The 53,624-nt window shown below is 67.0% G+C and carries 60 protein-coding genes, 1 tRNA gene and 7 pseudogenes (1 of these 68 running past the window's edge); 38 read left to right on the plus strand and 30 right to left on the minus strand.

Translation table 11 applies throughout. From position 1 onward, the window contains the following. Window positions 1-136: 136 nt before the first annotated feature. Complete coding sequence (locus ACFVDP_RS07630) at window positions 137-733, minus strand: TetR/AcrR family transcriptional regulator (protein ID WP_383484915.1); 597 nt, start codon at window positions 731-733, stop codon at window positions 137-139. Between the two features lie 366 nt (window positions 734-1,099). On the opposite strand from ACFVDP_RS07630, the gene ACFVDP_RS07635 reads away from it, so the two are divergent. Continuing rightward, window positions 1,100-2,683, plus strand: coding sequence for an MDR family MFS transporter (locus ACFVDP_RS07635; protein ID WP_383486028.1), 1,584 nt, complete (start codon window positions 1,100-1,102; stop codon window positions 2,681-2,683). Between the two features lie 99 nt (window positions 2,684-2,782). Here ACFVDP_RS07635 and ACFVDP_RS07640 read toward each other — a convergent pair whose 3' ends face one another. From ACFVDP_RS07640 to ACFVDP_RS07650, 3 genes are all read right to left on the minus strand, one after another. After that, complete coding sequence (locus ACFVDP_RS07640; RefSeq protein WP_383484918.1) at window positions 2,783-3,772, minus strand: alpha/beta hydrolase family esterase; 990 nt, start codon at window positions 3,770-3,772, stop codon at window positions 2,783-2,785. Window positions 3,773-3,913: 141 nt separating this feature from the next. Then, window positions 3,914-5,092 (minus strand): PucR family transcriptional regulator, encoded by a 1,179-nt coding sequence (locus tag ACFVDP_RS07645; RefSeq protein ID WP_383484920.1) that lies wholly within the window; start codon window positions 5,090-5,092, stop codon window positions 3,914-3,916. Between the two features lie 158 nt (window positions 5,093-5,250). After that, entirely contained in the window at window positions 5,251-5,988 is a 738-nt protein-coding gene (locus ACFVDP_RS07650; protein WP_383484923.1) for an acetoacetate decarboxylase, read from the minus strand. A 170-nt stretch (window positions 5,989-6,158) separates the two neighbouring features. Between ACFVDP_RS07650 and ACFVDP_RS07655 the strand changes: the two genes are divergently transcribed. From ACFVDP_RS07655 to ACFVDP_RS07670, 4 genes are all read left to right on the plus strand, one after another. Next, window positions 6,159-7,031 (plus strand): 3-hydroxyacyl-CoA dehydrogenase family protein, encoded by an 873-nt coding sequence (locus tag ACFVDP_RS07655; protein ID WP_383484926.1) that lies wholly within the window; start codon window positions 6,159-6,161, stop codon window positions 7,029-7,031. Window positions 7,032-7,121: 90 nt separating this feature from the next. Beyond that, a complete protein-coding gene (locus ACFVDP_RS07660; RefSeq protein WP_383484929.1) occupies window positions 7,122-7,730 on the plus strand; it encodes a TetR/AcrR family transcriptional regulator in 609 nt (202 codons plus the stop codon). A gap of 271 nt (window positions 7,731-8,001) precedes the next feature. Beyond that, window positions 8,002-8,127, plus strand: coding sequence for a hypothetical protein (locus ACFVDP_RS07665; protein WP_383484932.1), 126 nt, complete (start codon window positions 8,002-8,004; stop codon window positions 8,125-8,127). 299 nt (window positions 8,128-8,426) lie between these two features. Next, window positions 8,427-8,693, plus strand: a complete 267-nt coding sequence (locus ACFVDP_RS07670) for a multiprotein-bridging factor 1 family protein (RefSeq protein ID WP_383484935.1) — start codon at window positions 8,427-8,429, stop codon at window positions 8,691-8,693. A 159-nt stretch (window positions 8,694-8,852) separates the two neighbouring features. On the opposite strand, the gene ACFVDP_RS07675 is transcribed toward ACFVDP_RS07670, so the two are convergent. The 3 genes from ACFVDP_RS07675 to ACFVDP_RS07685 all read right to left on the minus strand — a co-directional run bounded on the left by ACFVDP_RS07675 (window position 8,853) and on the right by ACFVDP_RS07685 (window position 11,387). Beyond that, complete coding sequence (locus ACFVDP_RS07675) at window positions 8,853-9,716, minus strand: phosphotransferase (protein WP_383486031.1); 864 nt, start codon at window positions 9,714-9,716, stop codon at window positions 8,853-8,855. A gap of 84 nt (window positions 9,717-9,800) precedes the next feature. Beyond that, window positions 9,801-10,475 (minus strand): SMI1/KNR4 family protein, encoded by a 675-nt coding sequence (locus tag ACFVDP_RS07680; protein ID WP_383484938.1) that lies wholly within the window; start codon window positions 10,473-10,475, stop codon window positions 9,801-9,803. Between the two features lie 201 nt (window positions 10,476-10,676). Continuing rightward, the gene (locus ACFVDP_RS07685; RefSeq protein ID WP_383484941.1) at window positions 10,677-11,387 is read right to left on the minus strand and encodes an MBL fold metallo-hydrolase; all 711 of its coding nucleotides are present in this window, start codon (window positions 11,385-11,387) and stop codon (window positions 10,677-10,679) included. Window positions 11,388-11,615: 228 nt separating this feature from the next. Here ACFVDP_RS07685 and ACFVDP_RS07690 point away from each other — a divergent pair, with 228 nt between their 5' ends. The 6 genes from ACFVDP_RS07690 to ACFVDP_RS07715 all read left to right on the plus strand — a co-directional run bounded on the left by ACFVDP_RS07690 (window position 11,616) and on the right by ACFVDP_RS07715 (window position 15,928). Next, a complete protein-coding gene (locus tag ACFVDP_RS07690; RefSeq protein WP_383484944.1) occupies window positions 11,616-12,254 on the plus strand; it encodes a GNAT family N-acetyltransferase in 639 nt (212 codons plus the stop codon). Between the two features lie 63 nt (window positions 12,255-12,317). Next, window positions 12,318-12,716, plus strand: coding sequence for a hypothetical protein (locus tag ACFVDP_RS07695; protein ID WP_383484947.1), 399 nt, complete (start codon window positions 12,318-12,320; stop codon window positions 12,714-12,716). A gap of 209 nt (window positions 12,717-12,925) precedes the next feature. After that, entirely contained in the window at window positions 12,926-13,528 is a 603-nt protein-coding gene (locus ACFVDP_RS07700; RefSeq protein ID WP_383484950.1) for an SMI1/KNR4 family protein, read from the plus strand. A 16-nt stretch (window positions 13,529-13,544) separates the two neighbouring features. Next, complete coding sequence (locus ACFVDP_RS07705; protein ID WP_383484953.1) at window positions 13,545-13,736, plus strand: hypothetical protein; 192 nt, start codon at window positions 13,545-13,547, stop codon at window positions 13,734-13,736. Window positions 13,737-13,844: 108 nt separating this feature from the next. Next, entirely contained in the window at window positions 13,845-14,717 is an 873-nt protein-coding gene (locus ACFVDP_RS07710; RefSeq protein WP_383484956.1) for a metallophosphoesterase family protein, read from the plus strand. A 365-nt stretch (window positions 14,718-15,082) separates the two neighbouring features. Continuing rightward, entirely contained in the window at window positions 15,083-15,928 is an 846-nt protein-coding gene (locus tag ACFVDP_RS07715; RefSeq protein ID WP_383484959.1) for an alpha/beta hydrolase, read from the plus strand. 1,375 nt (window positions 15,929-17,303) lie between these two features. Here ACFVDP_RS07715 and ACFVDP_RS07720 read toward each other — a convergent pair. From ACFVDP_RS07720 to ACFVDP_RS07730, 3 genes are all read right to left on the minus strand, one after another. Beyond that, entirely contained in the window at window positions 17,304-17,750 is a 447-nt protein-coding gene (locus tag ACFVDP_RS07720; RefSeq protein WP_383484962.1) for an SRPBCC family protein, read from the minus strand. 240 nt (window positions 17,751-17,990) lie between these two features. Beyond that, window positions 17,991-18,794, minus strand: a complete 804-nt coding sequence (locus tag ACFVDP_RS07725) for a DUF1963 domain-containing protein (protein ID WP_383484965.1) — start codon at window positions 18,792-18,794, stop codon at window positions 17,991-17,993. Between the two features lie 209 nt (window positions 18,795-19,003). Further along, the gene (locus ACFVDP_RS07730; RefSeq protein ID WP_383484968.1) at window positions 19,004-19,462 is read right to left on the minus strand and encodes a hypothetical protein; all 459 of its coding nucleotides are present in this window, start codon (window positions 19,460-19,462) and stop codon (window positions 19,004-19,006) included. A gap of 13 nt (window positions 19,463-19,475) precedes the next feature. Between ACFVDP_RS07730 and ACFVDP_RS07735 the strand changes: the two genes are divergently transcribed. Continuing rightward, window positions 19,476-19,557 (plus strand) — tRNA-Ser (locus ACFVDP_RS07735). 1,099 nt (window positions 19,558-20,656) lie between these two features. On the opposite strand, the gene ACFVDP_RS07740 is transcribed toward ACFVDP_RS07735, so the two are convergent. After that, complete coding sequence (locus ACFVDP_RS07740; protein WP_383484971.1) at window positions 20,657-20,845, minus strand: hypothetical protein; 189 nt, start codon at window positions 20,843-20,845, stop codon at window positions 20,657-20,659. A 219-nt stretch (window positions 20,846-21,064) separates the two neighbouring features. Between ACFVDP_RS07740 and ACFVDP_RS07745 the strand changes: the two genes are divergently transcribed. From ACFVDP_RS07745 to ACFVDP_RS07770, 6 genes are all read left to right on the plus strand, one after another. Further along, window positions 21,065-21,448: a transposase gene (locus ACFVDP_RS07745; RefSeq protein ID WP_383484973.1), complete on the plus strand. Its 384-nt coding sequence runs from the start codon at window positions 21,065-21,067 to the stop codon at window positions 21,446-21,448. Window positions 21,449-21,645: 197 nt separating this feature from the next. Next, entirely contained in the window at window positions 21,646-22,761 is a 1,116-nt protein-coding gene (locus ACFVDP_RS07750; RefSeq protein WP_383484976.1) for a serine hydrolase domain-containing protein, read from the plus strand. Further along, window positions 22,758-25,265 carry a glycoside hydrolase family 2 protein gene (locus ACFVDP_RS07755; protein ID WP_383484979.1) on the plus strand — a complete coding sequence of 836 codons (2,508 nt, stop codon included), beginning with the start codon at window positions 22,758-22,760 and terminating at the stop codon, window positions 25,263-25,265. The genes ACFVDP_RS07750 and ACFVDP_RS07755 overlap by 4 nt, the downstream gene beginning before the upstream one ends. Continuing rightward, a complete protein-coding gene (locus ACFVDP_RS07760; protein ID WP_383484982.1) occupies window positions 25,262-26,497 on the plus strand; it encodes an MFS transporter in 1,236 nt (411 codons plus the stop codon). The genes ACFVDP_RS07755 and ACFVDP_RS07760 overlap by 4 nt, the downstream gene beginning before the upstream one ends. 35 nt (window positions 26,498-26,532) lie before the next feature. Continuing rightward, window positions 26,533-27,132 carry a TetR/AcrR family transcriptional regulator gene (locus tag ACFVDP_RS07765; protein ID WP_383484986.1) on the plus strand — a complete coding sequence of 200 codons (600 nt, stop codon included), beginning with the start codon at window positions 26,533-26,535 and terminating at the stop codon, window positions 27,130-27,132. Window positions 27,133-27,497: 365 nt separating this feature from the next. Continuing rightward, on the plus strand, window positions 27,498-28,022 hold the full coding sequence (locus tag ACFVDP_RS07770) for an SMI1/KNR4 family protein (RefSeq protein ID WP_383484989.1): 525 nt from the start codon (window positions 27,498-27,500) through the stop codon (window positions 28,020-28,022). 19 nt (window positions 28,023-28,041) lie between these two features. Here the strand turns inward: ACFVDP_RS07770 and ACFVDP_RS07775 are convergent. Both ACFVDP_RS07775 and ACFVDP_RS07780 read right to left on the minus strand, forming a co-directional pair. Next, a pseudogene (locus tag ACFVDP_RS07775) lies at window positions 28,042-28,283 on the minus strand (ATP-binding protein); the annotation flags it as partial. Window positions 28,284-28,288: 5 nt separating this feature from the next. Further along, on the minus strand, window positions 28,289-28,648 hold the full coding sequence (locus tag ACFVDP_RS07780; protein ID WP_383484991.1) for a hypothetical protein: 360 nt from the start codon (window positions 28,646-28,648) through the stop codon (window positions 28,289-28,291). A gap of 44 nt (window positions 28,649-28,692) precedes the next feature. Here ACFVDP_RS07780 and ACFVDP_RS07785 point away from each other — a divergent pair, with 44 nt between their 5' ends. Next, window positions 28,693-28,917, plus strand: a complete 225-nt coding sequence (locus ACFVDP_RS07785; RefSeq protein WP_383484994.1) for a hypothetical protein — start codon at window positions 28,693-28,695, stop codon at window positions 28,915-28,917. 217 nt (window positions 28,918-29,134) lie between these two features. On the opposite strand, the gene ACFVDP_RS07790 is transcribed toward ACFVDP_RS07785, so the two are convergent. After that, window positions 29,135-29,641 carry a hypothetical protein gene (locus tag ACFVDP_RS07790; RefSeq protein ID WP_383484997.1) on the minus strand — a complete coding sequence of 169 codons (507 nt, stop codon included), beginning with the start codon at window positions 29,639-29,641 and terminating at the stop codon, window positions 29,135-29,137. 73 nt (window positions 29,642-29,714) lie between these two features. On the opposite strand from ACFVDP_RS07790, the gene ACFVDP_RS07795 reads away from it, so the two are divergent. Continuing rightward, window positions 29,715-30,110 carry a transposase gene (locus ACFVDP_RS07795; RefSeq protein WP_383485000.1) on the plus strand — a complete coding sequence of 132 codons (396 nt, stop codon included), beginning with the start codon at window positions 29,715-29,717 and terminating at the stop codon, window positions 30,108-30,110. 34 nt (window positions 30,111-30,144) lie between these two features. Here ACFVDP_RS07795 and ACFVDP_RS07800 read toward each other — a convergent pair whose 3' ends face one another. Then, window positions 30,145-30,666, minus strand: coding sequence for a nucleotidyltransferase domain-containing protein (locus ACFVDP_RS07800; RefSeq protein ID WP_383485003.1), 522 nt, complete (start codon window positions 30,664-30,666; stop codon window positions 30,145-30,147). 113 nt (window positions 30,667-30,779) lie between these two features. Here ACFVDP_RS07800 and ACFVDP_RS07805 point away from each other — a divergent pair, with 113 nt between their 5' ends. From ACFVDP_RS07805 to ACFVDP_RS07820, 4 genes are all read left to right on the plus strand, one after another. Beyond that, a complete protein-coding gene (locus ACFVDP_RS07805; protein ID WP_383485006.1) occupies window positions 30,780-31,217 on the plus strand; it encodes a glutaredoxin domain-containing protein in 438 nt (145 codons plus the stop codon). A gap of 946 nt (window positions 31,218-32,163) precedes the next feature. Continuing rightward, window positions 32,164-32,901 carry a dienelactone hydrolase family protein gene (locus ACFVDP_RS07810; protein WP_383485009.1) on the plus strand — a complete coding sequence of 246 codons (738 nt, stop codon included), beginning with the start codon at window positions 32,164-32,166 and terminating at the stop codon, window positions 32,899-32,901. A 112-nt stretch (window positions 32,902-33,013) separates the two neighbouring features. Next, on the plus strand, window positions 33,014-33,403 hold the full coding sequence (locus tag ACFVDP_RS07815; RefSeq protein WP_383485012.1) for a hypothetical protein: 390 nt from the start codon (window positions 33,014-33,016) through the stop codon (window positions 33,401-33,403). A 196-nt stretch (window positions 33,404-33,599) separates the two neighbouring features. After that, entirely contained in the window at window positions 33,600-34,292 is a 693-nt protein-coding gene (locus ACFVDP_RS07820; protein ID WP_383485016.1) for an alpha/beta fold hydrolase, read from the plus strand. A gap of 9 nt (window positions 34,293-34,301) precedes the next feature. Here ACFVDP_RS07820 and ACFVDP_RS07825 read toward each other — a convergent pair whose 3' ends face one another. Then, window positions 34,302-34,481, minus strand: coding sequence for a three-helix bundle dimerization domain-containing protein (locus ACFVDP_RS07825; RefSeq protein ID WP_383485019.1), 180 nt, complete (start codon window positions 34,479-34,481; stop codon window positions 34,302-34,304). 101 nt (window positions 34,482-34,582) lie between these two features. Between ACFVDP_RS07825 and ACFVDP_RS07830 the strand changes: the two genes are divergently transcribed. Beyond that, the gene (locus ACFVDP_RS07830; RefSeq protein ID WP_383485022.1) at window positions 34,583-35,002 is read left to right on the plus strand and encodes an MmcQ/YjbR family DNA-binding protein; all 420 of its coding nucleotides are present in this window, start codon (window positions 34,583-34,585) and stop codon (window positions 35,000-35,002) included. Between the two features lie 186 nt (window positions 35,003-35,188). Here ACFVDP_RS07830 and ACFVDP_RS07835 read toward each other — a convergent pair whose 3' ends face one another. The 3 genes from ACFVDP_RS07835 to ACFVDP_RS07845 form a co-directional block, all read right to left on the minus strand. Then, window positions 35,189-35,467, minus strand: a complete 279-nt coding sequence (locus ACFVDP_RS07835) for a hypothetical protein (protein WP_383485025.1) — start codon at window positions 35,465-35,467, stop codon at window positions 35,189-35,191. A 354-nt stretch (window positions 35,468-35,821) separates the two neighbouring features. Beyond that, window positions 35,822-36,046 carry a hypothetical protein gene (locus ACFVDP_RS07840; RefSeq protein WP_383485028.1) on the minus strand — a complete coding sequence of 75 codons (225 nt, stop codon included), beginning with the start codon at window positions 36,044-36,046 and terminating at the stop codon, window positions 35,822-35,824. Between the two features lie 208 nt (window positions 36,047-36,254). After that, window positions 36,255-36,593 (minus strand): hypothetical protein, encoded by a 339-nt coding sequence (locus ACFVDP_RS07845; protein WP_383485031.1) that lies wholly within the window; start codon window positions 36,591-36,593, stop codon window positions 36,255-36,257. A 237-nt stretch (window positions 36,594-36,830) separates the two neighbouring features. On the opposite strand from ACFVDP_RS07845, the gene ACFVDP_RS07850 reads away from it, so the two are divergent. Both ACFVDP_RS07850 and ACFVDP_RS07855 read left to right on the plus strand, forming a co-directional pair. Next, a complete protein-coding gene (locus ACFVDP_RS07850) occupies window positions 36,831-37,247 on the plus strand; it encodes a hypothetical protein (protein WP_383485034.1) in 417 nt (138 codons plus the stop codon). A 292-nt stretch (window positions 37,248-37,539) separates the two neighbouring features. Beyond that, window positions 37,540-38,550: an aldo/keto reductase gene (locus ACFVDP_RS07855; protein WP_383485037.1), complete on the plus strand. Its 1,011-nt coding sequence runs from the start codon at window positions 37,540-37,542 to the stop codon at window positions 38,548-38,550. A gap of 212 nt (window positions 38,551-38,762) precedes the next feature. Here the strand turns inward: ACFVDP_RS07855 and ACFVDP_RS07860 are convergent, their stop codons facing one another. The 3 genes and pseudogenes from ACFVDP_RS07860 to ACFVDP_RS07870 all read right to left on the minus strand — a co-directional run. After that, entirely contained in the window at window positions 38,763-39,200 is a 438-nt protein-coding gene (locus ACFVDP_RS07860) for an ankyrin repeat domain-containing protein (protein ID WP_383485040.1), read from the minus strand. Between the two features lie 110 nt (window positions 39,201-39,310). After that, window positions 39,311-39,442, minus strand: a pseudogene (locus tag ACFVDP_RS07865) (ArsR family transcriptional regulator); the annotation flags it as partial. Between the two features lie 119 nt (window positions 39,443-39,561). Beyond that, a pseudogene (locus ACFVDP_RS07870) lies at window positions 39,562-39,906 on the minus strand (recombinase family protein); the annotation flags it as partial. Window positions 39,907-40,014: 108 nt separating this feature from the next. Between ACFVDP_RS07870 and ACFVDP_RS07875 the strand changes: the two are divergent. The 6 genes from ACFVDP_RS07875 (at window position 40,015) to ACFVDP_RS07900 (ending at window position 43,492) form a co-directional block, all read left to right on the plus strand. Further along, window positions 40,015-40,599: a TetR/AcrR family transcriptional regulator gene (locus ACFVDP_RS07875; RefSeq protein WP_383485043.1), complete on the plus strand. Its 585-nt coding sequence runs from the start codon at window positions 40,015-40,017 to the stop codon at window positions 40,597-40,599. Further along, window positions 40,596-41,507, plus strand: coding sequence for an SDR family oxidoreductase (locus tag ACFVDP_RS07880; protein WP_383485045.1), 912 nt, complete (start codon window positions 40,596-40,598; stop codon window positions 41,505-41,507). Before ACFVDP_RS07875 ends, ACFVDP_RS07880 begins: the two co-directional genes overlap by 4 nt. A gap of 355 nt (window positions 41,508-41,862) precedes the next feature. Beyond that, window positions 41,863-42,162, plus strand: a complete 300-nt coding sequence (locus ACFVDP_RS07885; protein WP_383485048.1) for a nucleotidyltransferase domain-containing protein — start codon at window positions 41,863-41,865, stop codon at window positions 42,160-42,162. Beyond that, complete coding sequence (locus ACFVDP_RS07890) at window positions 42,138-42,776, plus strand: hypothetical protein (RefSeq protein WP_383485051.1); 639 nt, start codon at window positions 42,138-42,140, stop codon at window positions 42,774-42,776. The genes ACFVDP_RS07885 and ACFVDP_RS07890 overlap by 25 nt, the downstream gene beginning before the upstream one ends. 212 nt (window positions 42,777-42,988) lie before the next feature. Then, complete coding sequence (locus ACFVDP_RS07895) at window positions 42,989-43,123, plus strand: hypothetical protein (RefSeq protein WP_383485054.1); 135 nt, start codon at window positions 42,989-42,991, stop codon at window positions 43,121-43,123. Window positions 43,124-43,225: 102 nt separating this feature from the next. Then, a complete protein-coding gene (locus ACFVDP_RS07900) occupies window positions 43,226-43,492 on the plus strand; it encodes a hypothetical protein (RefSeq protein WP_383485058.1) in 267 nt (88 codons plus the stop codon). 207 nt (window positions 43,493-43,699) lie between these two features. On the opposite strand, the gene ACFVDP_RS07905 is transcribed toward ACFVDP_RS07900, so the two are convergent. Both ACFVDP_RS07905 and ACFVDP_RS07910 read right to left on the minus strand, forming a co-directional pair. After that, complete coding sequence (locus tag ACFVDP_RS07905; RefSeq protein WP_383485061.1) at window positions 43,700-44,104, minus strand: hypothetical protein; 405 nt, start codon at window positions 44,102-44,104, stop codon at window positions 43,700-43,702. Between the two features lie 60 nt (window positions 44,105-44,164). Beyond that, a complete protein-coding gene (locus ACFVDP_RS07910) occupies window positions 44,165-45,097 on the minus strand; it encodes a hypothetical protein (protein WP_383485064.1) in 933 nt (310 codons plus the stop codon). Window positions 45,098-45,851: 754 nt separating this feature from the next. Here ACFVDP_RS07910 and ACFVDP_RS07915 point away from each other — a divergent pair. After that, window positions 45,852-46,301 carry a nuclear transport factor 2 family protein gene (locus ACFVDP_RS07915; RefSeq protein ID WP_383485067.1) on the plus strand — a complete coding sequence of 150 codons (450 nt, stop codon included), beginning with the start codon at window positions 45,852-45,854 and terminating at the stop codon, window positions 46,299-46,301. Here the strand turns inward: ACFVDP_RS07915 and ACFVDP_RS07920 are convergent. Beyond that, window positions 46,291-46,992 (minus strand): annotated as a pseudogene (locus tag ACFVDP_RS07920) (transposase). The gene ACFVDP_RS07915 and the pseudogene ACFVDP_RS07920 sit on opposite strands and share 11 nt — an antisense overlap. A gap of 756 nt (window positions 46,993-47,748) precedes the next feature. Here ACFVDP_RS07920 and ACFVDP_RS07925 point away from each other — a divergent pair. Both ACFVDP_RS07925 and ACFVDP_RS07930 read left to right on the plus strand, forming a co-directional pair. Further along, window positions 47,749-48,030 (plus strand): hypothetical protein, encoded by a 282-nt coding sequence (locus tag ACFVDP_RS07925; protein WP_383485070.1) that lies wholly within the window; start codon window positions 47,749-47,751, stop codon window positions 48,028-48,030. Between the two features lie 129 nt (window positions 48,031-48,159). Further along, window positions 48,160-48,846, plus strand: coding sequence for a hypothetical protein (locus tag ACFVDP_RS07930; protein ID WP_383485073.1), 687 nt, complete (start codon window positions 48,160-48,162; stop codon window positions 48,844-48,846). A gap of 293 nt (window positions 48,847-49,139) precedes the next feature. Here ACFVDP_RS07930 and ACFVDP_RS07935 read toward each other — a convergent pair whose 3' ends face one another. From ACFVDP_RS07935 to ACFVDP_RS07945, 3 genes and pseudogenes are all read right to left on the minus strand, one after another. Beyond that, window positions 49,140-49,583 (minus strand): cytidine deaminase, encoded by a 444-nt coding sequence (locus ACFVDP_RS07935; protein ID WP_383485075.1) that lies wholly within the window; start codon window positions 49,581-49,583, stop codon window positions 49,140-49,142. Between the two features lie 110 nt (window positions 49,584-49,693). Continuing rightward, window positions 49,694-50,011, minus strand: a pseudogene (locus ACFVDP_RS07940) (transposase family protein); the annotation flags it as partial. 430 nt (window positions 50,012-50,441) lie between these two features. After that, window positions 50,442-51,348 (minus strand): annotated as a pseudogene (locus ACFVDP_RS07945) (IS5 family transposase). A gap of 113 nt (window positions 51,349-51,461) precedes the next feature. Between ACFVDP_RS07945 and ACFVDP_RS07950 the strand changes: the two are divergent. Both ACFVDP_RS07950 and ACFVDP_RS07955 read left to right on the plus strand, forming a co-directional pair. Further along, a complete protein-coding gene (locus tag ACFVDP_RS07950; protein WP_383486034.1) occupies window positions 51,462-52,127 on the plus strand; it encodes a nitroreductase in 666 nt (221 codons plus the stop codon). Between the two features lie 231 nt (window positions 52,128-52,358). Further along, window positions 52,359-52,982, plus strand: coding sequence for a maleylpyruvate isomerase family mycothiol-dependent enzyme (locus ACFVDP_RS07955; protein ID WP_383485078.1), 624 nt, complete (start codon window positions 52,359-52,361; stop codon window positions 52,980-52,982). A gap of 84 nt (window positions 52,983-53,066) precedes the next feature. Here the strand turns inward: ACFVDP_RS07955 and ACFVDP_RS07960 are convergent. Together ACFVDP_RS07960 and ACFVDP_RS07965 are read right to left on the minus strand one after the other, a co-directional pair. Next, window positions 53,067-53,201, minus strand: a pseudogene (locus ACFVDP_RS07960) (IS5/IS1182 family transposase); the annotation flags it as partial. Between the two features lie 162 nt (window positions 53,202-53,363). Continuing rightward, window positions 53,364-53,624, minus strand: the 3' end of a protein-coding gene (locus ACFVDP_RS07965) for a HEAT repeat domain-containing protein (protein ID WP_383485080.1). The gene runs 1,851 nt beyond the window's last position; the window shows 261 of its 2,112 coding nt (coding positions 1,852-2,112); the start codon falls outside the window, past its right edge — the gene reads right to left on this strand; the stop codon is at window positions 53,364-53,366.

Below are 53,624 nucleotides of genomic sequence, written 5' to 3' on the forward strand. Positions count from 1 at the left end.
TAGGGGTGGAAGGGGGGGTTACAAAAAGAAGGGGTTGAGAACCGAGGAAGGGGGGTGATCCCGCAGGGGGGTGCCCCCCCCCAAGGAGGCGGGCGGCGGCCCCCCCACCCCGTGCCGGGTGGGGTGCCTCTGGCCCTCACCCCTCGCCGGTCGCCCCGGCGTCCAGATCGGCGACGAGCCGCTGAGCGATGTCCCGGGTCACCCGGGCGATGTCGGCGTCCGAAGCGTCCAGATCGTGCGCGGCCAGCAACACGATGTTGGCGCTGAGCAGCGCGGAGCGCAGGCGCAGCACCGCGTCGGCCGGAGCGTCCGGGCCGAGGACGACCGCGCACAGTTCTGCCAGCCGCTCGAAGGCACTTCCCCCTTCGTCCGGCCGCAGATCGCGCATGACCCGCTGGTTGGCGAGCGCGAAGCGCATGACGGACCGGCCCTCGCCCGTCATCAGCGCGACCATCCGGTCGACCACGGCCATACGCAGTTCAGGGCCTTGGGGCTGTTCGCGCGCCCAGTCCACCAACGCGTCGAGCGCCGTCAGGTGATCGCTGAACAGCGATCGGACGATGTCGTCCTTGCTGTTGAAGTGGTAGTAGAGGGCGGCCTTGGTGATCCCGAGGCGTTCGGCGATCTCCCGCAGCGACGTCGCTTCATAGCCCTGCCGGGTGAAGAGCTCCAGAGCGACCTCGCGGATCTCGGCCCGCGTGTCGCTGCCCCGGCGTCGCCCTGGGGTGGTCATGAACGTGGAGTCCCTTCGTCACGGAACGCCGCACACACGAACGCTCCGTCAGTGATCGTGTCCGTGATCCAGCTCGTTGCCAACTTACCGTGCGGCAAGTAAGCTACCGACCGGCCGGTAAGTAAGTAAGTAAGTAAGTGAGCGTCGACGCGCTCCCCACACCCGAAGTCGGCGAGAGCGTCCGTTCTCGTACGGCAGGCCGCGGCACAGCCCGCTGCCCATCGGCCTCCACCTCTGTGACGTACACGGGGCACCTCCGTGCGCCCCGTTCCCGACCGAAAGGCATTCGCCGTGACGCAGACCGCGCCGGCCCCGGCCGAGGCGGAAGCTCCGCCCCGCCTGTCGCACCGCGAGATCCTGGTGACCATGAGCGGCCTGGTCATCGCCATGCTGCTCGCCATGCTCGACAACATGATCGTGGCGCCCGCGCTGCCGACGATCGTGGGCGACCTCGGGGGCCTGGAGCACCTGGCCTGGGTGACCACCGGCTATGTGCTCGCCTCCACCGTCTCCACCCCCATCTGGGGCAAGCTCGGCGACCTGCTCGGCCGCCGGATCACCTTCCTGTCCTCCATCGCGATCTTCCTGCTCGGCTCCGTGCTGTGCGGTATGGCACAGAACATGGGCGAGCTGGTCGCCTTCCGCGCGGTGCAGGGCCTGGGCGCGGGCGGTCTGATGGTGGGCGTCATGGCGGTCCTGGCCGACATCGTGCCGCCCCGGGACCGCAGCAAGTACCAGGGCGTCATGATGGCGGTCATGCCCGTCGCCATGATCGGCGGCCCGCTGGTCGGCGGCTTCATCACCGACCACCTCAGCTGGCGCTGGGCGTTCTACGTCAACCTGCCCCTGGGCATCGTCGCGCTCCTGGTCTGCTGGTTCACCCTGGCGAAGCTGCCGCGCGGCACGGGCCGGGTGCGCATCGACTGGCTGGGCACGGCGCTGCTGACCATATGGATCACCGCCCTCGTGCTGATCACGACGTGGGGCGGCAGCGAGTACGACTGGACGTCCGGGGTGATCCTCGGGCTGTCGGCTCTCACCGTGGCGGCCTTCGTCGGCTTCGTCATGGTCGAGCGGCGGGTCGCCGAGCCGATCATGCCGCTGTCCGTCTTCGCGAACCGCAACTTCACCCTGGCGGGCGCGCTCAGCTTCGTCGTCGGCTTCGCGATGTTCGGCGGCATCACGCTGCTGCCGCAGTTCCAGCAGTACGTCCAGGGTTCCTCCGCGACCAACAGTGGTCTGCTGCTGATGCCCATGATGATCGCCGCCATGGTCCTCTCGCTGGCGGGCGGTGCGCTCACCTCCAAGACCGGGCACTACAAGTCGCTGCCCATCGTCGGCAGCATCACGATGACCGTCGGCCTGGGCCTGTTCGCCACGATGGGCACCGGCACCACCCGCTTCACCACCGGCGTCTACATGGTCGTCCTCGGCATCGGCATGGGCTGCCTGATGCAGACCACAATGCTGATCGCGCAGAACAGCGCCCCCATCAAGGACATGGGCGCCGCCACCGGTGCCGCCACCTTCCTGCGCAACATGGGCGGTTCGCTCGGCGTCTCCCTGCTGAGCACCCTCTACACGACCACGCTGACCGATACGTTCGCCGACAACGCCGGTTCGGCCGCGTCCGGGACCGGTGGCTCCATCGCGAGCATGACCCCGGGCATGCTGCACCAACTGCCCGCCTCCGTCCAGCACGCCTTCCAGGACGGGGTGAGCGACGGCATCGGTTCGGCGTTCACCTGGGGCGCGGCCGTCGCGGTCGTCGGCATCGTGATCGCGTTCTTCATCCGCCAGGTGCCGCTGCGCGGCTTCGCGGGCGCGGAGGAAACTCCGGCGCCGACCGCCCCGGCCGGTGACATCACCGCCGTGGGTGCGCAGAGCATCGCCGGCGCGCAGGACTCCGCGCCCGGGGGATCCGGTCCGGGCACTCGCACCACGGACTGACCCGGCCACCCGTCGCCGGACGACGAACATCCGGCAGGCCCCTTTCGCTCCGGCACTCGGAGTGAAAGGGGCCTGCCGTTCTTGGCGTCGCGGGATCCCTCACAAGTGCCGTGCGGCGAAGAACTTCCACATGATGGAGGTCATGTTCGGGCCCAGCGGATCCGCGTAGGGACCCGAGCCGCCGCCGGGCCACTTGTGGGCCAGACCTTCCACGTCGTACTTCTCGATCAGCGCTGCCCCACCGTCGCGTGCCGTGTACCGGGTGCGGGTGTAGGGACGCTCCCCCGGCGCGCGCACGTACTCGGTGGCATCGGGCACGTCGTCCACGTCCCCGTCGAGCGTGCCGTCCGGGGCCAGGTCGTCGACGGCGGCCCACTGCGAGGCCAGCCGGTCGGCCATCCACGGCGGCACGGTCGTGTCGGCGCTCCCCTGCTCGATCAGCAACGGAACCTGCCGGGCCCGCGCTCCCATCTCGGCATGGGCCAGCTTCGCGGTGTCGAGGGGACTGACCGCGTCCGGGTCGGGCTGGACCTTGTCGAAGGCGTACTCGCCGCCGGCCAGGGAGGCCGCCGAGGCGTACACGTCCGGGTAGGTCACCGCCATGATGACCGCGAGACCGGCGCCGGAGGAGGCTCCGGCGACGTGCACCTGCGTGGCGTCGGCGTGGTATTTCTTCACGACGTCCCGGGTGACTCCCGCGATCAGGGACGGCTCACCTTTGTCCCGGTGCTGGTGCGCGGGCTGGACCGCGTTCCAGCACCGGAGCAGATTGCGCAGCGGATCCTGTGACGGATAGACGACGATGAACCCCTCGGCGTCGGCCACCTTGTTGAACCCGGTCAGGTCCTTCATCGAGTTGTCGGCGAAGCCGGTCATGCCGCAGCCGTGCAGCGCGACCACCACCGGCAGCCTCTTCCCCGGCTCGTACGCGGGCGGCAGGTGCACCTCGTAGTCCACCTTGCCCGCGGTGTTGATGTACGTGCCCCGGTCGTCCTGCCCTGCCGCGGCGACGGCCCTGTCCGTCAGGAACGTCAACGCCAAGCCCATCGTCGCGGCGATGACGACCGCGCGCCGGAATCTCCCTCGCATCACAGACCTCCCGTGGATGTGATCGGATCCCGCACATCGTGGGTGCCACGCTCCGCCGGCGGCCAGGGGCAGTAGCCCAACCGTGGCGTGCGGATCATGGGCGGATTCACAACGCCCGGGGACACCGTGCGCAAGGTCGGGTCAGCGCGGGACGCGTGCCGCCCGCAGGGCCAGTGCCCAGCCCAGACGTGCCTCGCCCGACTCGATGGACCAGCCGGTGATCTCGGAGATCCGCTCCAGTCGGTTCAGGATGGTGTTGCGGTGGCAGTACAGACGTTCCGCGGTGCGCGGGGCCGAACAGCCCGTCGCCAGCCACGTCGCAAGCGTGTCCATCAGCAGCACGGCGTCCGGCCCGCACTCGGGGACCCCTCCCAGGTAACGGGCGAGGATGCGGTCGGCCATCTCGGAGTCGTGCCTGAGCATCGCCTCGACCAGGCGTTCGTCGAGTTCCGCGACCTCACCGCTCTGGGGGGACAACGTGCTCAGCGCGCGTTCCGCCAGGCGCAGTCCGGTGTCCGCCTCGGCGAGGCTCTGGAAGGGAGGTGACATGCCGACAGATCCCAGTCGTGCGTCACGCAGCACTCCCGCCAGCTTCGCCGACTCGAACGCCGCCAGCCGTACGAGCCCCGTGCTGCGTTCCGCTCGTGTACGCCAGAACGACCACAAGTCCGCTTCCTTCAGGACGGGTTCGACAGTGGCGGGGTCGGCGGGATTCTGCTCCATCACCACGATCACGTAGCAGTCGGAGACCGGGATCCCGAGGGCGGCGGACGCCGCCGCGGCCACGGCGGGGTCGCTGCCCCGCCCCTCCAAGAGGGCTTCGAAGAAGGCGCCGCGGCGGGATTCCTGGCGGTGCTGGAGTTCGAGCTGGGCCAGTCGATAGGCGTCCGACATCACGGTCGAGAACCGGTCGATGGTCTCCCACAGCGCCCCGGCGACCTCGAGTGTGAGGTCCTGCTCGCTCGCCGGGCGGCCCCTGAGCGGTTCCGTCATGGCCTGCCACAGGACGCGGCCACCGCGCCGGTACGCCATCAGCACGGTGTCCAGCGGCATCCCCTGTCCGGCTCGCCGCCGCCCGGTCTCGGTGGCGGCGGCCGTGAAGTCGTCGGCGCCCGCGGGCATCCGGCCGAAGTCCTTGACGACGAGGACGAGGTTGTCGCGGCAGATCGCGTGCAGGTCGGCGCGGGTGACCGGGCGCCCGGAGGCGTAGAGAGCGCTGTGGGCGCAGATGTCGGACACCAGCCGCCCGGTGATGCTGTCGATGTCGTCCAGCAGGGAGGTCGCCAGGTGGCGGCGCAGCCGGGCCTCGTCCTGTGCCATACGCACCCCTTAAGGATCACTGTCGAACGGTGAGCGTCAGTATCCACGCCTGCGAACGCGCGCCTGCGGCGGATTGTGCCGATGCAGGACCTGCTCGCTCACGGGGAGGGGCGGCCGGGAGCGGCACGCGTCCGACGCGCGGCTGCGACGTTCCCCCCTTATGCGGCGAGGTAGTCGTGCACCGGCTCCATCGGAGCCAGGGTCAGGTCCGTGACGATGTGGCTGGCGGAGACGACCTCCAGGACCGGCAGGTCCGCGAGCGGCGCCATGACGTGGGCGGACAGCTGGAGGCGGGCCGGGCCCTGGTAGGCGGCCTTGACCGTGACGTCGGTGATGCGGGTGCGCACGAGGCGGCAGGACTGGAGCTGCCAGTCGAGGCTCGGGACGATCTTGACGTCGAAGGTCGGCACCGTGATCTGCTCGCGGGCCAGGTCCGGGTCCAGGGGCTCCCACTTGTACGGCATCGTGGCGGTGGCCACCCGCTGGGTCCCGTAGTCCAGGGTGCCGACGAGGGCGCCGTGATCGGCGAACAGGGCCGGGGAGCCGATCGTCTTCGGATACGCACTCAGCTCGCGGCCGGCAGCGGTGGCTCCGAAGTTGTCCAGGTGCATGGCGTGCAGGTACTCCCCGCGCTCGTCGCCGAGGCGCACGGGGACGACCTGGCCGCACTCCAGGTAGGGGCCGTATCCCTCGACGTCGCCCATCTTCATGACCTCGAAGCGCACCAGGGGTTCGTCGATCTCGAGCGGTTCGGGGACGACGGCGCGCAGCGCTTCGGCGTCGGTCCGGTACAGGACGTTGAAGTACTCGCGGTCCGTGAAGCGGGTGGCGCGGGGCGGATAGACGGGGGTGGTCAGCGGGGTGGTGACGTGGCGGCGGACCTCTTCGGCGCGCATGGGCGGTCTCCTGTGCGACTCGTCGTGCTGTCGGCATCGGCATGGGTGTGCCGACACCACATGCGATACAGTCTGTATCGGATACACCATGTATCCGATAGGCGGTCGTCCGCAAATCCGGGCCCACAGGCTCCGCGGCGTCGCCCCCGCACCACTGGAAGAAGATCGTCATGTCCTTCACCCTCCCCACCGAGACGGCGTCCCGCCCGGTCACCGTCATCGGCGCCGGCACCCTCGGGCGCCGCATCGCCCTGATGTTCGCGACCCGCGGCGGCTCGGTCCGCGTGTACGACCCGGTACAGCAGGCCGGGCAGGCGGCGTGCGCTTACGTCGAGGAGCACGTGGCCGAGGTCGCCGCGGGCATCGAGGGCGGCACGCCCGGCACCGTGTCGACCACCACCGACCTCGCCGAGGCGCTGGCCGGTGCGTGGCTGGTCGTGGAGGCGATCCCCGAGCGTCTGGACCTGAAGAAGCAGATCTTCGCCGACCTGGACAAGGCCGCGGACGCCGACGCGATCCTGGCCAGCAATTCCTCGTCGTATCCCACGAGCGCGTTCATCGACCACGTCACGCACCCCGAGCGTGTGCTCAACATGCACTTCTACATGCCGCCCGCGCAGAGCGCCGTCGACCTGATGTCGAGCGGCCGCACCGACCGGGCCGTGCTCGACCTGCTCCTGCGCGAGCTGCCGCACTACGGCGTCTTCCCCTTCGAGGCGCGCCGCGAGAGCACCGGCTTCATCTTCAACCGCGTGTGGGCGGCCATCAAGCGTGAGGCCCTGTGCGTGGTCGCCGAGGGCGTCTCGACCCCGCAGGACGTCGACGCGATGTGGATGATCAACATGGGCGGTGTCGCCGGCCCGTTCCGCACCATGGACCAGGTCGGTCTGGATGTCGTCCTGGACATCGAGAACCACTACGCGGCCGAGAACCCGAACCTGCCCACCGGCCCCCGTGAACTGCTGCGCGGCTACGTGGACGCCGGGCACCTCGGCGTGAAGAGCGGGCGCGGCTTCTACGACGACTACGGCCGCGCGAGCTGATCGTGGCGGGGTCCCGGGCGCGACCGGCGGTCACTTAGGCTGGCTGGACACCACGCCCCGCCTGCGAAGTCTCCACGAAAGAGCCCCGACGTGCCGAAGTCACCGACCAAACGCCGGCCTCTGACCCGTGCCGCCCTCTCGGAGAGCGCCTGGTCCCTGTTCCGGGAGAAGGGGTTCCACGCCACCACCATCAGCGACATCGTCGAACGGGCGGGGCTGACCCGGGGCGCCTTCTACTCCAACTACCGGGACAAGGAGGAGCTGTTCCTCGCCCTGTACGACGAGCACACCGACCGGCTGCTGTCCGGCCTGGAGGCCTCGGGCGCCGAAGCGGCCTCGGACAAGGATCCGATCGCTCAGCTCGGCGAACGCATCGCGGGACGTACCGCCCAAGAACGCCAATGGTTCCTGGTCTCCATGGAGTTCACCCTGCACGCGGCGCGCAACCCTGCCGTCGCCGAGCAATTGGCCGTCCACGAGGACCGTCTCGCCCAGGGGCTGACCGGGGTGCTCGCCTCGGCGCTCGACGGCGCCGGAGCCGAGCCCTCGCTCCCGGCGGACGAACTCGCGCGTCTGCTCATCGCCCTGTTCGAAGGGGTCACCGCCCACCAGGTCATCCACGGCAACACCCGCCTCACGGAGAACTTCACCCCCCTGCTGCTGCGCACCCTCACCGCGCCCACCGATCCCGCGCCCTGATCTGTGCAGGCCTCGGTCCACTCCACTCCGCAACACAGACTTGGAGGTCTCCCCTGCCTGCGCTCATCAGCCTGCTCGTCCCGCAACTCTGGGCCAGCACTCTCGCGAGCCGTCGACGACAGTGGATGGCGCAGGCCGTGAAAACGGCAGCACCAAGGGTGAGGGCGTGGTCGGTGCGGATATCGGGTGTGGTCGGGGCTTCGTTCGGGGGTAGTTGGGCGGCATGAGGCGATACAGGGTCGTGGCGGGGCCGGTGCTGGGATTCGTTGTGATGACGTTGCTCTGGCACTTCATGTCGGACGATTCATGGCTGGCATCGGTGGTCGCAGCCGCGGTGTGGGCGGTGCTGTGGTCGGCGATCTTCTTCTGGTGGGTACGGCGGGCGGATCAGCGGTAGAGGGTGCGCTCTTGCCCACCGGATGGTGAGCAGGAGCGCGGAGGCGACCGGCCGGACGATGACCGTGACGCCGAGGGCTAGCATCAGACAGTCCTACGCTCTTGAGTGCATCCGGTGAGTTCGCGACGCTGGGACGGCGCAGGTGGGGCAGGGATGGTTTTCAGGCTGACTGCCCTTGATGGCCCAGGAAGCTGATCCCTCTGTCCTGCCACTTCTTCCCAACTGCTGATCGGGCTCTGCGAACCAGCGCACGTGCTCGGGATACTGACCGGGCGCACACGATGAGGGATGCTTTGGCCATGAGTGCAGAATCCGAGCGGTTGGCGAAAGCTCTGATCGAGTTCCGGGAAGCCGAGGGCATCTCAGCGAGGGACCTCGCCCGTCGCACCGAGTTGAGCGAGGCGACCATCAGGCTCTACGAGAGTGATCGTGGGCAGACTCCCGTTCCCATCGTGGCCCGCCGATTCGAAGAGGTTCTCGGCTGGGAACCGGGCAGCGTTCCGAGTGCCGAGCCCGAGCCACTGGACGGTGATCGCCCGTCAGACTCACGCTCCGTGGACGGGTAGGGCGAGCGGGCACGTGTGGACATCTGTGATGAATTGCAGCGTCTGTTGAGCAGCGGTGTCATGGTTCAGTGCGGCAGCTAGGCCAACGCGCATGAGGCCGCAACGGCGGCAGTCCCGTCGTTCGGTTCCTTGCCGCCTTCACATGACCTTCGGCGTGTTCTACAGACCGTCCAGTCGCCTGGTCACTGTGTCGAGTGTCGGCCAAGGAGGCCCCACGCGCAGCAAGCGCAGGAATTCCTCTCCGAATCGCCTTCCATTCGGAAACTGGTCGCCGAGTTCCCACCGCCACGCGGCGACCATCGCGATAACGAGCTGCCGGCAGTCGTCCAGTAACCCTTGGTCAATGCTTGGGTAGTGCGCGCAGACCGCCTCGGGAACATGGGCGAGATCGAACTCGACCGGTCCGCGGCAGCACGTCTCAAGGTCGATGAACAGGGGGCCGTTCTTCGTGTTGAGCACGTTTCCTGGATGTGGCTCGCCGTGGAGCAGCTGCTCCACGGCACCGCGGTCGGTAATCGCTCGTCGCAGACTTGCCAGCCTGCCGCTGAGGAACATGCGGTCCGCGTCGGTGAGTTCCGGCGAGCGATCCGGGTCGGCGACGACTTCTTCCGCCTCCGTGATCCGGTCCGTGAACCTCGGGCTCGGCACATCGATCTCGCGCATGCCGACGTGCAACTGCTCCAGCGCCTGGGCGTAGTCGACTGGTGAGGTGTGAGGTGTCACGGGCTCGCAGTAGGTCCACAGCGTCACTGCGAACTGATCGCGCGTGTAGACACGTGGGTTCTCCACCCGAGGCTCCAAGGGACACACCGGGCATCCGACCTCGGTGAGCCGCTGAGCGAGATCAACTTCGAACTGTGCAACTTCTTGTCCCACAGGGGCGACCCGGGCAAAGACGTCGCAGGGCATCAACCGCAGTGCCAGCTTGTTCGAGTTGTGGAGAACGTCTGCATCATTGGCCGACAGGTCGAGCGAGGCGGCGACCGACGTCGCAGCCACGATCGCACGCGTGACGTCGATCATATCCACCCTCGGATCTTGGCATGGATGAGCGATGCACTTGGCCCGTTCGGCCGACCACACCGCTCAGCAGTGCCGGGTGACGACCTACGACAAAGCTGTGATCTCGGCTTTCTCCAGCCAGTCGGTGTACCAGCGGGCGAACGTCACCGGCATGCCGTCGTCGTCGAGGAGTGGGGCGAGGTCGACGTCGTCCGCCCGGCAATCGGACCAGACCGTGCCGCGGTGGCTGCCGCTGATGATCAGCCACTCTCTTTGGGCACAGCCCAGATGGGAGATCACGATCGCGCCGGCGGTGCGCTCCGGTGCAAACATGACCGTCTCCCACCGCTCGTCCCACGCTTCGATGGCATCGTCGAAGTCCTCGATGTCGTCGAAGTCCTCTTCCTCGGGACGTTGGGCAAGAACATCGTTGACCAGCCCCGGGTCCGGGCCCTGGTCGGGAAACGGCTCGGCAAGCCTCGTCAGGTCGGCCAGGTCCGCGCCGTCGCCCTCCCATCGCCAACGGCCCTGCACGCGCCGAACCGGGAACAGGCCGTACGCGGGGCCGGCGCCACCCGCGCCCACCTCGAGCAGGAAGGCCCGGTACTCCTCCGGCAGCCGCACACCCATCTGGGCCTCAAGTTCGGCAAGCTCGCCTTGGGTGAGCGGATCCTCCACGACCCACTTGTGTCCCAGTGCACCGAAAACCTCGTCGGCAGCAGTGCCTGAACCGGCTCCCTCAACTCGTCGACGTACGCCCGCCCACCGCTGATCAGTCATGCGCAGACCGTACGTGCCGCCACTGACACCCGGGGAGCGGAGCCCACTGCTGTACGGCGGGAACAGTCCGGTCAGCAGACGGTCAACGACTCCGCAGGGCCAGCGTGCATCTGTCAGGACGGCAGGTGCGGAACCTGCACAGGCCCAATGGCCTCCAGCGGCACATCGGGGGCCTCGTCCCAGCGCCAGGCGGTGCCGCTCTCAGCCCTTCCTGATGGCCTCGCCCACCTGGGCCGGCGAGGTGCGCCAGGGGGCACCGTGGCCGGGAAGCACCCAGGACGCCTGCAGACCGGCGATCTTGTCGAGGGAGTCGAGTGCTTCGGCCGGGTCGTCGGTGAAGGGCGCCGGCTGTGGTCCGACGCGGCCGGTGAGGACGTGGCGGGTGGTCAGGGCGTCACCGACGAAGACCGCGTCGGCGAGGGGGACATGTACGGCCACGCTGCCCGGGGAGTGTCCCGGCATGCCCACGATCGCCGGCTTGCCGGGCAGGTCCAGGACGTCGCCGTCGTGGACCTCGGTGACCTCACGGAGGTAGCGGGTCCGCCAGCCGTTCTTGCTCAGCAGCGAGTAGCCGAAGAACCGCAGCGTGGGTCCCAGCCGCATGGGGCCGGCCGGGGTCTTGGGCTTCTTGCCGGTGCGGGCCCGGACGGCGTCGGCGGCATGGACGTACACCGGAACGCCGTGCTCGCTGCGGAGGCGCTCGGCGAACCCGATGTGGTCGGAGTCGCCGTGGGTCAGCACCAGTCCGCGGATGTCGTCAGCGGACTTGCCCAGGGAGCCCAGTTCACGTTGCAGATCCCGCCAATGGCCCGGCAGGCCCGCGTCGATGAGGGTGATGCCATCGGGGGTGTCGATGAGATAGCACGCCACCACGTCGTTTCCGAAGCGGTGCAGATGAGGTGCGAGTTTCATGGAGCCTCTCCTGGATGAAGCCTGCGACCTTGGATGGCAAACAATGTAACGGCGATCCCGGCGAAGGCCCGGAAGTGCTCGACTTTGCGCTCGTAGCGGCGGGCAGGCGGAGCATGTCCTGACCTTCTCCGTGATCGCCGACGCCCTGATCTGCTACCGCAGTCTTGCCGGGCAGACGGTCCACCAGTTCTCTGCATCCCGTTGCAGCAAGCCGCCCTGCGGACAAGCATGGCCGCCATGGACCGACCGAGGCAGATCATCGAGTGCGGAGACTTCGTCCTGCGATGCTGGCGGGGGCAGAGCGACTTCGCTTCGGCATTCACGTTGATCGAGGAGTCTCTGGATCACCTGCGCCCCTGGGAGTCGTGGGTCGCCCATCACAGTGCGAAGAACACCCGAGAGATCCTCGCCACCTCCGAGTCGAAATGGGCAAGCGGTGACGTGTACAACTACGCCATCGCCAAAGACGGCACTCTCGTCGGCATGTGTCAGGCCTACCGCGGGGCCGAACCTCAGGGCCGGCGCATCGGATACTGGCTGCACCCCGCCACCACCGGCCAAGGCATCGCCACCAGAGCAACGGCAGCCATCGTCACCGAGATGTTCACGCTGCCGGACGTGGAGTACCTGGAAATCACGCACGACCTGTCCAACACCTCCAGCGCCGCGATACCACGCCGGTTGGGCTTCACCGAATTCCTGCGTGAACAGGCAACGCCGCCCGCAGCTCCCTCAGGCAGTGGGATCAACGTGGTCTGGCGGCTGAACCGCCCTACGCAGCCCAACAACGGCACTCCCTGCCCCTGGACACCCGAACCCACCGAGCTCAGCTCCTGCCCCTTCGGCACCAAACGAGACGACCTCTGACGACCCCTACGGAGATCCGCTCCATAGGATCTTGAGCCCAGCCACGAATGTCGGAGGGCAACGATGGAAGAACCGCTGATACGCCTCGGCAGCCATGACGTATGGCTGCAACTCGCCCGGACCGGGGACGACAGCTGGCAGGTCACCGCAGATTGGTGCTCGCGGTTGACCGCTGACTTCACCGCAGATCTCTGCGCTGCGGAGGTCGTGGACTTCGCGGCCCGCATGCTCTCCCACCTGCATGCGCCGTCGGGCGGACGCTTTTCGGCGGCTGTAACTCCCGGCCGGAACAATCCGCTGACGTTGAAGGCCGAGCCCGTCGGGGACGGTTTCGCTTTTTTCGTGCGTCTGACTCCCCACGGCGACGACGCCATATGTCATTTGCAGATGGAGATCGATCCGATCGCCTCGCTGGAACTTCGTGAGACATTCAGCGCGCTGCACGCGGCATTGTCGGTCTGACTCTCCCTCCTCCGTCCTCCCCCGTCCTCGCCGTGGAGGCCACCGCGCGGCCCTACATACAGCGGCATGATCCGGTTGCTCGATGCCGTCGCCCTTGGCCGGTGCACGGGCGGCGATCTCGTTGCGGCGTGTTCAACTGCCCGGCCGTCCCAGTGCGATGGAACGGGCCGTCATGACCACACTTGAGGTGCTCCCCTTTCGGATCTTGCATGGTGACCGACATGAACACCGAAACCTGCGATCCGGCCGAGATAGCGGCCCTCCGCGAGATCTTCGCGTCCCGTGCCGAGGCGGTCCCGCCGGCCGGTTGGGAGGCGGTGCGCTCCTTCGAAACGGAGCACGGCGTCGTGCTCCCGGAGCCGTACCGCACACTCGTGGCGGACATCTGTGACGGACTGCCCGCGGGACCGCCCCACTACGGTCTGCTGCCGTTCGCGCAAACGCCCCCGGACTGGGGCTCACACCGCCCCGAACGCCTACTCGCGGAACCTTTTCCTCTCACGGCACCGTGGTTGTGGGAGGAGGACGAGGACGCGCAGTCACTGTCGGAGGAGGAACTCGAGGCCCAAGCGGACTGCGTGACCGACCACGGCTCGCTGCTGTTGGGCACTGACGGCTGCGGCATGTACTGGCATCTGATCATTACCGGCCCGCAGCGCGGCCACGTCTGGCTGATCGACGAGAACGGCGCGGTGCCCTTCGGTACCCGGCCGGACACCTCCCTGATGCCCGGCACGCCCGGTTTCACCGGGTGGGTGACCCACTGGGCAGAGGGCCGCTCCTGGTTCACGGATGCCCAGGGAGACCAATGAGAAGGTGGCCCCAGGGGTGGCGCGCGCAGTGCCAGGCAGGAGTACGGGGCTCGGCGCCTACGACGTGTTGAACAACAGGAACGTGGACGTGCCGCGGCTGCGGCAGGCGCTGGCAAACCTGCCCGAGCCGCAGGACACCGACAGGCTTCTCGTGCGGACGCGCATCCTTTGCGGATCCAATGAAGTGATGGTCGGGATCGTGCCGTGAGGTTGCAGTTCTCCTGGACAGTCCGGGCAGCAGGAGGAGTTGAAGGTCCAGGTCCATCTGTTGAGAGAGAGCCTGGCCCGACTCGGTGGCGGCGGTTACGTTCAGACGATGCGTATCTTGCATCTCTCTGACCTTCATCTCGACGAGGCGGGTGCCCCGGATGCCGATGGGGCCGACGGCACTGCGGCACTGCGTCTTCTGCTGGAGGAACTCCGATACCTGGACGACCTCGAAGTCGTCCTCGTCACCGGTGACGTTGCTGATGACGGCTCCCTGAAGGCATACGCACGGGTGCACGAGCTCCTGTCCGAATACGCCGGTCGGCGAGGCGCACAGATCGTCTACACGACGGGCAACCACGACGATCGCCGCGCGTTCCGCGATGTGCTCGGCAGTGGCCATGGGCAGCCCGAGGCCGTGTACGAGGGAGCGGCTGGCGAGCGGGCGGCAGTAACTACCGTGGGTGGATGGCGCTTGATCACGCTGGACACACTCGTGCCGGGCAAGGGCTACGGCCGCCTGGATCACGATCAGCTCGACTGGCTGCGAGAACGGCTGGCCGAGCCAGCCCCGTCGGGCACCGTCCTGGCTTTCCACCATCCGCCCGTCGCGCTGGATGTTGAGGTGCAGCAAGCTCTGGGCCTTGAGAACCCTGCGGAGTTGGCGGCGGCGATCCGCGGGACGGACGTCCAACTCATCTTGTGCGGGCATTTCCACCTGCAGATTCTGGCCCGGCTGGAGCAAGCGACGGTCTGGGTGACCCCAGGGGTCGTCAGCCGCATCGACCTGACCGCTCAGCCGGGCACCGAGCGTGCGGTCCACGGGCCTTCGGCGTCACTTGTCCGTCTGGGAGAACCCCATGGGCCGCTGATCCATACCCTTCACGCCCGCGATCCGCGCATGGGCCAGACGGTCTACGAGGCCGACGAAGCGGAGATGCGCGACGTCATCCACCGGCTCGGTCCCGCGCAGCACGGCTGAATCTGCGGGCTGATCTGAACGGCGGCAGTCGTCGTGTGGTTGCGCCGGGCCCTCCTGCCGTGGGACCCAGCCGCCACAGTCCCAGACTCGCCACGAACCCGCAGGTTGATCGTCGCGTCAACCTATCGCCCGCAGCGCGCACGGCCCACCAAAGCCAGGAGGTGGCGGTGGTGTGACTCGGCGGTGACTGAACGATTCAGTTGGCCACAGTGCGCCGGTCCTGCCGGCCCTTCGGGGCGGCAACCTCCTTGGGTTTTGCCGACCTCATGCACGACGCCCTTCCTGAGCAAGCCAGCAAGCCAGCAAGCGCGCCTCGCGACAAAACCTCTTTGAAGCAGCCCGTGTTCGCTCCTAGGTTGACCCACGTGACGATCGAGGTGCCCTACCACCCCCTGCCGATCCACCAATCGGACGTCCGCTACGCCCACGGCCCCGACTCTGCTGTTCAACCCGGCGTGCCCGCTGGCAAGACGATCGAGTTCGCCTGGAACGACAGCACGATCTACCCGGGCACCTCCCGGAAGTTCTGGGTCCATGTGCCGGAGGGTTACAGCCCTGCCGAACCAGCGTCGCTCATCGTGTTCCAGGATGGATGGTGGTATCTGGATCCCGTAGGTGAGGTCCGCGGCGCGACAGTCCTGGACAACCTCATGCACCGGGGTGACATCCCGGTCGTCATCGGCGTGTTCGTCGACCCCGGCATCTTTCCAGACGCCGAGGATCCGAAGAACCGCAACATCGAGTACGACGCCTTCGACGATCGGTACGTCAATTTCCTCCTGAACGAGATCATCCCCCAGGTCAGCAAGCGCTACTCGATCACCGACGACCCCGATCAGTGGGGCATCTGCGGCGGCAGCAGCGGCGGCAACTGCGCGTTCACCGCAGCATGGCTGCGCCCCGACAAGTTCCGCCGGGTCACCGCGTTCCTGTCCAGCTTCACGCAGATGCCGGACGGCAACCCCTACCCCGAACTCATTCCCCGTGTTCCCCCCAAGCCACTGCGCATCTTCCTTCAAGCGGGCCATCGTGACCTGCACTGGAACGAGCCCGAGAGGAACTGGCTCGCCAACAACCTGCGCGTCGCGGCCGTCCTCGCGGAAGCTGGCTACGACTTCCGGCTGGTGCTGGGCGACGGTGGTCACAGCCCCAACCACGGCGGCGTTCTGCTCCCCGATGCCCTCCGGTGGTTGTGGCGGCCGGACGACTGAGTGTCGCCAGATATTGATCAACAACCGATCGAGAACGGCAGACAAGAGCGCGAAGCTCCGGCGGGACACGGGTGATCTCCGCCGAGAACCCGTCACCAGAAGCTCCGTCGTTGCGCAGGAGTGTCCAACTCACCTCTGGCGGCTTCAACTTGGAGGCGACACACTGAGAGGGATAGACGGCTCAACCGGTACATCAGCAAAACCAGCTCTACGCGGCTAAGGGGCCGTCTCAGGTGGTGGATGCGGCTACGCGTTTTCTCGTTGGCCGATGACTCCCGTGCCGGGACAGTTGAGCGTGAGGGCCGGAATGCTGAAGGCCTCTCGCCGACTTGACCTTGGCGACCAACTCTACGGGTGGTGACCGCTCCCCGGATTTGTGACTGCTCGCGTGTTGTCCCACCCACCCGGGGAGCTGATATCAGGTCGTTGGGTGGGTGGTGTGGGCATAAACGCGGATCGGATCGAGGTGCAGTTCATGGGGTCCGAGACAGTCCGCGGCAAGGGTGGCTACGAGCGTTCCGCAGTCACACGCCATGTTTCGGCCCCCGGTCCCCGTCGGCCCGCAGCAACCGTCGTGGATACCCAGCGCTCTGGTCAGATGCAGGTTCGGCACGTCTTCTGGATGAACGATCGCAGAATTCCTGGGGCCGGCGGAAACTGCTCCGGTCAGTGCGGGCGGCATGAGCAGACCGCGGCTCCCGGATGTATTGGGTTCGCGTGCCCACGGTCGCACGAAGGGGGCTCCCCACGGCTCCGGGTCGATGGCGTAAAAGCTCCTGGGCACGGTCGACGGCGCCAGCCGGGTCGCACGGTCGCGGTCTTTGTCGTCTACGCGGGCGTCGGGGACTCCTGAGAGTTCCTCAAGGTCACGAGTGAGCTGAGCACTGCACTTCGCGCAGTAAAAGACCGTCATGTCGGCCGTTTTACCCGACCTCCTTCGTCCGCCGCGACCGCATTCTTACGTCCGTCTGCGCAAGGGGCGTCAGGCTAGGGCCACAATCTCGCCAGAAGAGTAGGGACGTGCTCAGCCGTGTTCGCGGAGAAAGCCGGAACCCCTCTTTTTCCGGGCGCCAAGTAGCCTTGTGTGGCGTCGTTTTGTCCTTGCAATCGCTGACGGACAGCTCGTGCGACCTGATCGAAAGCACCCCGCCTGTCGCCGGACGGCCTGGCCGACCGCAACGGCACCCCGAGTCCGCCCTTGGCGACAGGGCGTACGGCTCCAAGGCCGTACGCCGGGAACTGCGACGCCGCGGGATCCTGCCGGTGCTCTCCCACAGGGCGCCTCGAACTTCCCCACGCATCCGTCTCGTTGGGCCGCATCCTTATCCGCTGGAGACGGTTCCAGAAAGAAGGACCACGAGCACGTTCCGATCTTCTAGTCGTGCCGGTTCACCATTGAGTTGGCGTAGGAAGCGAGATCGTGGACCAGATTCTGCAGGCGCCGCCTTCTGAACGTGGCGAGAAGCGGCACAGAGTGTCGGTAGTTTGCCGACCAGGAGATTTCAGTGCCGCCAGGGGACGCTGCGGTGAGAACCACCGTCCCCTGGTGAGACCCGAGCAGCCCCGCAGCCTGTTCGTAGCCGAACCGCTGATCGGGAACCAGCTCGACGATCCGCTCACGGCAGACAACCCCTCCAAGGCGTCCGCGTACAGTTCGGCGATCACCTGTCCGGACCGGCCGGCCGACTCCTGCGGGCAACTCCATGTCGACCTCGTAGTAGAAGGTCCACGACGGCCAGGACTCTGCGTCGAGGAGCGCCGCGTAAACGACATCGGCAGGCGCGAACGACCGCGAGGTGGCAGTGACAGCGAGAGACGACACGTGGCAAGGTTAAAACACGTTTCTGCCGCCAGGCCCTGCCTGCGCCCTCCCGCAAGCGCGCACCCTCAATCAAGCAACGGGGCAAGCTCTGGCCCCGTCTTCGAGCCAAACCTCAGCATGCTGCCCCGGTGTGAGCGCCTGGCCGTGCCGTGCGCGCGGCAGCTCGACCTCGACGATACGCTTCCCCTCATCCCCCGCGCGATCTGGCACGGGTCCGGCCCGCCAACTGTCGGTGGCTGTTCAGCAGTCGTAGCGGTGGGCGTAGGGAAGTTCGGGACACTGGCGGCAGAGAAAAACATAGATGCCACCGAGGTCTCCCATGACCATGTCCAGGTCTTCCTCCGGGGTGACACTGAGCAGGTGTTCCATACGATGGCCACGCTCGCAGGACGGCCAGTTCGGTGGCTGGTTCCAGGCCGGGTATCCGCCGACCTTGTTTTGGAGCGCACACGCCAGCAGGGCGTACTCCATGCCGAAGCGCTCTTCCAGCTCCTCTATACACGGCTGCAAGGTCTGCCGAAGCTCCTGTGGCAGGTCCCAGTTCGGGTACTCCACCACCGAGATGGGTGACACCGTGCACGGATTGGGCATGAACTCCTCTTCGAACTCGCCCTCCTGCGGGGCGGGTACCGCCTGGAGCATGCCGGCAGCGCACACCTCGTCCTCGTTACGCCAGTACAGCTTCGGCAGGGCGGCGCGCGCTTGGTCCTGGGGATGGATCAACGGGCACCAGACCAGCTGGAGCACGTCCATGCCTTCTGGGAACGACAGCGCGGGTACGTCGCGCGCGAAGAGCTGGACCACCGGGACCATGGGGACCGTCCCGGCAGGATTCTTCTCGTTGGGCCAAGCCCAGTGGCCTGGTTGTCCGCAGGTGGGCCAGGGTTCACCGGCGGGCCAGAGCATGGGGCCACCCAGGGAGCTTTCCTTGTCCCCGGGAGATCCACTTTTCGGCAATAGCAGCGTCGTACGCCGGCCGAGAGCTGCGAGCTCGGGTATCAGGTGATCCAGGTCGTACGGCGGTCCAGCAAAGCTCTGGGTCACGGGCGGGAACTCCTTTGATCAACAACGCAAGCTTGTCGGCAAGCTACCTCCTAGCACTCACGTAGCTGGCCATGCTGACACCTAGCATCGAAGCTGCCCGACCTGTCGCCTGCGCCGATGGTTCGCTGACGTCCACGGTCGTTCGCAGGTGTGCGCCGCGGCTGCCACGCGGTCAGAAACTCACTGCTATGGCGGTGATGCCGGAGCCCTCAGCCTCCGTATCGGTTCCGCAGATCAGTCGTGACGCTCGACATGATGCTCATTGCCTGGTGCGGAGAGGTCTCTGCCAACGGCATCTCGACTTGGGGGTCGTAGGCCGTCAGGCCGGTCTCCTTCTCCACGAGCAAACATAGGGCGAAGACCTTGGCGAGCACTCTTTCAGCGGCGTCATCGCTGTGCCAATAGGGCACCGTGATGCTGACCTCGTCACCGAATACGGAGAAGTCGATACCGGTGTCGGAATGGCTGAGGTCGCGTGACTGCTGCTCGTACTCCGTGATGTCCACATCGCCGAGCAGCGCGCGAGCCTGCGGCACTATTCGCCGCCACGCTTCGAGGAGCTCCGCGGGGATTCGTTCGCTGTCTTCGACCGCGCCCTCGGCGGCTTCCAGGACGTCGTCCCAGGACTGCCCCTCGCCTCGGCTCAGAAAGTAGATGTCGTAGCTCATCGCAGGATCGTAGAGCCAGTAGTTGTCGCTGTAGGCGGCGGGCTTGAAACCCGTGGGGGCGAGAGTCACCGTGGGATCAAATCCCGCACCCACCACGCAGGTCGAAGGCCCCTGACCAGGAACATCGATCGGAGGCCTCCGTCGTTCACGCATCCCGTTCGTGACCGTGATTCTCCGGTCTATCGGGCACGGATGGGGAACGCTCCCGCCCGCCGTCGGCTCACACACCTGTGGACCGGGCATGGTTCATGGCATCCCGGTGGAGCGCCCACCGGACGAATAACCTGGACGCCATGGGCCGCGTCTCCTCTGAGGGGGCAGCCCGCGCCGTGCCCCACCCGACACGGACTGGCACGGGATCGAGTGGTGCGGCAGCCGACCCTTGAGGGGAACGGCTCAGTCAGAAGGCTCTCTGCCACCAACAATGCGGTGGGTTTCCGTACGACCCGATGTCGGGGCGTTCCAGGATCTTGAGATCGAGTGCGTGCACGATGCTGCGGAGCTCCCGACGGCTCTTCTTTGGCAGGGCACAGATTGCCAGTTCCAGGAGATCCCGCTCATCCGCAGGCTCTGGGCAACAGTCGGCAACTCCGCACCGATCGCTGAATGGTGAAGGCAGCTGGTTGCTCGGTGCTCGCGCGATGGCAGTCCATCGAGACAGGGCCTGCTTGACCAAGCCGGGTTGGAGTCGTGCTCGTTCCAACCGAATGATCTGTGCCTGAGCCGAGCCCGAAAGCTGACTGATCCTCGAGTAGCGAATATGCGCGGCAAAGCGCCTGCCGTCGGCCCGGAGACTTGAGGGGCGCCTACGCGGCATGGCCCTTTCGGTTGTGCGTCATGAACGGCAGTCTGACACGCGGCGGGACAGATGCGTAGGTTGATTGGTTCCCAACGGCCGAGCCGAGCCACGTACCACTTACTTCACGTTGTTTCCCCTGGCCGACCACGGAGCTTGGACCTGCGGCCTCATCCATGTCTGATAGATCGAGGTGGTCTCTCGACCGTGAAGAACGACCGCCGAGCCCTGGTCCGGCGTTGATCGGTGCCGTACCCCCTTGTTGGTGTCAGCCACTGATGTCGGCGCACCAAGGCACTCTCAACAGTTCGGCTTTCGCCGCCTGCCAACTCATGGTGGTCCTCGCCGCGACCACCGTGAACATCGCTCTGCCGCACCTCTGGACGCCTCGGACTTGGTCAGCGCTTCTGCTTGTAGCGGTCGACGAGTTGTCCGGCGACGATGACGATCCCTGCGAGGAGTGCACTCGCGTACCAACTCTTCGGGCTGCCGAGCACCTGGGCGAGCGACCAGAACATCACGGTGACAACGATCCAGGAGATGGCCCAGACCAAGGGATCCGGCACGGCCGGGCGTGGGATCTTCACGAGGTGAGCCTAGGCGTCGTCGGCCTCGCACCCGACCTCTTCCCTTGAACCCACTACTTCCAGCTCCTCTCCCGTCCGCCGTCGCCCCATACACCGAGCATCTGGGTGCGATGGGACATGTCAGGAGCCCGGCCAAAGGTCCCATCACAGTCTCGTCCTGGCGCCCGAGCGGCCCGTGCGATCCCTCGCGTACCGCACGGAAGGACAACAAGTACCGGCATGGCAGATCAGATCGCAGCGATCGACGGTGTGGACACGCACACCGAGTTCCACCAGACCGCAGTGATCGACAGTGTCGGCCGACGGCTGGCCACCGCAGCGTTCCCCACCACCCCCGACGACTGCTGTCGCCTGCTGGATTGGATGTCCCTGCACGCAGACGTGCTCGCCCTCGGGGTCGAGGGAACCGGCGCCTACGGTGGCGAACTCACCCGGTTCCTCCGGGCAAGCAAGGTGACCGTGGTCGATGTCGACCGCCCCGGCCGCAAGGCCCGGCGGGCCAACGGCGGGCGCCGGCAGCGGTGCGGCCTGCATCGTGTGTGCACGCGCGTGCGGTCGTTGCGCCTCGGTTCTCCATCAGGTCCCGGCCCCGGGTGCAGATAGCAGCGGTCGGGCGGGAGTCGCCGACCTCAGTTCTGCGGACTGTCGCGGGGGTTCGGTGCTTCACGCGTGGGGTGCACGTCTGTTGGGTTGCGGCGGGGCGCGTAGCTGCGCCAAAGAAAATTGTTAGTCCATTACCTTTGTTAGCGACTTACATTTGTGCCACCATCTCCGCACCGCCCCGGGGATGGGAGCGCACGATGATGTGGCACGGCACAGGGGATCCGCAGTTCGCCCAGGTGGTTGAGGCCTTCGCCGAGTTCACGGCGGAGGACGGCTACCAGGCGCAGCTCGCGATCCGCCACCGCGGGCGCACGGTCGTCGATCTCTGGTCGGGGCTTGAGCCCGACTCGCTCCTGCCGGTGTTCTCGGCCGGCAAGGGGGCGATCGGGCTGGTGGTTGCCCATCTCCTGCGCAGTGGCCGCCTCGACGTTGAGCGTCCTGTCGCCGACTACTGGCCGGAGTTCGCCGCGGCGGGCAAGGCTGCCGTGACGGTGGGGCAGGTGGTCAGCCATCAGGCCGGGCTCGTGACGGTCGACGGCGGCTTGCGTGACGCGGACTTCCTCCACCACGAGCCGTTGGCCGCGCGGCTCGCTGCGCAGCGGCCGCTCTGGCGGCCCGGGGCCGGGTTCGGCTACCACTGGCTCACCATCGGCACCCTCGCCGACGAGATCGTGCGCCGGTGCACCGGCCGCTCACTGGCCGCGGTGTTCGCAGAGGACATCGCGCGCCCGCACGCCGTCGACGTCCACCTCGGTACCGACGCCTCACTCGACGGGCGAACGGTGGCCGTCGACGCGCCTGACCCCGAGGAGCTGGCGCCGCTGGCCGAACTACTCGCCGAGCGCCGTGATCGCGGCTGGTCCGCGGCCGACGACTTCCCGGTTCCGCTGTGGGTGCGTGCCAACGACCGTGACCTGCAACGTGCAGGGGCGCCCGCCGCCGCCGCGGTGGCGTCGGCCCGCGGTCTCGCCGCGATGTACGCCGCGCTGCCCAAGGTGGCCGGCCCGGACGCGCTGGCGCAGGTGAGCCAGCTGCAGGTGGCCGGCGACGACCTCACCACCGGCCGGTACTTCCGCTACGGCCTCGCCTTCCAACTGCCCGGCGCCGACAACCTCCTCTACGGCAGTGCCCGGGCGGTCGGTCACGACGGCGCCGGCGGCGCGATCGCCTTCTACGACCCCGCCGACGACCTCGCGTTCGGATACGTCCCCCAGCGCATCCCCCTCCCCGGCGGGGCCGATGCCCGCGCGGTCCGCATGGCCCAGATCGCCCACCGATGTGCACGAACCGCACCCCTTCAGGAGTCCTCATGAGCGCGCCCGTCCCTGCCACCGTCTTCACCGGTTTCGAGTTGGCCGACAGTGCCCCGTTCGGTGAATTGCCCGACGGCGGTTGGATCCCCGCGAACGTGACCGGCGGCGTGCACGCGGCGCTCGTCGCGGCCGGCCGGCTCGCCGATCCCTACCGTGACCGCAACGAGGAGGACGCCCGCTGGGTCGAGGAGCGGTCATGGTGGTATCGCGGCCATGTCGACCTGCCGGACGTCGCGGCGGGCGGCCGGCTGCGTCTGGTGTTGCACGGCGTCGACACGGTTGCCACCGTCTGGCTCGACGACGTGGAGCTGGGCAGGCACGTGAACATGTTCCGGCCCGCCGAGTACGACGTGACGCGCTTCGCGGGAACCCGGGCCCGGCTTGTCGTGCGGTTCGATCCGCCCCTGGCCGGGCTCGATCCCGAGGACTCCCCGCCCAGTGCGCTGCTGGCCGGTGACCGGTTCGAACCGACATCGGTGCAGCGGCGCAAGCCCACCTACTCGTGGGGCTGGGACTTCGCACCCCGCCTGCCGTCGATCGGGCTGTGGCGGCCGGTGGAACTGCTGCACGACCGAGGAGCGGCGATCACCGGCGTGCTGTTCCGCACCCGGGCCCTCGACACGGCGGCCCGCACCGCGGATCTCTCGGTTGACATCGATGTCGAGCGCCTGTCCGACGCGCCTCTGCGTGTCCGCGTGCTGTGGGACGGCGAGTTGGTGGCCGAGGAGCCGGTGCGCGACGCGCAGGCCAACGCGCGATTCAGCGTCACCGACGTACGGCCGTGGTGGACCCACGACCTGGGCATCCCCGACCGCTACCTCCTCACCGTCGAGGTCCGCGACTCGGACACGGCGCTGACGAGGCGGTCCGAACACGTCGGCGTACGCATCGTCGAACTGGACCGCTCGCCGGATCCGGACGGCGGGCGGCGCTTCCGCTTCGTGCTCAACGGCGTGCCCCTGTACGCGCGGGGCGCCTGCGTCGTGCCGTCATCGATGGAGCCCGGATGCGTGCCGGACCACGTGCAGCGTGAACTCGTACGCCTGGCCGCGGCCGGGAACATGACGATGCTGCGGATCTGGGGCGGAGGAGTGTACGGCGACGACGCGTTCTACGACGCGGCGGACGAGATGGGCGTGCTGGTCTGGCAGGACTTCATGTTCGCCTGCCTCGCCTACCCCGACTCCGACGGCGAACTGAGCGCCGAGGTCGCCGCCGAGGCAACTCACCAGATCCGGCGGCTGCGCAACCGGCCCAGCCTCGCGCTGTGGGCGGGAAACAACGAGGTCCAGGCGATCCAGCAGCTGAGAACCGGCGATCTGTCGGGCGAGTGGGGCAGCCGCCACTTCCACGAGACACTGCCCGCCGCGGTGTCCGCACACAGCCCCGACGTGCCGTACTGGCCGGGCAGCCCCTGGGGACAGGACGATCCCGCCGGGGTCAACGGCGTGCTCGACGGCGACCGGCACGCCTGGGAGGTCTGGCACGGCCTGGACGTCGGCGCGCCGTCGCCGCTGGAGTACACCGACCGCGGCGAGGCCATGCATTTCGACCGCTTCCGGTTCGACACGGGCAAGTTCATCAGCGAGTTCGGCATCATCGCCGCCCCCGAGCGGGCCACCCTCGCGCAGTGGATCAGCCCCGAAGAGCTGACGCTGCACTCCCCCACGTTCGACGCCCACGTCAAGGACAACCCGGTCCAGAAGGCCGAACTGCTGCTCGCCGCCGAGACCGGTCTGCCGACGGACCTCGACACGTATGTCGACGCGACGATGGCCGTACAGGCGGAGGGCCTGAAGTTCGGCATCGAGCACTACCGGCGGCGCCAGCCCGGCAACTCCGGCGCCCTGATCTGGCAGCTCAACGATCCCTGGCCCGGGGTGAGCTGGTCACTGATCGACCACGCGCTGCGGCCCAAGGCCGCCTACTACGCGGTCCGCCGCGCCTTCCGTCCCGTCCTCGCCTCCTTCGTACGGGACGACTCGGGACGTCTCGATGTCTGGGTCACCAGCAGCGGTGTGCGACCGGTGCGCAGCGTACTGACCATCGAGGTGCAGCGGCTCGACGGAGCGGTGATCGTCGCCGACTCCGTCGATGTCGACGTCGAGGCTGGGGCATCACGCAAGGTGTGGAGCGCGCCGGCCGACCAGATCGGCAGCGGGCCCGACCGGGTGGCCTGGGTGTCGAGCGCCGACGGCGTCGTGCCCGCCAACCGCCTGCTGTTCGGGCGGATCAAGGAGATCGCCTGGCCCCGGTCGACGCTGGAGAGCGCTTTCGAGCCGACGGGACACGACAGCGGCGTACTGAAGCTGACGTCGCGCGGCTACAGCTTCCAGGCACGCGTGACGTGCGACGACCCGGGGGCACGGTTTTCCGACAACTATCTCGATCTCCGCGACGGAGACAGCGCCCACATCGCCGTGACAGGCCTGTGCGGTCGCACGACCCCAGCCACCTTCACCGCCCGCACCTACCGCGGCCCCGGATCAGGAGCCCAGTCATGACCGACACCGTCCCCGTCGCCGCACCGGCGCCCTCGACAAGACGCAACGTCACCGTCGCCGCCGGCCTGTTCATCGGCTCGTTCGGCCTCTCCCTCGCCAACCACGCCGTCTCGACCCTGCTGCAGGCCGCCGCGAAGGACATCGCACCGGGCGACCCGCTGGGCTTCTACGCCACACTCACCACTTTCGGCGCGGTCGCCTCCGTCCTCGCGATCGTCTTCGCCGGAGCGCTGTCCGACCGCACCCGCTCGCGGTTCGGGCGACGCATACCGTGGCTCGCCGGCAGCGGCCTCCTCGGTGCCGGCGGGCTCGCCCTCGCCGGGTTCGGCAACGCGGGATTCCTGGTGGTGATCGGCTACATCGCGTTCATGATGTCGCTCAACGCGAGCATCGCCGCCTCCACCGCCGTCGTACCCGACGTCGTCGAGGCACGGCGGCTCGGCCTCGTCTCGTCGCTGCTGGGCGCCGGGAACCTGATCGGCGGTGTGATCGGCGGCTTTTATGCGGCCGCGTACGTCACACGGCCGCAGCACGGGCTCTCCGTCCTGCCGGTGACGGTCCTGCTGACCGCTCTTGTCATGGTGGTCCTCCTGCCGCGTGTGTCGAGCCTCGGACAGGCGCGGACACCCGGAGGAATCCGCGGCTTCCTGCGCTCCTTCGAACTGCCCAAGGGCGCCCAGTTCTGGTGGGTGTTCACGGGACGCTTCCTCTTCGCCCTGGCCCTGTTCATGACCGTGATGTACGCGTTCTTCGTCGCCACCCGCTATCTCGGACTCGGCACACAGGAGGCGGGCGACCTGCTGGCCGTCTGCACCCTCGTCATGTCGATCGGGTCGGTCGGCGCGGCCGTGGTCACCGGGCCGCTCTCGGACCGCATCGGACGCAAACCCTTCGTCATCGGCGCGCCCCTGCTCATCGCCGCCGGAGCAGTCCCGCTGATCCTCACCGCGCAGCCGTGGGCACTGATCGCCTTCTACGGGCCGGGCGGAGTCGCCTTCGGCGCCTATCTCGCCGTCGACGCCGCCCTGATGGTCGACGTACTGCCGGACCGCTCGCGCGCCGCCCAGGACCTGGCCATCCTCCAGGCGGCGAACAGTCTGCCGCTCGTGGTCGCGCCCTCGATCGCCGGTGTGCTCACCAAGATCGGCGGGTTCCAGACCTCGTTCCTGGGCACCGTGGTGGCCGGCCTGGCCGCCGCGCTCTGCATCCTCAAGGTCAAGGGCGTCCGCTGAACCGGGACAGGAACCGGTTTGAATAGGATGGCCGCATGAGTTTGCGAGAGCGGAAGGCCGAGCTGACCCGGCGGCGGATCGTCGACGAGGCGATGCGCCGGTTCGTCGCCGACGGCTACGAGCAGACCACTCTCGAATCGATCGCCGCCGCCGTCGACCTGAGTACCGTCACCATCTACCGGTACTTCGGCAGCAAGGAAATGATCATCCTCGAGGGGTTCCAGGAGAAGTACGGGCCCTACCTGAGCACCCTGCGTGAACAGCCCGCCGAGGCGGACGTTCCGACCGTGCTCAGCCGGGCCATCCAGGCGCGCCTCACCATGACGGCCGAGGACCGCGAGAGCGTGCTGATGGCCCGGAACGTGATCGATGAGGCGCCTGCTGCCCGCGCCCGGTTGTGGGACATCCTCGCCGAACACCGCACCGCGACCACGGAAGTGATCGCGGAACGCAGCGGGTCCGCACCCGACGACATGGCCGTGCAGCTCTCCGCGAGGATCGCCGTACTCATCGCCGAGACAGCCAGCGATCGTTTCCGCGCTGACCCGGACGGCGCCGAACCGCAGGACATCGCCCGCGATCTCATGCGAGTGCTCCGGGACGGCAAGGTGTTGCTGCCCGACCCCGACGCCTGAGGTCGACGGCGGGAACTTCCAGACGACAGGCACCGTGCTCCGGCTCAGGCCGGCACGGGCATACGGGCGACCAGCGCTCTGGGGTTGCGGCTCCGCGTCCGCAGTCGCCCGGAGCCGGTGTTCTCCAAGAGGGGGCAAGTCCCTCGGCTGGACCAAGCCGAGGCTCCGCGACTCGGAAGCAGCCAACCAGCAGACCTGGTTGTTGTTCGCCGCCTACGCACATGGTTGAGCGTGTTGGAGCGGATGTCTTTTGTCGCCGAGTTTCGATGCTGTTTGAGGTCTGATGGACTCGAAAAAGTCGCCGTGTTTTGACGCCGCTCGGCTGTTCGGATACTCCTGCTGTGCACTGCTAGGCGGGCCATACGATGCTGATCGTGACGAGTTTCGATGAGGTTCGGGCATCGTTCTGGAACGACAACGCCTATGGAGTTCAGCCGACCTTGACCGAAGCCGCGGTCCGGGATGCCGAACTCCGGCTCGGTGTCTCACTCCCCACCGCGCTCCTGTCTCTGCTGCGGGTGCAGAACGGCGGCGGCGTAGCGGCTCACTGCAACGCGTTTCCCACCTGCGTTCCAACGTCGTGGAGCGAGGACCACGTGCCGTTCGACGAACTCATGGGGATCGGCCGACGCGAGCGGATGACATCGATCCTGGACTCGCCCGAGCTGGTCGAGGAATGGAACCTCCCCTCGCCCGTGGTGCTGTTGTCCGGTGACGGGCACTACTGGATCATGCTCGACTACCGGGTCTGTGGCCGACACGGAGAGCCGTCCATCACCTGGTTCGACACAGATGCGGAAACAGAGTTGGACCTTGCCCCGGACTTCCAGTCGTTCGTCGAGGGGCTTGTCCAGGCCGGTGGACTCGGCACCGGGGTTCAGCCAGTCTGAGGGGGGGCTGACCTGAGGCGCGTTCGGCCCGGGCTTTGGTCTGCCGGAGACCGCAGGAGCGAGTGCCGGTCTCGATGATGGTGCCGCCGAAGGTCAGACGCCCGCAGATGGCCGCGCAGAGCCGGGGGCGGTGAAGGTCTTCGTCCAGGATCCGAAGCTCTCGTTGGAAGCGATAGCGACGCTGTTCTTCTCCTCGCGTTCGGTCAGCACCTGGAACAGCAGCTCAGCTCCGCGCCGGTCCAGCTCCACGTAGCCCAGCTCTTGTCTCAAGAGTTCCGCTGGGACTCGCGTTCCTTCATGCGTCTGCGGGCTTCTTCTGCGGCCGCAGACCACTTCCTGTTGATCTCTTCCGGTCGGTGGTGGCCGCATTCGATGACGTTCCCCAACCGATCGGTCACCTGCGCGTAGCAGTCGCCGGCCTCGATCCAGACCGCCATGTTCTCGATCCCGGCGGCTCGGTCCTCCTCATCCGCCCAGCATGTGACCGAGAAAGCCAACGCGTCGCCGTCGTAGTCCGATCGGATACGGAACGTCTCTCCCGGTTCCAGCCAGCGGTCCTCACCCAACGGCTCAAGCCAGAGGACGAGCCAGCCCTTGTAGTCGTTGCGAACCTCCATGACCGTCATGGCCGCACGATATTCGCCGCGAGACGAAGTACACCGCTGGGGGGGTGGGTGGCGAATACCAGGCTACGGCTTCCAGCGCCGCCGCGACCTTGTCGCTGAGTTCCTCTGCGCGGGCCAAGCGCGCTGCGAAGCCGATCGATCTCAAGTTCGCGTGCAGCGATCTGAACGGCAGGTTCGCCGCTCTCGTGGGCTCGGGCAAGGGCACGGGATGGCTGGCGATCCTGCGGCGGACGACGGGTGCGGCGCTCTTCTTCGGCTGGGCATGGTGACAGCCGAGGCAGACCAGGCCGCGGAAGCAATGTTCGCCGGCGGGCAGGGCGCAGACGTGCGTGCCCATGTCGCGAAGGTTGCAGCCAGCAGTGAACGCGGCCCACTCATCCATGGTGGGCGACTTGAGCACGCCAGTCCTCGTCACCGGCGAGGCATTCAGCCGTCCCGCGCACCACAAGACCGGCACAAGACCGCGCCGAACTGGCTGAGGAAAGGTCAGATGCGCCGCAGTGAGGCGTGGATGCGGGCGATGGCCCGCAGCACTTCTTCGCGGTTTTTTGCCTGCTGCATCCATGCAGGCAGGCGGGCCACCACGGTCATCTTCCGGCCGTGGTCGTGCCAGGGAATACCTTCACGCAGCGAAGCGTGCACGAACCGCCTGATCAAGTCCAGATGCTCCAGGTTGTAGGCCCATACCCACCCGTGCCGGGTCTCGGTCTGCAGCCACAGACGCACATCGAAGTACGGGTCTGTGGCCGGCGCATACCGGTCCCGGTGCGAGGCCACACCGCCACGGCTCCAGTCCTTTGCCACCCCGCAGCTCCGGCAAACGAGACGCCTCCGCGCAAAGAGGCCCTGGTCGTGAACCCCGGACGGGTCCGGTGCCGTACCGACGTGCGCGACCTTTCCGCAACCGGGACAGCGCACGAGAACCGACGTGAGGAAGTCGTACTTCGTGCTCCGGGGGTCCCGGAACCGGTGGTGCGTGGAGATCGAACTCATCGGACCAGTATGAGAGCCGCGCGCCCAAGGCTCCTACGGGTTAAATCTCAGGCTGACGATTCGGGTGATGCACATGCTCTCGCCCATCAATCTGACCACCGGCAAGATCTACGACCGCATCCGGAGCAGGACGCGCTGGCGCGAGTTTCTCGGCCTGCTCGAGGCTCTGCGGGCGCGGTGGCCCGGAGAGCAGTTGCATGTCGTGCTGGGCGGCATCTCCCCGCACACGCACTCCGACGTCCGGGCGCGGGCAACGATCCACGACATCGAGCCAGTCTTCCTGCCGACCTACGGGTCCTGTCTGAACCGGGTCGAGTCCGAGTTCGCGGCCTTGCGCCAAGTCGCCCTCAACGGCACCGGCCACCGCAGCCACAGCGAGCAGAATGCCCGCGTCGCCGCCTACGTCGGCGGCCGCAACTCCAGGGCTGAGCCCAAGACCCGGCGCGCTCCCAACTCGCCCGTCCGGTAGGGACCGAACACCTCCGCAGCGGCGTGATCCCCCCTCATCGCACCCCAAACCGCTGCTCGGGCAGGAGGTCCACACCGAAGCGGTCGTGCAAGGCCGTCATGTCCCGGCGATCCTCGTCATCGAGCTCGTACCCTGCATGGCATGCCACCTGTCCCTGCACGGTCAGGCACCGCACCGGCTCACCCTGAAGGGCCCCGTTCCCGCCGAACCAGGCGGCCTCGTACACCCACACCTCGCCGTTCTCCATCGTGTAGTTGCCGTTGCCCTCCCCGTCGAACACCACGGGATGGACGTCGACGCTCCTGCCGTCCTGATCGCGCAGGACGAAACACGAGGAAAGGCGACCCTCCGCAACGGTGAAGCCCAGGCCCCGAAGGGCCTGGACCGCGTCCTCAGCCTGGTCGACCCGCACGATCAGATCGACATCCCGGTGTGGACGTGTCTGCTCGCCGAGGAGAGCATCGACGCCCCAGCCGCCGTCCCCGAGCCACACCTCCACACTCTGCGTCTGAAGGGCCCCGATCACAGCCAACGCGTTCGCAGCATCCATCAGCATCTCGCCAGTATCGACATAAAACCGACGGATGCCGCGAGGTTGACCTGGTCAACGCTTCGAGGTGAGCCACTGGTTCGAGGAACCACTGCGGCTCATCGATAGCCTGCATCACTATGACGCGCCTCTGGATCCTGCCGACGCTGCTCGTACTCAGCGGCTCAGCCGTCGCGACTGCGCAGTTCCTCAAGGGCAGCCCCGGCTCCGCCACAGCGCTCCTTCTGGCGTTCCTGGCGCTCGCCGGCATGAACTCGCCCCTGATCTTCCCCAGGTCGATCGGCGCGCAGGAGGCACAACGCCGCAGCGCGGCCGACGGCCGACCGATCGTCTTCTGGCGGCCGGGCTGCAAGTACTGCATCCGACTGCGCGTCCGACTGGGCCGCAGCGGCCGCCAGCTGTACTGGGTCAACATCTGGCGCGACCCGGAAGGAGCAGCGACGGTGCGAGCAGCCAACGACGGCAACGAGACCGTGCCGACCGTCGTCGTCGCCGGCCGGCCGGCCACCAACCCCGATCCCGAATGGGTACGCGAACAGCTCTCCCCCTCCCACTGATCACAGACCGCACTCTGCAAGCTCGTAACCCGATCATGAGTGTGCCTTCTTGAGGCGTCGCCTCAGACCAGAATGCAGCCCAGTGAGCGGAGTTCCTCGCAGCTGGCGCTGGAGTTGTAGCCCTCCTCGCCGACCATGGCCTCGGGACGTCTGCGAGGTAGGCCGGAGCGGTCGGCGATGGATGGGATGCTGTCGGCCAGGGCGCGGGGGTTCAGGGGATGTCGTTGACGTTGCCCGCAGTGGTGATGACCTTGAGTGGGGTTCCACGTCCGTCGCAGATCAGGTAACGCTTGTGGCTTCTGCTGCCGCGGCTGACCTCATAGCAGCGTCGGCGGCGCGCCGTCACTTTCTCTCGCCGCCGTACGCGACGGTCTCGAGCCGGACGCCGAGCTTGCTGGGCACCTGTTGGCGAACATCGCCGGGCGGGTACCGTCCGCCGTACCCTCAGCGCATGGGGTGGATCTCTATTGAACGGATACGGGAACCGCAGACATGCTATTGCGGCGCGCCGGTGAAACAGACGGGTCGATGGTTCATTCGCCTGTACTGCTCGTCAGGCCACCGGAACCGCGGGCGACTGATGCATGTCGTGGTGTCCGTCCTCGACTTCCTGAGCTGAAGAGGGCCAGGCCGCCTCGTAATGGTGTGCCCGCCCACCGCTCCACTTCGACTACGACGGATCGCCGAGCAACCCCTCAGCTGCCGACAGGCCCGCGCACAGCAGGAAATCGACGACGTCGGCGACTGGCGTGGCGCCGCCCCGTCCCAGAGTTATGCTCCACTGCCAGGCGGGGCGTAGCGCAGATGGTTGTCGCGCCTATCACCGCATGTGGGAGGAAGCCGGCTCTTGTGAGTCCTCGCCGCATTTCAGAAGAACACCCGCGCTGCTCTGCCCCCGGCAGAACACCGGCCGGACCGGGCTCGACGATCACTACGGTTCAGTCCCATGACGACGATTACGACGCGTACGGTCGAGTACCCGGCCGACGGTCTGACGATGATCGGGCACCTCGCGCTCCCGGCCGGTGCCGACCGTCGGCCAGCGGTCCTGGTCGGGCCAGAGGGCATGGGACTCAGCGACGTCGAGCGTCGCAGGGCCGATGCTCTAGCCGAACTCGGCTACGTGGCACTGGCCTTCGACCTCCACGGCGGGCGCTATTTGGGCGACCCCGAGGAGATGCTGGCCCGTTGCCTGCCGCTGCTCGCTGATCCCGACCGGATGCGAGGCATAGGCCATGCGGCGCTCGACGTGTTGCGCACGGAACCGCGGACCGACCCCGAGCGGATCGCCGCCGTCGGCTACGGCACCGGGGGCGCCATCGGGCTGGAACTCGGCCGAGACGGCGTCAACTTGCGCGCGATCGGGACAGTCAACGCGGTGACCACAGGCCGACCGGGCGAGGCGGCGCGCATTCGCTGCCCGGTGTGGGCCGGGGTCGGGTCGGAAGACCCGATCATGCCGGCCGCACAGCGGAACGCGTTCACCGCCGAGATGCAGGCCGCGGGCGTCGACTGGCGCCTCGCGGTCTACGGCGGCGCCTTGCACGCCTTCCACCACCCGCCGGTCGACCACCCCGTGGTCCCCGGCGTCGGCTACCACCCACGGCACGCGCAGCGAGCCTGGCGCGACGTCGTCGACCTGCTCGCCGAGTGCCTGCCCGTGACGGAGGATCCGGGGGCATGACCCAGGTAAGCATGCTGGCAACCGGGCCTGGTCGGCGTCGGCAGAAGCCAACAACGCGGGCTGTTGACTCGATCGACGGCTCCGCCCAAGCGGCCGTCCCTAGGCTCGGCCCATGGCGACGGATGATCTGAACGACAGCGAGCTGTGGCCCATCCCGCCCGCATGGATGATGGAGTGCGACACCTGCGCGGCTCTGTACCGGCGGATGATCGGCGTCCGTGAGGCCGTCACAGGGGCCTCGCTGACGACATCGGGCGCGGTGGACGTTGACCCTTTCGACTCGGGGCTGACCACGCAGCTCGCCCTCGGACAGCACATGGCCCTGGAGCACGGACCGCTGCTCCCCGACTTCGATGCGGACTGCGCGGTGTGCGCGAAACGCGAACAGGATCTCCAGAGGGCGACGGCGTCCGAGGGTTTCAGGACATACGCGGTGAGCGCTGCGATCGAGCACAGGGCGCGCCATCTGATCGTTCCGCCCGTGATGACGCGCAGGATCTGAGATCACGTCAGCGCGTCGAGCGTGCTGACGTGTGCCCAGAAGCTGTCCTGCTGTGGGGTGGGCGCAGGGAATCTACGCCGCATCTCCTAGCGCCCCGACCGCGGCCTACGCCAATTGTCAGAAGCGGCTTTCAACCAACTCCCCCTAGTCTCAGGGTGCTCGATGCACCAGCCATCACCGGCAAGAGGGGAAGACCATGAGCACAGTCTCGGTACCTCGCAACGTCGTTCTTGTGCACGGTGCGTTCGCCGACGGGTCCGGCTGGCAGGCCGTGTACGACCGGCTGGTCGCCGATGGCCACCACGTGAGCGTGGTGCAGAATCCGACGCTGTCGCTGGACGGCGACGCGACCGCTGTGAGGCGTGTGATCGCGGCGCAGAACGGGCCAGTCGTCCTCGTGGGCCACTCCTACGGCGGCGCGGTCATCACCGAAGCAGGGCAGGACGACAAGGTCGCCGCCCTCGTCTACATCGCTGCGTTCGCCCCGGACAAGGGCGAGTCGGTCGGCACGCTGATCGCCGACCCGCCGCCCGGCGCCGCTGTCCCGCCGATCCTCCCGCCCCAGGACGGCTTCCTTCTCCTGGACGCCCAGAAGTTCCCCGAAGCGTTCGCCGGCGACCTCCCCGTGGAACAGGCCCGGTTCATGGCCGACTCCCAAGTGCCCTGGGGTGTGGAGGCCCTCAACGGCGCGGTTTCCCAGGCCGCTTGGCAGACCAAGCCGAGCTGGTATCTGGTGGCCTCCGACGACCACATGATCCCGCCTCCGGCGCAGCGGGCCATGGCGGAGCGGGCAGGAGCCACCGTGGCCGAGGTCGCGGCAAGTCACTGCGTCTACCTGTCCCAGCCTGACGCGGTGGCCGACATCATCAGGCAGGCTCTCGCCTCCTGAGCCGGCCGGTCATCCCTCGAGGTCGGGCGGCTTGCCCAGCACGGCGCGTGTCTTGCGTTCGACGTGGACGGGAACGAAGTCACGCACAGGGCGCCCGGCGAAAGCCTCGTAGGCCTGAACTACGACGCCTGCGCCGTCATCAGGAGTCCGCGCCGCCTTGCAGCCCTCCGTGAGGCGTGTGCCGGACACCCGTTCTGCCTACGCGCCGTTCTATGGCCCATGTTGAGAACCGCGCGGGCGGTCCGGCCGCGGCCCGCGCGGAATCCGTCGGCGACCGCTAGTGTCGGCCCATGTCCAGCCCTGGAGACGTGCCGCCGGAGATCCTGAACCGGCTGCGGCCGATCTGCCGGCAGCTGCCCGAGACGTACGAGGAACCTGCCTGGATCGGCGTGCGCTGGCGGATCCGGACGCGGACATTCGCCCATGTCTACACGCCGGACACGGAGCGCTCCTCGGTCTACGCCCCGTATGTAACCGCAGGTCAGGAACTGGTCGTGATGACCTTTCGGGTACCCGTCGACGACCTGCTCGGCCTGACCGCCGGCGGCTTCCCGTTCCTCCGGGCCGACTGGGGACACAACGTCGTCGCCACCGTGCTCGGTGACCACACCGACTGGACCGAGCTCACCGAACTGATCACCGACAGCTATCGAGAGTTGGCTCCGAAGTTCCTCGCCGCCAAGGCCACCCTCCCGCCGCCGATCAGCTGACCGGCGTCGGGCCGCGTCGTTCTCAACTTATGCGGCACCGCGAGTCTTCCTCTGGGGTATCGACTCCTGCGGGGGCTCCCGGGCATCTGGTGCACTTCGTGTGGAGTCGGCTGACGCCCTGTTCCCCCGGCCACGGGCGATCCGGTACTGGGCAGGTCAACCGCTCTTTCGCATGCGGGTCCTGGGCTAATTACTGGATCTGCCCTTTCCCTTCAGGAGGCTGACACCTTCAACGCCCTTCAAGAGAGCGACACCTTTGTCAAATTCCTGACGGCTGATCATGCCGAGAGTCAACTTCCGGCGCAGCTCGTCCAGAGCGTTGCTGACGCTCTTCTCCCTGGCAGCTTCTGCCATACGGCGCCCATGGGCGCCCCCTCGACGCCGCGCGTCACGCTTGCGCTCAGCCAGCAGCTCGTCTGCCTGACGGGCCAACATTGCGGCGCTTTCCATGAAGAAGCTCGGCATCTCAGGAAGCCCTCCTTGACAATGTTCCCGGGGCGGTCTCGCCTTCCCTGACCACTGCGGGATCGACGAACTCAGATCTCGAGGCTGTTCGTTCTTAAGGTTGCTTACCATGGCGTCAGTTTCGTAGCCAGCAAACCCTGCTGGGAGGATCGTCCATACCTATCCGGGTTAGATGATCAGACCTTGGATCACTGTCTCTGCCGCACCGCACGGCACTCCTCCCGGCGCTCGATACTCGATGCGCGTGCTCGTCGTGCCCTCGGCTTGCACCGGAGTGGGATCGAGCAGGATTCCCTGTCACTGTCGCGCCCGTGGCCAGGGTGCTTCCGGAGACCACGCATTCCAGCTTCGCCGTCACAATGCCAGCAATCTTCGGAGCCCGGCCGGGATCGCACCACAATATGGACTGTAGGCATCGAACTGGCCGTCGGCGAAGAGGAGGTTCGCGGCGACGGCGTCGTTCGCAGTGGCGAGTCGGGCCGAACGTGGGGCGAGGCAGAGCAGTGCGCGGGCCGTTACGCCGCAGAAGGTGTCGCCGGTTGTGCTGGTGCCGGATTCATAGTGCAGATCCATCGTCACGCTGCACCAGGCAGGGCGGCGATCTCGTCGAAGCTCCAGGAGCGGGTCTGCTCGCTCGTGATGGCGCCGAATACCTGTAGGGTCCCGCGGCGGGAGGGCGTGCGGCAGGTAGTCCCACTGGCCACCGGTCCGTGCCTGAGAGCGCAGAGCGTTGACGATCCTCCGTGACATGACGTCCGAAGAATTACCAGGGCGGCCAGTTGAGGAACTACTTCCATGCAACGGCCACGATGGTTGCGGCCGCCGTGAACGTCCCAACGGCATAGAACGCCCATTGCTGCTTGTTGCGCATGCCCACGAGCGCTGTCACCGCCACCAGGACGTCCAGGGCCAGCTTCACTCCCATCTTCGCGTTGTCCACCGGCAGGTCCAGGGACGTCCGGGTCCATATGAGTCCCGCACCGGTGACCAGCTGAACGACCGCGCTGATCGGCATGTAACTGCCGGTCACCGGGTCCTTCCCTCTCAGCTGAAAGAACAAGCCACCCATGATCGCGGCGAACCCGAAGAGGTGGAAGACAAGGAACACGTACCGAAGGATCTCCATGCCGGTGATCGTTCCATAGGTGAAGCATGAATTGACGAGCTTCTACGCAAGAGCACGACAACGCCCGCATCACTCTCGCGACCACGACCACGACCACGACCACGACCACGACCGAGGATCTCGACTGCGACGATTCCCCGGACAAAAGCGAACCGGCCCCGCCCGAACACCCCTTTTCCCCAAGGACCTAGTGCCGACTCAGGCAACGTTCGCCCTGTCGATGGCGACTCTGACGACGTGTCCGATGAAAAGGACAGTGGGAGCGGCTCGATCCGATACCCCTCGTTGGACCACCCGGTCGTGTCCACCGTCGCACTGGAACTGGGCGGCCTTGCTGTCTCCGGATTGATCGCTCTGGTGGGGTGGCCGTTCGGGTGGCTGCCCGACACCAGCCTGGTCGGCCTCGTGACGGGCCTGATCGCGATCGGGCCTGCGGCCGAGTTGTACAGCGGGGCGGGCCCGCCGCGTCGGCTTGCCGTTGTCGCCGCTCTCCTTGCGCTGGCAACGGTGAGACTGCTCGTGACTGCAACAGTGAACTGGACTTTCCCTGCGCTGGCTGATCCGGGCATCGGTATCCTCGTCGGCTACCTTGTTGCGTTACCCATCGGCGTGGCTGCGTTGGCTTGGTTCCTCAACAGAGCGAACGTTGTCTGATGCGGCACTAACAGGCATCGCAGACAGGAGAGTCGCCCCCTCTAACCCGCGGCCTATGCAGAGCCCTTGTTGCAGGGGCCGGGCTACTAGCGAAGGGCATAGGAGGCGTGAGCACCGAACCCGAGGGGCTGAGCAGTGCCTGACGCGCTCGGCCGAGAATCGACAGTTTGTTACTCGCTACTGCCGAGTTCTCCAAGTACGTCTGGCGGACACGGTCGAACCTGACAGGGCGCGTATGCCCCACCCTTCCGAATTTGCGTTGGAGTGCACTCCAACTCCTAGGTTCGCAAGCATGCGATACATCAAACTCGGGACGACCGGACTGGAAGTCTCCGCCATCGCCCTCGGCTGCATGAGCTTCGGCGAGCCGGACCGGGGCGGCGAGCCTTGGTCGCTGGGCGTGGACGCCAGCCGGGACATCATCAAGCAGGCCCTCGAGGACGGCGTCAACTTCCTCGACACGGCCAATGGGTACAGCGCCGGAAGCAGCGAGGAGATCGTCGGAAAGGCGGTCAAGGACTTCACCCGGCGCGAGGAGGTCGTTCTCTCCACCAAGGTCTGGATGCGGATGCGCCCCGGCCCGAACGGCGCCGGGCTGTCCCGCAAGGCGATCTTCGCCGAGCTCGACGCCTCCCTGAAGCGACTGGGGACCGACTACATCGACCTGTACCAGATCCACCGCTGGGACTACGACACCCCGATCGAGGAAACCCTCGAGGCGCTGCACGACGCGGTCAAGTCCGGGAAGGTCCGCTACATCGGAGCCTCTTCCATGTACGCCTGGCAGTTCGCCAAGGCCCTGTACCTGGCTGACCTGAACGGCTGGACCCGGTTCGTGTCGATGCAGGACCACTACAACCTCATCCACCGAGAAGCAGAGCGGGAGATGCTCCCGCTCTGTGCCGATCAAGGCATCGGCGTGATCCCGTGGAGCCCGCTGGCACGGGGCAGGCTGACGCGGGCCCGGGACACCGCCACGGCGCGTGCCAGGACCGACGAGGGCAGCGAGATCCTCTACCGCGACGAGGACCAGGCAGTGACTGACCGCGTCCACGAGATCGCAGGCAAGCGGGGCCTGCCCTCGGCCCAGGTCGCCCTGTCCTGGGTCATGCGCAACCCGGTGGTGACCTCGCCCATCGTCGGGGTCACCAAGCCGGCCCAGCTGGCCGACGCCGTCGCCGCAGTGGACGTCGAACTCGACGAAGGCGAGGCCGCCTACTTGGAGGAGCCGTACCGGCCGCACGAGGCCGCCTACCTGGAGGAGTCCTTCTACAAGTCGCACCCTGTGGCGGGCTCCCGGTAGTCCGGGCTACCGCCGGGCCTTCGACGAGCCCTTGGTCTCGGCCTTCTCAGCCCTGTGGTGGGCCCGGCGGTACTTGCGGCCGGTCGCGCGCAACTGCATGATCTGCGCACAGTCTTCTTGGCAACCGCGCGGGCGGTCCGGCCGCGGCCTGTGCGGAATCCGTCGACGGCTGCTAGGTCCTGTTACGAAGGCGAGCGCTGAGGCAGCGCTGGCTATGAAGCTGGGTGCGCTGTTGGTTGCGCCCCTGCTGCCCGAAGGGTCTCGGCAGTGTCGGGGTGAGGTGCGTTGTTCGCCCAGTCCAGCGGGGATCTGCCTGTGCCGTGGTCTTCGCGAAGGTTGGGATCGGCACCATGTGCCAACAACTGTCGAATCGTTGCGATGTGCCCCCAACAGGCGGCTGCGCACAATGGTGTGCCCTCCGAGCCGAGGCCGCTACTTTCGGTGTCGGGGGAAGCTCCGGCTTCCATGAGCAAACGAGCAATCTCGGCCTCGCCATGTACTGAAGCCAGGTACAGCGGAGTAGTGCCGTCACTGTTCCGTCTCTCCGGACTTGCTCCACTGCGCAACAGAGCCTTCGTGCGCACGGTGTTGCCTGCCAGCACTGCTTCGAAGAGGTGGTGGGAGAGCTTCTTCTGCTTCCGCTGCTTCATAGCCGGTGAAGCTATCGATCATGCGTACGCCGGTGCTACTCATATCCACCCGTTGATCGCCGCGACCAGGGGTGCCGGTAAGAACCGTGTCATCAGCCGCAATCGAGCGGTCAGGGCTTCGTGGCCACGGTCTTCTTGGGCTGGCGGGGGACGGTTCTGGTCTTGTCGAGGTGCCCGTACACCGTCGAGCGCGGCACGCCGAACATGTCGGCGATCTGCTGGACGGTCTTCTCTCGCTCGTCGTAGAGCCGTTGGGCAAGCGCGGCCTGGTCCTCGGTGAGCTTCGGCCGGCGACCCCCGACACGCCGCGAGCCTGCGCGGAGGCGAGCCCGTCGTTCGTATTCGCCACGATCAGCTCTCGCTGGAGCTCGGCCAGTACGGAGAGCATCCCGAACATTGCGCGGCCCTCCATGGTGGCGGTGTCGATGCCCTGCTCGATGACGTGCAGGCCGATCCCGCGCTCGCGCAGCTCGGCGCCGAGGGTGACCAGGTGCATGACGGAGCGGGAAGGCCGGTCGAGCCGGGTGACTTTCAACGTGTCGCCCTCGCGCATCAGCTGCATGACGAGATCAAGTTTGGGGCGGGAGGCTTTCGCGCCGCTGGCGACGTCGACGTGGATGTTGTCACGGTTGACGCCGTTGCGGAGAAGTGCGTCGATCTGATGATCAAGGTTCTGGTCGGCCGTCACCACCGGGTCGATTGCCACTGATACCGGATTGCCGTGCCGCCGATCGAACGCTTTAATGAATGAACGGGCATTTATTAATCGATGGGAGCCGTGGTGGCGGGACGCCCCCGAGGGGTCGAGGATGCGGTGATCTTGCGTGCGGCGGCCGACGTGATCGGCCGGGTGGGTCCTGTGGGGCTGACTCTGGCTGTCGTAGCTCGTGAGGTGGGATTGGTACCCGGCACGCTCGTGCAGCGGTTCGGGTCCAAGCGTGGGCTGCTTCTGGCACTCGCCGAGCAGTCCGCGAAAGATGCCGACGCGCTGCCCGGGCGAGTACGTGAAGAGCATGAATCGGCACTTAAGGCGCTTGCGGCGCTGATCGTGGAGCCGATGGCTTCGATGGCCACGCCCGAGACCTTCGCCAACCATCTTGCGTTCTTGTGCATCGATCTCACGGATCCGCAGTTCCGCCAGTATGCATTGGCCATCCACCAGGCCCAGGGCCGAGCCATCGAGGCACTGCTCACAGAGTCCCTGCTCACGGGCGAGCTCCGCACTGGGACGGACATTGCGGCCCTGGCCAGGTCCGTGCAGGCGATCGCCTCCGGTGCGGGCCTGGTATGGGCCCTCGACCGTCAAGGCACCCTCGTGCAACGGCTCCGGCAAGAGCTCAACAACATGTTGTCTCCTCACTTCCCGCCCCGCCACGGCCACGACCTGGAGGAATCATGACGAACGATGCACGCCCGCTGGCCGGGAAGGTGGCCTTGGTCGCCGGCGGCACCCGAGGCGGCGGGCGGGGCATTGCCGTCGAGCTCGGAGCCGCTGGCGCGACGGTGTACGTCACCGGCCGCAGCAGCATTGCCGGACGTTCCGACCTGGACCGCCCGGAAACCATCGAGGAGACCGCTGAGAAGATCACCGCCGCCGGCGGCCTCGGCATCCCTGTACGCACCGACCACAGCTGCCCGGACGAGGTCGGTGTCCTGGTCGACCGGATCGCGGCTGAACAGGACGGACAGCTCGACATCCTGGTCAACTCCGTATGGGGTGGAGATCCGCTGACAGACTGGGAGCATCCGCTGTGGCAGCAGGACCTTGATACCGGCCTTCGGCTGATACGGCAGGCGGTGGAGACCCATGTGATCACCAGCCGGTTCGCGCTTCCGCTGATGGTCGACCGCGGCAGCGGTCTGGTCGTGGAGGTCACCGACGGCAACACCGCCCGCTATCGAGGCTCGTTCTTCTACGACCTCGCCAAGTCGGCGGTGATCCGTCTCGCCGTCGGCCAGGCCGCCGAGCTGAAGGCGCACGGCATCGCGGCCGTGGCGATCACGCCCGGCTTCCTGCGCTCGGAGGCCATGCTGGAGGGCTTCGGCGTCACCGAGGCCAACTGGCGGGACGGCGTGGCCAAGGACCCGAACTTCGCCCGCTCCGAAACCCCCGCCTACCTGGGACGGGCGGTCGCCGCGCTGGCCGCCGACCCCGACGTCATGGCCAAGACCGGGCGGGCATTGGCCACCTGGGGCCTGTACAAGGAGTACGGGTTCACGGACGCCGACGGCACGCAACCGGACTGGCCAGCTCATTGGGCCAATGCCCTGGAAGAGGAGTACGGGCCGCTCGGAGACCCGCTGTGACACGCACGGTCACGCGCCGGCACGATCCTTGGCTGTCGTCCTCTCGCCGGTTTCGGTCGTGTTGCGGGGCCCGGGCACTGTGGCTGAGGTGAGGTGGAGGCGAGAGTGGGCACGATCAAACTTGGCTGCCGCTGCCACACGTTCGTCGACCTGCGATGGGCCCGGCTCTTCCGGAGTGGCGACGACGATCCAGGGGTCTGGTCTGTTCCTTCCTCGCAACAAGACCGACTGCAGGCCTTGATATGGCCTCGCACCTGGACTTGTTGCGGCAGTCGGTTGTGCCGACGACCGAACCCCTGCCTGCTGGTGGCGCTCTGCTCAGGACCGGCAAACTGGATGCCCGGTGGGTGCAGGCATGACGGCCGCAGCAGGTCGCGGAGCGGTTGGCCGGGGTCGATGCGCCTGGTGCATCGCGACGGGGTGGGCACTGGATCTGCTCCGTGGAGAACAGTCACGGCCGCACGGCAATCTGGAGATCGCGGTTCCCGCGGCACGGTTCCCGGAAATTCGGGACCACTTACCCAAGTACGTGTGGGGCGCAGTGGGTGCAGGGCGGGTCCGGGCGGGCGAAGGAGAGCAGGGCGCTGGCCCTGCAGGCATCGTCCCGGAGGGGTCGGTAGGGTCGTTGATGTGCGTGATGTCCGGGTGGTTCTGATCGGCGGGACGTCGAACGTCGGAAAGTCGACCGTTGCCCAAGTAGTGGCGGAGAAACTCGGGTTCGCGGTCCTGAGCACCGACGCGCTTGCCCGGCACCCTGGGCGACCCTGGAGAACCCCGGAGCGGGAGGTGCCTGCGCACGTCGCCGAGCACTACGGATCGCTCACGGTTGACGAACTGATCACGTCGGTTCTCGACCACTACGATCGGCTGTGGCCCCGTATCGAAGAGCTGATCACGACCCATGCGGCCGAGGACGGCGGCCGGACAGGCATGGTTCTCGAGGGGTCGGCACTCTGGCCCGTCAGCGTCGCGAAGCTGCAGGTCCCGCGCACGGCCGCCGTGTGGCTCACTACCGACAACTCCTTAGTACGCGCCCGCGTTCACGCGGCGGGCCGCTACGAAGCAGCCACAGACGAGGAACGGGCTCTGATGGACAAGTTCCTAGCTCGCACTGAGCGCTACCAGACGCTCATGGTCGATGCCATCGACAGGCTGGGGCTGGATCGCATCGACGTGGGCGGCGGACAGTCCGCCGCAGCATGGGCTGACACCGTGCTCGCGGCAGCCAAGACGCAGACCGCGGTGGGACGGTCATCCACCGGCCGGTGACCACTCGTGATGGTTTCTTCGTCGTCCTTCCTCCCCCCTTTTTTCACAGTGACGGCGACTTCGCCCGCGTGAGGATGAATGGCGTCTGGCATGTTCCTCGCCACCAACCGCCGATGGGCCAACAGACTCACAACGCAGTGGCGAGATGACGTCGATGCCCTCGGCATGCGCTGGTAGAAGCCGTCGATGTCAACGGCCGCTGAGGAGACCAGATGTTCGGCCTGACGTTTACCCAGGACTTTCCCGCACCGCAGCTCGATCGCCTCCTTGGCCTGGTCGTAGGAACCGCGCGCCGCCTCGGCAACCGCGCGGCGGCGCAGGCCGTGCGAGTGCAGCCCGGCGGGTAGCGACAGGTCCGCATCCAGGGGGCGGACGCTGGTCATCGACCTGCCCCGTCACGCGGTCCGCGTCACGGTCACGGTGCCGAACACGCAGGCCGGACGCCTGCAATGGCCCACCTCGCGATGCGGGCGCACCTGTCCGTCCGCATCCCGGACCGCCGGGCGGCCGGCGCGTTCCCCCTGCTCGCGCTCGGCCCGCTCCCGCAGGTCGAGATGGGCCTGAAGCAGCAGCCGCAGCAACTCCGCGCCTCGATCAGGTCCTCCAGATCGTGGTGGGTCAGCGCGGCCGAGGCGGGGTCGGCCAACTCCTCGGTCAGGCGGTCGAAGGCCCTTGCGGCGGCGGCGAACGGATCGATGGCGGGCAAGGCGTCGTAGGGTTCCACCACGGCTCTTCTTTCTTGGGTGCTTCGGTCTGGCTGGTTACTCCGAAGCTAGAGAGAAGAGCCTTTATCGTTGCGGGAGTTCGCCGGTTCCAGGCCGTCGCCGGGGTGGGCCACCGTGAGCCATCCGGGCTCGTCCTCGGTCAGCCGGCCCCGCTCCACCAGCCGTTTCAGCTTCCCCCTCGCCCCTCGATCTTTCCGCTCACCGCGGGCAGCCCGATCCGCGGCACGACCTGCTTGGCCTCCATCGGCTTCGCGGTGTCAGTAAGGACCTCGATGATGCCCGGTAGACATCCGGCAGCACCGCAGCCGACAGCCCCTGGCGCCAGTGCGGCACCGTGATCGCCCCGACCACCCGCACCCCGGGGTGCACCGGGTTCTCCGGCTCCGGGCCGCCGGCCACCGATGCGGTCGCTCCGGACCCGTCCAGATCCATGATCACCTCGGCCACAGTCTCCCGGGCGATCCACAGCCGCGACCATGCCTCCCGCTCGTTCTCCAGACGGGCCGTCAGCCGGGCGAGATCCGCTTCGAGCGCCTCCACCCGGGCCCGGGCCGCCGCCTCCCGCGCCTCCAACTCCCCGATCAACGACCCCGTCAGCGTCACCTCCTCCACCCACACGGCAGAGACCCGACCACGCCGCCGCCCCTCGTGCGCAGTCGTACGTCAGCCCACCCGCTCATAGGTAAGGACGGTCTTCGGGTGGTTGCCGATCGTGCGTAGGCGCAGCGGGCCGTCCGAGGACTTCACGTCGAAGCGGTACTTGAGCTCATCCGGCGGGCAGTGGACGGTCCTGGTGCCCTGATCGAGCTTGAAGTTGCTCGGGGACAGGTTGTACTGGTCGGTGCCGGTGACAATGGCGCTGCCCTTGCATCGCGAGCCGGTGAGGGACTCGATGACCACGCGTGCGAATCTGCCCGGCCCGACCTGGTGGACGGTCAGCTGCTGGCTGCCGTCCGTGGCTCGCCACCGGCCCACGAACCAGGGGTGGATGGGCTTGTACTCCGTGGCCACCCCGGCGAATCCGGAGCCTTTGCGCCAGGTCAGCGTGGTGGTCATCAGCCAGATGTTGCGGACGAAGTCCACTCGGGCGCCACCGTCGCTGATGCGGGCCTTCGGCCAGGGGGTGGTGTTCTTGGTCAGGTCGGTGGTCCAGGAGGAGAGGTCCCCGGTGGCGACGGCCGCGATCACCTCATGCGGTTCGTCGCCGTCCCTGCAGTACGCGCCGAAGCCGGCCGTGAGCCACACGGTGTCCTGGTACGCCTTTGCCCTGATGCCGCCGCACGGATTGATGCCGGTCTCATAGACCGTCCTCCGGGCGGACCAGGAGTCGTCGGACACGTCGCGATGCTGTACCTCCAGGCCGCGGCGAGTGAAGCGGAGGGACACCTGCCGGCCGTCCGACAGCTCGAGGACGGTGTGGTCGTCGTCGTCCTCGACGACCCGTGAATCAGGCTTGTCCTCGGGTTCGCGGTGGGACTTCGTGTGCTTCGCGCTGCTGCCGGACGGTCCCTTGTCCGATTGCTCGGCGCAGCCGCCGACGGCTGCGCCGAGCATCAGCACCGCTACCGCCCACGCCGCTGCGCTCTTCGTTCTCATGCCGTGTCAGCTCCCCTGTACGCCGCGCCGCGATGCCCGGGCCGGGTGGGTGGCACGAACTCGGCGAGGATAGTCGGTGGGCGGCCCGCCCCGCTCGGCCCCCGACACGGTGCGGCCCCGACGGTTCCGTCACTCGTCGAGGACAACGGCGACCACACCCGGACCGGGCCGTCGCCTCCCGCGCCTCCAACTCCCCGATCAACGACCCCATCAGCGCCGCCTCCTCCACCCACACGGTGGAGACCCGACCACGCCGCCATCAGAGAGCTACACCCATCTTCTTTGGCGTTCTGCCCTTCATCGCGTTTGCCATACAACGGCGAGATAAGGGCTGGTGAGCTGGTGTTTCAGTCGGTAGGGGGTGGGAGGAGTGCACTTCCTGCCCAGGGATGCCTGAGCTGAGGTCGTGCCGATTCCGGTGCTTTCGGAGTACTCCGTCCCTGCCGTGATGGTTGAGGAGGGGTGCTAGATGGGTTCGCTGTACGAGGAGATGCAGGCTCGGGCGGCTGCTGCCCGCGGCAAGGTGGAGGAGCTTGAGTCCGAACGGGGCTAAGGCCTGTCCCGTAAGACGTGCTTCGGCTGACGGTGACAGGGCCAACTCGGTGGCAGGCTGACCGTCGGTAGGAGACGATCACGCCGTGCACGGCCCCGCTCTTGCCGGCTGCGGCCCAACTCGTTGAGCAGTGTGGTGCCGTGCTGACGTCGGATCGATTCTTGGCCTGGTGCCTTCCATGCCGGGTCGGAGAGGACACGTGTGTCGCTCGCTCTTGAAGATCGCTTGGCCATCACCGAACTGATCTCGCTGCATGGTCATCTTGTTGACGACGGGGACCTTGACCGGTTCGAGGAGTTGTTCATCGCCGATGTGGTCTACGACCTCACCGACTTCGGGCAGGAACCGCTATGTGGGGTGGCGGCCATCCGAGAAGCGGCATGGGCGCTGGGAGGGGCCAACCCTGTCGCGCATCACGTAACCAACGTCGTCATCACGGCGTCGGCGGACGGTCAGGTACAGGTCCGTTCCAAGGGGCTGGGTATCAAGGCGGATGGCTCGTGCGGTTCCGTCTCCTATGACGACACCGTCGTGCGCACCTCTGACGGCTGGCGGATCAGCCATCGCAAACTGTCGCCACGCCGAACTCCCTTGGGCGGGGGGGACAAAGGCCGGCTGACCAGGAACATCCCGACTTGTCCTAGTCGGTGAGGAGCACGTTGTGCAGGCGCGCGATGCCGAGCATGGCATGGTGAACACCGTCGCCCTTCAGGCGGCAGTCGCGGAGGATCTTCCAGGTCTTCATGCGGGCGAAGACGTGCTCGGCGCGGGCTCGGACTTTGCGGTGGGAAGCGTTGCGCTCCTCCTTCCACGCGGGAAGTTCGTCCTGTCCGCGCTCGCGGCGGTGCGGGATGACCAGGCCCGTGCCTCGATACCCACCGTCGGCGATGACAGCGGCCGTTCCGACAGCGGCTTTGATGCCGGACAGTTCCCATGCCCGTCAGTCGTTCCGGTTGCCGGGCAGGGGCCGGCCAACGGCGACGACGAGTCGGATGTCGGCGTCGATGACGACCTGGTGATTGGTGGAGTACCGATAGTTCTTCGACTGTGCGGCGACAGCGTGATCACGGGTGGGGACCAGAGTGCCGTCCATGATCCGCGCGGCAGCCGACTTGGACACGCCGAACAGCGGGCCGAGCTGTCGCAGCGTCAGGTTCGTCCGCCAATACGCGGTGACCAGCAGGACCCGATCGTGCAGCGGCAGGCTCCACGGACGGCCCTTGCAGGCCGAGTCCGCGCCCTCGCGCCGCAGGCTGGTGACCAGCTTGCCGAACTGCCGCGGGCTCAGCCCGGCGAAGGGGACTATCCAGGACGGCTCCGAAGCCGTGATCAGACCAGGCACGCCAAGATCAGCCGTTACGGCACAGGCCTAGTGTGCACCGGCATCTCTGGTTCGCCGGTGATTGATCGGTGTTGAAAAACCGTCGTGGCGTGAGTCACTATGGTTTCAAATCCCGCACCCACCGCGCAGATTGAAGGCCCCTGACCAGGCACATCGGACGGGGGCCTTTGTCATGTGCGCTGCCCGTTTCGTGACGGTGGCTCCCCGTGAGTTCCCAGTCTGTCGGGCACGCCGGGGGCACGGTCAGAATTCGGCGGCACCGGGTGCCGTGAGGTCGAGCCATATCCACGGCCTGTGATTCCAGTCGCGTACCTCGCCAACGACCAGGTCGACGGTCGCCCCCACGGGGGGCAGTTCCTGCACGAGTCGCTTCACTCCCGGCTCGCTTCTGCGACGAATTGTGTCCAACGAAGCGCCCACGGGCTCGTACTCGTTGAGCTTCGCCATGATTCCCCAAGGCTCGTGACTAATGACCGTTGCTTGGACTGTCTGACCTTGGCGAAGCTCGCTGAGGGGGCGTATCTGTTCATCTGACATGGCGGCATCCTCCCCTCAACCCACCGCTCTCCCCAACTCCCATCCCGTCAGCCGTCGCCCCACACTCTTTCCAGGACTGTTGGTCCGACCCGAGACCCTGTCCGGGGCCGTTCACCTGGGTTCGCGTGTGGTCGAGCGAAGGGCGGCGACTTGTTTCCGACCTCTCGCGAACGGGCCTGACCGTCGCTGGAGGAGACGGAAACTGAGACGGTGTCCCTCATGAACAAGACACCAGATCCCGCCAACCCGAACGGCATCCAAGTGGGCGACGTCTACGAGGACTGCTCGTTCCATCCGGTGCTGTGCACTGCCGTTGATGAGGTGGCGGGCGTCGTACTCAGCGGTGTCTCCCTCATCGACGGTAGCTTTCCCCGCTCCTGCGATGCCTTGCACTGTGGACCTATCCGGATCCGCGTCGAGAACGTCATGACCATCAAGCAGGACTTGGAGGGCTACGCCCGCCGGCGGAAGGAAGAGCTACGGGCCGGGGACAACATCTGATCCGTAGCTCTAGAGAGAACGGTCGGTCAGGGTCATACCGGCTGTGGTTGAGGCCATAGCGAGCATCGCCGGACAAGGACGGTCGTTGAGGTTGCGGTACTTCGCTGCTATGCGGGTATCGTCCACCGGGTGAATCTCAACCTCCTCAGCGATGTGCCCGGCGGGCTGACTCGGAGGGCTCACAGCTTCGTCGCTGAGCACGGCATCAGGGTCGACGTCAGGTCTGTCGAGCAGCACAGGCAGTGGTGGCTTGACCGGGACATTCCGGCGGATGTGGTTGACCGGATGGCGGCCTTTCAGGAGCGCTGGGGCGGCCTGCTTCTGCCGCCGGCCTCCCAATACGACGGAGGGCCGAAGTACTTCGAGGCCGACTCACCCGAAGGAACGTCTGCGGAGGGATGGTGGTTCGAGGCCGGGACACAACGGACTGCTGTTCCCTACTCATTCATGATTGGCCCGGCCGGTGAGTTCGGAATCCATGCGGACCACTGGGCGCCGTTGCACGCGACCGTCGAAGGGTGGATCGAGGCACTCGCGCTGGCTCATCACGCGTCGATGTGTGCCAAGCGAATCACGAAGGTCACGGGCGATGACGTCGATGGACTTGAACTCGACGCCATGGAACCGGTCCCAGAGACAAAGGGGCTTGCCGACACCTGGTGGCGTGGTGCGGATTCGCTGGTCGCGATCTACACGGGTGAGGCCCGGTGTTTTTCCTTTCCGCAGGGGCGTGCCGCGTTGATCTACTCAGGCCTTAATGAGTGGGGGCTCTACGGAGGTGTCAGGGAAGGGGTGTTTCCGGGCGAGCAGTCTTGAAAACCGTCACGGCGAAAGTCACCGTGCGTTCAAATCCCGCATCCACCGCGCAGGTTGAAGGCCCCTGACCGGCAACATCGGTCCGCGGCCTTCACCGTGCTCGCTGCCCGTTCGTGACCGTGGTTCCCCGTGAGTTCCCGACCTATCGGGCGCGGATGGGGAACGGGCGCCTTTTGATCCGCAGCTCTTTGTGGGTCGGTCGCGAGTAGTCGTACCGGACGCGTTGCAGCCTCACGGATTAGCTCTGGACAGGCTGGTTGCTGTACTCCGTTGCTGTGCCGCTGTGGGTGTGGTCACTCGGAGTGTTGGGCTTGGGAAGGCCACTGTCCGTCGGCGAACTGCCGCCCCCAGTAGTAGGGGTTCACTTCCGCCAGGGAACGCGCCTCCCAATGGGTCGGGTCGTCGTCCCGTGGGACGGCGACTTCAACGGACGGTCCCCACAGAGCGAGCCGTTCTTGGCAGATGCCACAGGGCGGCAAGATCAGGACTCTTCCGCGCTCGATGTCACGGCAGACGCATACAGAGGCGGTGACGGTCCGGTTCTCGGTGTAAGCCTGGATGAAAGCCCCAGTCTCCTGACAGAGCGCAACCGAACCGTGCATGTTGTCGAGGCCGACGCTGGTCAGGATCCCACCGTCAGCGAGACGCACCGCAGCTGCCCCGCCAGGTTCACCCTCGGGCCAGCGTTGGTTCATGAGCTCCACGGCTGCATCTATCAGCGTCTGGTCGAGTTTCATGCGCTGGAGTTTGCCACGGGGCCTGGACGTGGCACGGCCCCATTGCATCCCTATTCCCTTCCGACGGCACGGCCAACGAGGGTCCCTACCTCAGCCCACCACTCTCCCCAGGGCCGAAGGTCGTCAATGACACGGTCTGCTGCCGATTTCGATACCCCCAAGAGCGGGGCGAGTTGACGCAGCGTGAGCTGTTCGCCAGTAGGCAGCCACGAGCAGCACGCGGCCTTCCAGGGGGAGCTTCCACGGCCGGCCCTGACCGGAGCGTCGATGTCCTCTCGCCACAACTGCGTCAACAGCTTCGCGAAAGCCCGCGGGCTCAGCCCGGTGAATGGGGCTATCCAGAACGGATCCGACACCGTGATCACACTAGCGACACCGAGATCATCTCGCTCTGGCCCGGGGCTCGGATATGACCCGTCAGCCCTCACGCGCCTTCCTCCAGGGGACGCGGTAGTGGTCCAGGCGCTTCCGTTCGCCTACGACAAGAAGGCTTGAAAATAAGCCCATTACCATGCTGTACAGGGCGATCTGAAGGTCCACCCTCTCAATGGCCAAAGCGGCGAGGCCGCCAAAAAAGAGAGCGCCGACGAGCCCGCAGAGCAGGGGATGGCGCAAGAACCGCCCGCGCGGCCGCAGGGGTGGCCGATCGCCCCCAAAGTGGCGGTCGACCGCCCAGAACGCCCGTTTGAGTGCCCGCACAACGACGCCCCCATCACCCAACCTGCCCTGTCGCGGCTTGAGTGATCGTAGAGCTCGGGGACCAGCGCAGTCACGAGTCCGGCGTCGAGTGAGCAAAGCCGCCCTGGTGGGCTACTCCCCTGCCCTCACTCAACGCGCATCTAGGCAGTGTCCTGGCGATCACGAGCGGAGCCAGATGACGGGCGCGGCTGCGGTAACGGTTCCGAGGTAGGCGTAGCCGCGCTTGTCGAACCTGGTTGCAACCGCGCGGAAGGTCTTCAGTTTGTTGATCGCCCGTTCGACGGTGTTGCGCTTCTTGTAGCGGTCCTTGTCGAAGCCGGGCGGTCGGCCCCCGGAAATGCCGCGTCGGACCCGGTTGGCTGCCTGGTCGGCCTTCTCCGGGATGACGTGCCGGATTCCGCGTCTGCGTAGGTAGCTGCGAGTTCGGCGGTTGCTGTAACCCTTGTCGGCACTGACGCTGTCCGGCTTCGTACGTGGCCTGCCGCAGGCCAGCCGCGGCACGCAGATCCGGTCCATGACCGCCTCGAACTGGGTGCAGTCGGCGCACTGCCCGGGCGTGATGACCAGCGAGAGCACCCTGCGCTCAGATGAATCTTGGTAGTGAACCCGCCACGCGACCGGTCGAGCGCCTCGCTGCCTCCACCAGCCGGTCGATCAGTTCCGCCCGAACCCGAGCGGCTCTGACCGCCTGCGCAGAGCCCCCTTTGATGGCGGGCGGCGGAGCGCGCCGGGCGCCGGCGGCGTGGTGGTGTGCGCGCACGGACGTCGAGTCGACCGAGATGTCCCAGTCGACCTCGCCAGCCGCGTCTGCCTCGGCCTGGATCCGCCGCAGGCGGATCTCCCACGCTCCGTCCGCCGACCAGCGGCGATGCCGCTCGTGCACCGTCTTCCATGGTCCGTATCGATCCGGCAGATCGCGCCAGTGCACGCCCGCGCGGATCCGGTACAGCACCCCGTTCACGACCTGGCGGTGGTCTCGCCAGCTGCCACAACGCCCGTAGCTGACCGGCAGAAGCGGCTTCAGCCGCTCCCACTGAGCATCCGTCAAGTCGCCTCTGTCTCCCACAGTCCTATCAACGACTGGACTGATCGACGGGACGTCTTCCAGCCTCCGGCGATGCTCGGTACTGACGGCTGAATACGGTGGAGGGGCCCGGTTGAATGAGAGGACGCGAAGACGTGGATGTGTATGAGGCCGTGGACAGTCGCCGGGCCGTGCGGACGTTCAGCGATGAGCCCGTGCCCAAGGAGGTACTCGAACGAGTACTGACCGCAGCGACGCGGGCTCCGTCCAGCGGGAACCTCCAGCCATGGCATCTGTACGTCGTGACCGGTGAACCCTTGGCGGAACTCAAGCGGACCGCGACAGCCAGGGCCCTGGCGGGGGACCCCGGCGACGAGCGCGAGTACCCGATGTACCCGGACGGGCTGGCCTCGCCGTATCTGGACCGCTTTGCTGCTGCCGCCGCCCAGCGGTACGAATCGCTGGGGATCGAGCGCGACGACCCAGACCGGCCCAGGAAGATCGCCACCTTGAACTCGGAAGCGTTCGGGGCGCCGGTCGTCCTGTTCTGCTACCTCGACCAGACGATGGGCCCCGGACAGTGGGCTGACACTGGGATGTACCTGCAGACGGTCATGCTGCTGTTGAGGGCCGAGGGGCTGCACAGCTGCCCCCAGGTGATGTGGACCGTGTACCGGGAGACTGTCAGCCAGGCAGTCGGAGCCGATGACGAACTCGTCCTGTTCTGCGGCGTCTCAGTGGGGTTCGAGAAAGAGGGCGTGCCGCAACTGCGCACCGGGCGGGTGGACATGACGGAAACGGTGAACTTCATCGGAGGGTGACGGTTGGACGGCTGTGATCGCCGGGACACTGCCTAGGACGGCGGGAAGCCTCGCGCCCCTCACCAGGGGTTGACGGGCCACAGCGCAGCCGGGGCGGAGCAGGTCGGAAGCAGGAGCTTCGCCCCTCGGCGCTCGAGCTTCCCGCCGGAGCCTTCGGATCACGCCCGATGAGTTCTCGGGGCGCGGCAAGTCCCCATTGGCAGGGATAGTGACAGGCCAGTGGAGGAAGCCATGGGAGATGTCTGGTCGATCGTCCACGAGGAACGTGCAGCGCTCCTCGGTGATCTTGAATACCTGGACAATGAGCAATGGGAGGCACCGTCGCTCTGTGAAGAGTGGACCGTGCACGACGTGGTCGCTCACCTGGCTGACACAGCGCGGACAACGCGCCTGGGTTTCCTGGCCGGCCTCGCCCGGGCACGGTTCGACTTTGACCGGCAGAACGCCCGCGGTGTCGAGCGTGAACGCGGCGCCTCACCGCAGGAGACTCTGAAAGGGCTTCGTCAGGTCGCGTTGCGCACGTCGACCCCGCCGGCGCCTCTCGACAGTCGGCTTGTCGAGGAGATTGTGCACGGCGAGGACATCCGACGGCCGCTGGGGATCTCCCGCTCCTACCCCAAGAAGGCGGTCGTCAGAGCGCTGCGCCTGCAGCTTCGCACCCCAACCTTCTTCGGCGGAGCCAAGAATCTTGTGGCTCACGTCCGGCTGACAGCTACGGACGCCGACCTGTCGATCGGCACAGGTCCCGAGGTGAGTGGTCCTGCGCTCTCCCTGCTCCTGGTCGTCTCGAGCCGACAGGTGGCGCTGGACGACCTCGATGGACCGGGGCTTCCTGCGCTGGCAGCGACATTCTGACGATCACCCTTCGAGGCCTCGTTCGCGAGGCCCAAGTACACCAGTGACTGTCCGCGTCGATGACACCCGATGGTTGGTGGATTACCGGCAATTCTTGGACTGTTCAGCCACCCTGTGGTCGCCGGTGGGCAGCAGGGTTCCGTCCACGATGAGCACAGTGTCTTTGGGGACCTTTATGCGCGGATGGAGTGCGAGGAGAGGGCCGAGGTGGTCGACGACGCTGCAGCGCCAACCGCATCACTGCGATCGTCAAGGTCGCGCTCGCCCTTCACCTCGCGACCGCGTCAGGATGAAAACACCTCACTGTCTGAATGGCCTTTAGTTGGGAGGCCTTGAGGCGTACCAGGGCATCGACCGGGGCTTCCATGGGCACCAAGTGACTCACACGAGGTGCGTAACGATGGCACGGCACGTGGTCTGGAGTTCCTCGTCGTCGGCGGCGCTGCCGAAGTGACCGCTGCGGCGGGAGAGCGCCAGCTCCGCCAGAATTTTGGGGAGGGCGGTGGCAGCGGCTGAGCCCATGCGATGCAGGCAGGCCACAACGTAGTTGGAGGTTGCGTCGTTCTTCTCCCAGGCGCCCAGCAGCGTCTCCACGACAGCTGGTGCCCCGGCCTCGCCGCCGATGTCCCATAGTGCGGAGGC

This window comes from Streptomyces sp. NPDC057694, from assembly GCF_042799415.1.
GTDB lineage: Bacteria > Actinomycetota > Actinomycetes > Streptomycetales > Streptomycetaceae > Streptomyces.

What these genes read in the sequence shown, in the direction of transcription:
- ACFVDP_RS07910 (WP_383485064.1), bottom strand. Translation starts at nt 45,097, where the DNA reads ATGAGAACGAAGAGCGCAGCGGCGTGGGCGGTAGCGGTGCTGATGCTC.
- ACFVDP_RS07630 (WP_383484915.1), bottom strand. Translation starts at nt 733, where the DNA reads ATGACCACCCCAGGGCGACGCCGGGGCAGCGACACGCGGGCCGAGATC.
- ACFVDP_RS07815 (WP_383485012.1), top strand. Translation starts at nt 33,014, where the DNA reads ATGGCGACGGATGATCTGAACGACAGCGAGCTGTGGCCCATCCCGCCC.
- ACFVDP_RS07700 (WP_383484950.1), top strand. Translation starts at nt 12,926, where the DNA reads ATGGTGACCGACATGAACACCGAAACCTGCGATCCGGCCGAGATAGCG.
- ACFVDP_RS07880 (WP_383485045.1), top strand. Translation starts at nt 40,596, where the DNA reads ATGACGAACGATGCACGCCCGCTGGCCGGGAAGGTGGCCTTGGTCGCC.
- ACFVDP_RS07730 (WP_383484968.1), bottom strand. Translation starts at nt 19,462, where the DNA reads ATGAGCTACGACATCTACTTTCTGAGCCGAGGCGAGGGGCAGTCCTGG.
- ACFVDP_RS07800 (WP_383485003.1), bottom strand. Translation starts at nt 30,666, where the DNA reads ATGCTGATGGATGCTGCGAACGCGTTGGCTGTGATCGGGGCCCTTCAG.
- ACFVDP_RS07790 (WP_383484997.1), bottom strand. Translation starts at nt 29,641, where the DNA reads ATGAGTTCGATCTCCACGCACCACCGGTTCCGGGACCCCCGGAGCACG.
- ACFVDP_RS07820 (WP_383485016.1), top strand. Translation starts at nt 33,600, where the DNA reads ATGAGCACAGTCTCGGTACCTCGCAACGTCGTTCTTGTGCACGGTGCG.
- ACFVDP_RS07895 (WP_383485054.1), top strand. Translation starts at nt 42,989, where the DNA reads ATGTTCGGCCTGACGTTTACCCAGGACTTTCCCGCACCGCAGCTCGAT.
- ACFVDP_RS07835 (WP_383485025.1), bottom strand. Translation starts at nt 35,467, where the DNA reads ATGCCGAGCTTCTTCATGGAAAGCGCCGCAATGTTGGCCCGTCAGGCA.
- ACFVDP_RS07675 (WP_383486031.1), bottom strand. Translation starts at nt 9,716, where the DNA reads ATGATCGACGTCACGCGTGCGATCGTGGCTGCGACGTCGGTCGCCGCC.
- ACFVDP_RS07690 (WP_383484944.1), top strand. Translation starts at nt 11,616, where the DNA reads ATGGCCGCCATGGACCGACCGAGGCAGATCATCGAGTGCGGAGACTTC.
- ACFVDP_RS07640 (WP_383484918.1), bottom strand. Translation starts at nt 3,772, where the DNA reads ATGCGAGGGAGATTCCGGCGCGCGGTCGTCATCGCCGCGACGATGGGC.
- ACFVDP_RS07655 (WP_383484926.1), top strand. Translation starts at nt 6,159, where the DNA reads ATGTCCTTCACCCTCCCCACCGAGACGGCGTCCCGCCCGGTCACCGTC.
- ACFVDP_RS07955 (WP_383485078.1), top strand. Translation starts at nt 52,359, where the DNA reads ATGGGAGATGTCTGGTCGATCGTCCACGAGGAACGTGCAGCGCTCCTC.
- ACFVDP_RS07830 (WP_383485022.1), top strand. Translation starts at nt 34,583, where the DNA reads ATGTCCAGCCCTGGAGACGTGCCGCCGGAGATCCTGAACCGGCTGCGG.
- ACFVDP_RS07805 (WP_383485006.1), top strand. Translation starts at nt 30,780, where the DNA reads ATGACGCGCCTCTGGATCCTGCCGACGCTGCTCGTACTCAGCGGCTCA.
- ACFVDP_RS07845 (WP_383485031.1), bottom strand. Translation starts at nt 36,593, where the DNA reads ATGGAGATCCTTCGGTACGTGTTCCTTGTCTTCCACCTCTTCGGGTTC.
- ACFVDP_RS07635 (WP_383486028.1), top strand. Translation starts at nt 1,100, where the DNA reads ATGAGCGGCCTGGTCATCGCCATGCTGCTCGCCATGCTCGACAACATG.
- ACFVDP_RS07935 (WP_383485075.1), bottom strand. Translation starts at nt 49,583, where the DNA reads ATGAAACTCGACCAGACGCTGATAGATGCAGCCGTGGAGCTCATGAAC.
- ACFVDP_RS07645 (WP_383484920.1), bottom strand. Translation starts at nt 5,092, where the DNA reads ATGGCACAGGACGAGGCCCGGCTGCGCCGCCACCTGGCGACCTCCCTG.
- ACFVDP_RS07795 (WP_383485000.1), top strand. Translation starts at nt 29,715, where the DNA reads ATGCTCTCGCCCATCAATCTGACCACCGGCAAGATCTACGACCGCATC.
- ACFVDP_RS07780 (WP_383484991.1), bottom strand. Translation starts at nt 28,648, where the DNA reads ATGACGGTCATGGAGGTTCGCAACGACTACAAGGGCTGGCTCGTCCTC.
- ACFVDP_RS07760 (WP_383484982.1), top strand. Translation starts at nt 25,262, where the DNA reads ATGACCGACACCGTCCCCGTCGCCGCACCGGCGCCCTCGACAAGACGC.
- ACFVDP_RS07745 (WP_383484973.1), top strand. Translation starts at nt 21,065, where the DNA reads ATGGCAGATCAGATCGCAGCGATCGACGGTGTGGACACGCACACCGAG.
- ACFVDP_RS07670 (WP_383484935.1), top strand. Translation starts at nt 8,427, where the DNA reads ATGAGTGCAGAATCCGAGCGGTTGGCGAAAGCTCTGATCGAGTTCCGG.
- ACFVDP_RS07685 (WP_383484941.1), bottom strand. Translation starts at nt 11,387, where the DNA reads ATGAAACTCGCACCTCATCTGCACCGCTTCGGAAACGACGTGGTGGCG.
- ACFVDP_RS07665 (WP_383484932.1), top strand. Translation starts at nt 8,002, where the DNA reads ATGACGTTGCTCTGGCACTTCATGTCGGACGATTCATGGCTGGCATCG.
- ACFVDP_RS07750 (WP_383484976.1), top strand. Translation starts at nt 21,646, where the DNA reads ATGATGTGGCACGGCACAGGGGATCCGCAGTTCGCCCAGGTGGTTGAG.
- ACFVDP_RS07755 (WP_383484979.1), top strand. Translation starts at nt 22,758, where the DNA reads ATGAGCGCGCCCGTCCCTGCCACCGTCTTCACCGGTTTCGAGTTGGCC.
- ACFVDP_RS07680 (WP_383484938.1), bottom strand. Translation starts at nt 10,475, where the DNA reads ATGACTGATCAGCGGTGGGCGGGCGTACGTCGACGAGTTGAGGGAGCC.
- ACFVDP_RS07810 (WP_383485009.1), top strand. Translation starts at nt 32,164, where the DNA reads ATGACGACGATTACGACGCGTACGGTCGAGTACCCGGCCGACGGTCTG.
- ACFVDP_RS07650 (WP_383484923.1), bottom strand. Translation starts at nt 5,988, where the DNA reads ATGCGCGCCGAAGAGGTCCGCCGCCACGTCACCACCCCGCTGACCACC.
- ACFVDP_RS07765 (WP_383484986.1), top strand. Translation starts at nt 26,533, where the DNA reads ATGAGTTTGCGAGAGCGGAAGGCCGAGCTGACCCGGCGGCGGATCGTC.
- ACFVDP_RS07770 (WP_383484989.1), top strand. Translation starts at nt 27,498, where the DNA reads ATGCTGATCGTGACGAGTTTCGATGAGGTTCGGGCATCGTTCTGGAAC.
- ACFVDP_RS07885 (WP_383485048.1), top strand. Translation starts at nt 41,863, where the DNA reads ATGACGGCCGCAGCAGGTCGCGGAGCGGTTGGCCGGGGTCGATGCGCC.
- ACFVDP_RS07900 (WP_383485058.1), top strand. Translation starts at nt 43,226, where the DNA reads ATGGCCCACCTCGCGATGCGGGCGCACCTGTCCGTCCGCATCCCGGAC.
- ACFVDP_RS07860 (WP_383485040.1), bottom strand. Translation starts at nt 39,200, where the DNA reads ATGAAGCAGCGGAAGCAGAAGAAGCTCTCCCACCACCTCTTCGAAGCA.
- ACFVDP_RS07695 (WP_383484947.1), top strand. Translation starts at nt 12,318, where the DNA reads ATGGAAGAACCGCTGATACGCCTCGGCAGCCATGACGTATGGCTGCAA.
- ACFVDP_RS07925 (WP_383485070.1), top strand. Translation starts at nt 47,749, where the DNA reads ATGAACAAGACACCAGATCCCGCCAACCCGAACGGCATCCAAGTGGGC.
- ACFVDP_RS07710 (WP_383484956.1), top strand. Translation starts at nt 13,845, where the DNA reads ATGCGTATCTTGCATCTCTCTGACCTTCATCTCGACGAGGCGGGTGCC.
- ACFVDP_RS07855 (WP_383485037.1), top strand. Translation starts at nt 37,540, where the DNA reads ATGCGATACATCAAACTCGGGACGACCGGACTGGAAGTCTCCGCCATC.